Raw genomic sequence first — 57,671 nt, 5'->3', positions numbered from 1 at the left:
CGAACGGAACTCCGGCACATGGGCGGATTTCCTGCGTGTGACTTCTTCGAGATGGTGACCCTGCCCGGGGTGAGGATGTACCTGCTCGCCATCATCGAGCACGGTAGTCGCCGGATCCGGATTCTGGGCACCACCGCGCACCCGACTGCCGCGTGGGTGGCACAAGCAGCAACGAATCTCGTCATCGACCTTGAGGAAACCGGCTGCCGGGCGCGTTTCTGATCCGGGCCGCGACGGCACGCACCGCCGCCGTGTGAGCACTGTGGGTAGCCACATCGCCACGACGTTGCTGAGTGAGCTGCCGATTAGATCGCCGCCGGGTTCACGGTCAAGCACGTGCGGCGGATGAGCAACGGTCCATGAACCTGACGGGTGCGTCAGACCCCAGCGCTTGTGTCCGTGGCGAATGCGTCCAGAGCCGCTTTGAAGGCGTCGGGTGCGACGCCGAACGGTCCGTGCAGCGGGTGCAGCAGCTCGATCGAGATGAAGATGGTGAAGCCGATGGTCAATGTCAGCAGTACCATCGTCACGACGTTGGCCGGCCGCATGCTAAGCCCGATGATCAGCGGGTATGCGATCATCAGCACGCCTCCGAGGATGCTGGCCATCAGCAGCATGATGTTGAAATTCTGGTCATCAGTGGCCACGTCGACCCGCTGGCGATGCCCTTCGTCGATCTGCCGGACGTTCTGCATCGACTGTTCCCGCGCCGTCTTGAGCGTCTCGGTGTCCGCAGGGAGCGCGAGCACCTCGGCACGTAGCGAGTTCAGCAACCGGTCGGTCTCGGGGTCGGTCTCGCCTCGGTCCAGTGCGGACCATTCGTGGTCGGCGACTCGCGCTGCGTACTGGGCGGCTAGGGACTGGATGGTGGTTGCGTGTGGCTCGGGCGCCGTGCTGACCTGCCAGTGCGTGTCGATGAGCGCGTTCGCCTCTTTGTCTGACGCCTTGCTGATGTCGTCACCGTTCTGCCAGGCGAACACGATGTAGAACGCCAGTACAACGGTGAACAAGGCGTTCAGCACGCCGCCGGCGAATGATTGCGAGTCCGAGTCCGCCTCACCGGAGGCTGCGGTCTTACGGCGGGCGTTGAGCACGGTGAACCCGACGACGCACAGGGGCAACAGCACCAAAGCCAGCAGGGTGAGGAGAAGCACGGAACTTCCGTTCTTGGTTGCCTGACAGGACAAGAATGGGAGCGGATGTGGAGCGGAACCGCTCGACCTTCGAAAAACATTACCTGCTGCGGATTCACGTGAAACCCGTCTTGTGGCAAGTGCTGGTAATTTCACACTATAGGGTGATCTTGAACGGCCGTTGGGAACGGGTATCGCCCATCCGCAACCACTTCTTGGCGCCGTGTGGTCTTGAGTAATGCCTGAACATGTGGCCGTTAAGTCCAATGTGGATATGCAGAATTGCCCTAACAGGCAACCGTCTTCGCCATGCTAGGGTCCAGCCGGTTTGATGTGAAACCCGAGCGACGTCCTCGCCGGGTCGGATTCGGCCAGCAGGTGTGGGAACTTCTCCCGGGAAAACGCACGAAGGGCGGTGAAATGCTGTGCGGAAACGGCGTGTGTCACGGCAATCCTGGTTGCTCGCGTTCGCGCTGGTGTTGCTGGCGCCGCTGCTCTGCTCCGCGCACTTGGCCGGGGCCGCTCGGGTCGAGCCTGATGACCCCGGCGCGGGGTCCACGACGATCGCAGGCGTCTCGTCTCCCGGTGTTCCGTCGGTGGCCAAGCTGAAAATCCCGCCTGGAAAGCGGATTGTCGATGCGGAGCTCACGTGGACCGGCAACCCGAAGAACTGTCGGCCTCCCGGCCGCGGAGAGCTGGAGCCGGTCGCGCCGGCGTTTTGGATCGGTGCGGAGCAGGTCGTGGCCGAACGCATCACCGGGGGTCCGCATGGCGACATCGCACACGCGAACGTCACCGAACGTCTGCCAGGCATGCTCGCTGCCGACGGGAGCACGATCGCTTTCCACGGCTTGTGGCAGGGGCTAGGGGCTTCCTGCGGCCTCGGTTGGACGCTGCATGTCGTGTGGACCACCGGGAAGCCTGCCATCGATATCCGCACAGAGGCGGCTCCAGCGGAAGGCCGCCCTGGTGACCGGCTAAGCCAGACCGCCGTGATCACCAACACCGGTGATATGCCATTGGTCGGAGTGACGGCCGATCTCGATTCCGGACCATGCCGCATCTCGATCGGCCGGCTCGATCCCGGAAAGCAGAAAGTGGTTTCCTGCCCGGGTAAAACGCCCGTAGACGGCCAGGTGGCCGCAGAGGCGCGCGGCTGGAGCCTCGGGGGCTGGCCGGTTCATGCGGCGGCGACCGGGCGGGTTCAGCTGCTTCCCCAGCCGCAAGCGGCGGTGTCGCTGGACATCGGGCAGATAGAGCACATCCCAGGCACGGATGCGGCCGAGGTTCCGGTCACGGTGCAGAACAAATCATCGTCGGTGCCATTGGTCGACGTCGTGGTGACCGGGCGGCCGGTTTCTTGCCGGCGCGAGATCGCACGCCTGGAGCCGGGGGAGATTTTTTCCTACCGTTGCCGGGCGAGCGCCGGGGAGTCTGTCGACCTCACGGTTGTCGGGAGACCGCTTATCGGGGGTGTGGTGGCGGAATCCGCACAACTGGTGCAAGCCACCACGCATGCGGTGGTGCCCGGCGCACCGCCCGACACGCCGCCTGGCGTCGCGCCTGCTTCGCCACTCGATGCGCCTCCGGCACCGCGCTACGAGCAAACCGAACCCAGTGCCATGCGGGAATCGCCCGAGAAGGCAGCGGGTTTCATCGCGATCCTTGGTGTGCTGGTGATGATGGTCAGCGTCGGTGCGCTGTCCTCGGCGACCCGTGCCGGCAAGTGACCTCGCGCGGGAGCTCCGCATCGGTTCGGCTTGATGAACACGACGAGTAGCTAGGAGTCGCGCATGTCCGCAGAATTGGTTGTCGTTGGGCTCGGCTACGTCGGGTTGCCGCTGGCCGCCCGGGCGTGTGAAGCCGGTTTAGCAGTCATCGGCCTGGACATCAGCAACGAAGTGGTGGCCGAGATCAACGCGGGTCGGTCGCACGTCCGGGACGTCTCCAACGAGGTGATCGCCGGCATGGCAGCGAACGGATTCACCGCGACCACCGACCCTTCGGTGCTCGGCGACGCCGACACCATTGTGCTCTGCGTGCCCACGGGGCTGTCGGACACCGGTGAGCCGGACCTGATGGCGGTGCGGACGGCGGCCCAAACGGTTTCCGGGCACCTGCGCCCGGGCACCCTGGTGGTGCTGGAATCCACCTCATATCCGGGCACCACCGAAGAGGTGGTGCTCCCGATCCTGGAGCGAGGCAGTGGACTGCGCGCCGGTGGCGATTTCCACCTGGCCTACTCGCCGGAGCGAATCGACCCGGGCAACGCGACGTTCGGTGTACAGAACACGCCAAAGATCATCAGCGGTGTTACGCCGCTTTGCGCCAAGTACGGTGTCGCGTTCTACGGCCGATTCGTCGACACCCTCGTGGTGTCTCGCGGCACGCGGGAGGCCGAGATGGCCAAGATCCTGGAGAACACCTACCGCTACGTGAACATCGCGTTGGTGAACGAGGTTGCGCTTTTCTGCGACCAGATGGGCATTGACGTCTGGGATGTCCTGCATTGCGCTGCTACGAAACCGTTCGGTTTCGCGGCGTTCCACCCCGGACCGGGGGTCGGGGGCCATTGCATCCCGGTCGACCCGCTGTACCTCCAAAGCAAGGCGCACAGCGTGGGATTTTCGTTCGACATGCTCGCCGCCGCGCGAGAGGTGAACCAGCGCATACCGGAGCACGTGGTGACTCGGGTGGTGAAGCTCCTCGAGGAGCAGGGGCAGCCAGTTTCCGGTGCGCGGGTGGTGCTGCTGGGCGTGACCTACAAACGGGATGTGGCCGATACGCGCGAGTCGCCGGCGTTCCCGGTCGCGCGCGGCCTGCTGGCCCGAGGCGCGGATGTCCGCTTCCACGATCCCAATGTCCGGTCGTTCGCGGTGGACGGTGCGGCACTGGTCAAAGTGGACCAGCTTGCCGATGCGCTGCAAACCGCGGACATCGCGATCCTGATGCAGGACCATTCCTGCTATGACCCGGTAGAACTCGCCGCCTCCAGGTGCGCGCTGCTGGACACCCGGGGACGGAGCACGGGCGCGAACGTGACCATGCTGTGACGGCCTGTTCTTGAACTCGTTTTGCGGTCCCTGACCATCGTCGGCGAGATCACCGGACGAACAGGCCGGTGCTCATCCCGTTGGGGTTGGCACCGGCCGCTTTTCCCGCTGGTGGTTCAGTTCGCGGGTAGCAGCGCGGGGGCGAATGTGACCGGCATTTCCGGCTCGAGCCGCAGGTCCGCACCGGTCACCGGTTTCTCGGCTTGGATCAGGATGTTGTAGTGGTTCGGAAAGTGGCAAGCGTCGAAGCCGAGCACGGTCCCGAGCAGCGTTGCCCCGATCCATAACTCGTCGCCGCGGTCGATCACACCGGCGCACCCGATCTCGGCGAACCCCAGGAACCCGACGCGGTCGATGCGGGCGCCGGGCGAGGTGTCCTCGTGGTCGGTGGTCACCAGCTCGTGGATCTCGCCTCGCCGGACACAGCGGCTCGCGTGCGGTTCGAGGGACATGCCCCGTTGTTCCCGGCGGTGCAGCAGCACTTTCACCAGCGTCCCGCTGACGGCTCGTTTCGCGCCGTCCTCTTCGAAATTCACCTTGCCTGCCCTTCCGGCGCCAGGACGCCGGCTCGTTCGATTCGATAGGTTTGTGCGACGAGGTCGAGTGCCGGTAGGCCGCCGTCCTCTCGCGGGACACCGGAGATGGTCGCGGCGAAGTCGCCGAGTATGCCGGCGTATTCGTGCCACAGCGAGGATTTGAAGCCAGGATGACCGGCCAGCATGTCGGCCTGGAACCGCGTTCCGCCCGAGAGCAGGATGTCGACGTCTTTGATCTCCCCGTCATACGACCAGTCGAGTTCGACGGTGGCCGGGATGCCGGTGGCCGAGCGCAGTTCGATCACGGCTCGGCGATCCGTTCCGCGTTGGTCACGTCGCACGCTCGCCGCCGCGACCGTGACATCGCCGACGAACATGCGAACCAGGTCGAAGGCGTTGGGCCCGTTGTCGGCCACGCATCCGCCGCCGCACCGCAGCGGGTCCAGGTACCAGTTGTCGGCGCCTATGTGGTCTTCGATGAGTTCGTTGTACCGGACGGTCAGCTTCTCGATGGCGCCGCCTCGGCGGACCTGGTCCGCCAGGCGCAACACGTTCTCGTTGTACCGGCGGTGAAATGCGGTGAACAGCGGTGTTCCGGTGGCGTCGGCCAGCGCCGCGAGCTCGCGGCCGTCGTCGAGTGACACCGCCAACGGCTTTTCCACGCAGACCGGGAGCCCAGCGCGCAGGGCGTCCCGGCACACCGGCGCGTGGACGTCGTTGGGCGCGGTGACCACCACGGCGTCCAGGGCGACCTCCTGGAACATCGTGCGGTGGTCGCGGAAACACGGCGTGTCGGATCGGTGTGGTGCCAGCGCGGCGGAACGGATGTCGCACACCGCCGCCAACGTCCAACCGGGATCGTGGCGGACCGCGTCCAGGTAGTACTTCGAGATCGTGCCCAGGCCGACGACGGCCACCTTTCGTGCGTTCCCGGCGGTAGGGGTCACTGGTGCTCACCCGCCGGTTCGGTGCCGGGCAACCCGAGTTCGAGCAGTTCGCGGTGGACGTGTGCGGGGATCGGGACTCCGCAACGGTGGCGTTCGAGGGCGCGTTCGGCCTCCCACCAGCCGGGATACCGGACCAGGTTGCCCGGGGCTGCTGGCGGGCAGGCGGCCAGGGTGGCGAACATCGTGTGCGCGTCGGTGCCGAAGTCGCCATCTGGGCGAAGCAGATCCGGCGCTATCGCCAGGACGAAGAAACCGATTCCGTCGTCGCGTCCGTGCGGGCCGCCGTCGCCCTGCAGGGCCGCCGGCGCGGGGCCGAGGTCGGCGCCGGGTAGCAACGCGGCCAGCAACTCGACGGCGAGGCCCAGGCCGTAACCCTTGTAGACGCCGGTTTCCGGGGAGCCACCAAGCCAACCCAGGTGCGCCGTGCCGCGGTCGAAGGCAGTGGGATCGGTGACCGGGTTCCCGGCGTCGTCGGTGAGCCAACCTGGCGGAATGGTCTCGCCGCGGCTCGCTGCGATGCGCACCTTTCCGGTGGGAACCACTGTGGTGCTCATGTCCAGCACGAACGGATGGTCCGTCAAGGCTGGGGCAGCGACGGCGAGCGGATTGGTCCCGAGCATCGTCAGCGCGCCGAGCGGAGGCCGGGCAATGCGTTGGCCTCCGCAGTTGCTCGCGACAATACCGACCATGCCCTGCTCGGCGGCACGTGTCGCGTGAAAGCCGGCACAGCCGAAATGCGTCGCGTCGCGGACGGACACCAGGCCGATCCCGTGTTTTCCGGCGCGTTCGACGGCGGTGTCCATCGCTTCGGCGGCCGACCACAGGCCGAGTGCGCGCCGCGAGTCGACGACAGCGCACGCACCGGTGTCCGTGACGATCTCCGGCTCCGCAACCGGGTCGACGCGGCCGGAGTCGAACAGCGGCAGGTAGAGGCGGGACAGGTTGAACACGCCGTGCGAGTCGAATCCCGTCAGATCGCCGTAACACAGCGCGGAAGCGGCAGTGCGTGCACGGTCCGGCGGCATCCCGCGTTCGGTGAACAGGTCGCTGACCCAGGTGTGCAGGTCTTCGTAGCGTACCTGGACGGTGCCCGAGGCAGCCCGCGTTTGCAGCGTCATCGAATCTTCCCTTTCTGGAACTGGCGGCGGTGCTGATCGGCGAAGCCGGTGAGCAGCGAGGACACGATGGATGCGTATCTCCGGAGTTCGTCCAGTTCGGCGTATTCCCCTTCGGCGTGCGCGTTGTTCCCGTCGAGGGTTCCGGGGCCCAGCACTGCGGTGTAGGTGTCGGGAACGCCGGCCATCCAGATCGCGTCGCAGGTGAAGGCCGGGGTGCTGTCTGGCCAGCGAGCCGCACCAGCGTTGGTGAGGAGCTCTTCGGCCCACGCCGCGGAGCTGTGCAGGCACGGCAAGCCGCGCTTGAGCCAGTCCACGCGGGTGATGGACGAGGCGTCGGCTGCGGTGCGGGCGAATTCTCGGGTGTCGGCGAAGGTCGCGGTGAACTGCTCGACTCCGCTGTTGACCGCTGCGAGCAGTTCGGCCTCCGCCGCAGCACCCTCGGAAGCGGTCGAGTAGGAGAGGTTGATCAGCAGTTTTCCGTTGCCGTAGACCCGGTTGTGCAGGTCACCGGTGTGGATGCCGGCGACGCAGAGCCGGCCCGGGCGGTGTCCCGGATCGAGTTCGCGGGCGATGTGCTGGGCGAGGAAACCGAGGAGCACAGTGGCGTTGTGCCCGGCGTCGGGCCGGTCGTCGATGGCGCCGTGGCCGTCCACCTGCACGCACGCCGTCATCGAGGCCGTCGCGCGGGGCAGGTACTGCAGGCCCGTCGGTTCGCAGAAGAGGTTGAGGCGGCCGAAAAAACCGGACTCCACGAGCGGGCGGGTCCCGAAGGTGCCCATCGCGCCGCCTTCTTCGCCCGACACGGCCTGTATGAGGACTCCGACGTCGCGCCCGAGTGCGGGGTCGGCCCGGGTGGCGTCGCGGATGCCCGCGAGCAGGGCCACCGCCGGCCCTTTCGCGTCGATGGCGCCGCGCCCGGTGAAGCATCCGTCGTGGAAGGCCACCGGTTCGAGGCCGGCGACAGTGTCTAGGTGGACGTTGAAAAGCACGGTTGCCTCGCGCGGGAGCTCGGGGCCGAGGCGGAGCACCAGGCTCGGTTGTTGTGCGAGGAACTGCGGGTCTGCTGCGGCGTTGCGCACGGTTCGCGGCACGTCGGCACGCGCCAAGACCTCAGGTGCCGGGCTTTCGTGGTGCACCGTCTGGAATCCGAGGGCGGCAGCAGCCCGGGCGTAGCTGCGCTGCGCTTCCCACAGCTGCGGTGGTGGGTCGGCTGCGGACGCTTCCAACGGCCCGACGGTGGGGGTCGCCAGCAGGTGCAGGAGTAGGTCCCGATCGTCGCAGTTGAAGATTTCGCGCTGCATCATGACGTGACGTGCCCGGTCGTGGCGGACCGATCCGGCTCGTCGAGCGCGGCGGGCGTTCCGACTTCGTTCAGCAGTGTTTCCAGGCGTCGGCCGGCCTGCACGAACGGCTCCGCGTCGGAACCAGCCGCCTGGATGCCTTCATGCGGCCGGTTGAGCAGGTGCGGTTCGATCGACAAGGCTCCCGGGTAGCCGGACGCGATCAGCAGTCGCAGGCTTTCGGCGACGCGGCACTGCCCTTCGCCAGGTAAGACGTATGCGGCGTCGCCCGGCTCGCCGATCGCGTCCTTGATGTGCACGTGCGCGACGTGCGGCAGGATTCGCCGGAGTACGTCGTGGGTGTCGTAGCCGTACTCGACGCCGTTGCCCGTGTCGAAGAGCAACCGCAGCGAGGCACCGCCGGCCTCGTGGACCAGCTCCAGCATCCGGTCGGCGTTGCTGCCTGCCCATCCCGCGCAGTTCTCGTGCACCAGCGTGACGCCGTGCTCTGCGGCGCGTTCGGCCAGCCGGGTAACACGCGCCAGCGCGCGATCACGCCACTCGCTGTGCGGAAGGCCGTCGTTGGGGTAGGACATGATTCGGATCAACCGGGTGCCCAGTTGGTGGCAACGTTGCGCCAGGACGTCGAGTTCGTGCATGTCGTCGGCGAACGGCGAGGTGATGGCCCGGGACCAGTTGCCGATTCGGGAGGCTAGGCACACCACGTCGAGGTTCGCGGCGCGGACGGCGCGCAGCACGCTGGAGAACTGCTGCGCGTCCAGATCCGCCAGCGCGATCCCGTCTACCGTGCGAAGTTCGATCGCCGACCAGCCGAGACGTTTGACGGCGGTGATCTGGTCGGTCAGCGCGGTGGCCGCTTCGTCTCCGATACCGGCGAGCAGGTTCGGCGCGGGAGGTTGATCAGCACGCATTGTGGAGAATCCTGCCCTTCGGCGTGGACGTGACGATCTGCTCGGCCGCCAGGCAGTGCCGTTTCGCTGCCGCAAGCAGCCCGACGACGTCGCAGTGCAAGTCGAACGTCCCGTGGTCGCTGCGCGCGGTTCCTTGGAAATGGCGGTAGGCGCGCACCATGAAGCTGGTCAGCGCGTCATCGCGGAAGACCTCCCGGCCCGGGGATTCGCCGCGGATCACCAGCTGTGCGTGGTCGTCGCTGTCGCTGATGGGGTAGTGGCCGATCGCCTGGCCGCGGTCGAATTCCAAGGTGATCTGGCGTTGCTTCACAGGTGCGGTCAGGTCGGAGAAGATCTCGGTGACGACGCCGTTCTGGTGCTCCAGGATCAGCCGTGCGCTGCCCATCCGGGAGAGCACGGCGCTCGGGCCGTGCATGTCGGTCCACTCCGCGTGGCGGACTGTCGCCGGCCCGGCCAGGTGCAGCACTACGCCGAGGGAATGCGGTACCTCGACGTCGAACGCCGTCGGGTGCCCGTCGGCCACGGTGGAGCGGGTGAACCGGGGTTTGTGCTGGGCGACCGAGATTGATCGGAGCTCACCGAGCCGTTGCTGCCGGATCAATGCCACGAGCCGGCGGGTGAGCTCGGAGTCCAGCCACTGCGTCACCACCGCCGGGTCGAGCCTGTGCCGGCCGCGCAGCGCGCTGATCTCACCGAGCTCGTCGACATCGGTGGCGAGGGGTTTCTCGATGATGAACCGCTGGAAGCCGAGTTCGGCGAGGCTGGCGAGCGCTTCGGCCCGATTCTGCGGCGGCGTGCAGAGGTGTACCACGGTGCTGTCCGGGTCCAGTCGTTGCGCGGCCGCGCGTGCGGAGTCGACGGTGGTCACGCCGGGAGTGGCCGGGCGCTTGTCTGGGTCGGAGTCGCAGGCGATGACGGGACCGGGGCGGAAGAGTTCGCTCGCGGCGGCTCGCGCTTTTGCCAGGACCGGTAAATGCAGGCCGGCGCCTGCCCGGCCAAGGCCGACCACGAAAGGTTGCAGCATCGTACTCCGTAGCCCTCGCGGGTTGATTCTCGGGGACCGGATCAGCAGTTCCACGCCGATCTAATAAGGACCAACTCGGCTCGGCGGAAGTCCGGTAGGAGCGAAGTTACTGTCCTCAGAGGTCTGAGGTCCAGTGGAAGAGGCGACGAAACAAGGAGATTCGTCTCTCACCGTAAAGAGTGAAAAAATCTAGCGAGGCGGCTGACGGCTTTCGGTTCGACTTGCGAGTCGGCTAGGTTCGTGATCACGAACTCCGATTGAAGGTCCTAACAGGAGTGTGATCGTATTGTCCCGCGGGACGGATTCCGTCAGCGCGAATGAAGGATTAAGGGCATCGCCGGATGAAGCAGCCGCCGCCGACGTTTCTGTCCCGTTCTTCTCCCAAGCCCGAACGTTCGACCGGCTTTGGCCGTCCATCAGCGCCCACGTCGAGGAGGTCTTCGACAATGGGAAGTTCTCCCACGGGCGCCAGGTCGGCGAATTGGAGCGTCGGCTCGCCGACTACACCGGTGCGCGTTTCGCGGTAGGGGTCAACAGCGGCACCGACGCGCTGATTTTGTTGCTGCGCGCGGCTGGGTTGCGTCCCGGGGACGAGGTCGTGGTGCCGGCGTATTCCTTCGTCGCCACCGCGACGTCGGTCCTGCTTGCCGGCGGGCGGCCGGTGTTCGCCGACATCGATCCGGTCACCTACGCGCTGGATGCGGCCGAGGTTGACCGGGTCGCGGGGCCGCGCACCCGCTTCGTGATGCCGGCGCACTTGTTCTGCCAGATGGCCGATATGCCCGCGTTGCGCGAAGTCGTCGACCGCCGTGGGCTGACCCTGCTGGAGGACAGCGCCGAGAGCATCGGGATGCGGCAGGGCGGGATCCACGCGGGCCTGCACGGTGCTGGTGGTGTGCTTTCCTTCTTCCCCAGCAAGACGTTGGGTGCGCTGGGCGACGCCGGTGCGGTGCTCACGAACGATCCGCAGATCGCTGAGCTGGTCTCCGGGCTGCGGCACCACGGCCGATTCGGCCGGACCCTCAACAACTTCCCGGGCATTTCCACCGAAACCGGTCTGGTGGGCACCAACAGCAAGATGGACGACATCCAGGCGGCCGTGCTGCTGGCCAAGATGACGAGCCTGGATGCCGACATCGCCCGCAGAGCGGAACTGGCCCAAGCCTACCGGGAAAGGCTTCGCGGGGTACCCGGCGTGCTCCGGCTTCCGCAGGTGGTCGACCGGGGACCGGGGTCGGTGGCGGTCTTCTACGCTTACGTGATCGAGGTCGAACATCGCGACGAGCTGGTCGACCACTTGGCCCGGTGCGGGATCGGCACCGAGACGTACTACCCGACGCCACTGCACCTGCAGCCCTGCTTCGCCGGGCACGGGCACCGGCTCGGGGACTTCCCGGCCTCGGAGGCCGCCAGCGAGCGGGCCGTGGCGCTACCGCTGTACCCCGATCTCGAAGACGGGCAACTCGACCGGGTCTGCTCCGCTGTTAGCGAGTTCTGCTTCCGGAGGTGCGCCTGATGCCTATGGAACTCCCGTTCTTCCCACCGGACCTGTTCGCCGACGACCGGAAGGTAATGCTCGAGCTGCTCTGGGAGATCGGCACCGGGCGCGAGCAGAAGTTCATCCTCGGTGAGCGCACCGCCCATTTCGAAGCGCTGCTGCGGGAGTCGCTCGGCGCAGCCGATGTCGTCGCCTGCGGTAGTGGCACCGCCGCTCTCGGCCTGGTGCTGCGCGCGATGGACATCGGGCCCGGGGACGAGGTGGTGGTGCCGGCCTTCGGTTGTGCGCCATTGGCGTCGTCGGCGCTCGAGGTGGGGGCGAAGCCGGTCTTCGCCGACGTCGCCCCGCACACGATGGTCGTCGATCCGGACGACGTCGAGCGGCGGATCACCGACCGGACCAAGGCGATCATGCCGGCGCACATGTTCTCGATCATGGCGGACATGCCGCGCTTCGTGGAGCTGGCGGCGAAGTACGGGCTGCGGCTTCTCGAGGACTCCGCGGTAGCCCAGGGCGCGGTGCTGGACGGCACGTCCGCCGGGCTTTGGGGCGATGCCGGCGTTTTCTCGTTCGTGCAGGTGAAGTCCTTCGGCATGCCCGGCGAGGGAGGTGCTGTCGTCACTCGCGACCCGGAGCTGGGGCGCAAGGTGCGGATGCTGCGCAACCACGGGCAGAACCGGCGGCGGTTCATCTACGAAATCGTCGGGACGAACAGCCGGTTCGACGAGATCCAGGCGGCCTTCCAGACGTACCGGTTCGCGGGACTCCCGGCGCGCCTGGAACGTCGGGCCGCCATCGCTGACTACTACACCGAACGCTTCTCCGGGTTGGACGGTCGCGGTGTCGTGCTGCCCCCGCCGTCGGGGAGGGAGGGGCGTTGCTACTACGTCTACTGCGTTCAAGCCGAGGAACGCGATGAGTTGCGAGATCACCTGGCGAAGCGGGGCATCGGCTCGCACGTCTACTACCCGCAGCCGCTTCCGCTGCAGGCGGGATTCGCACCGCACGCACCCGCAGGCGGGCGGTGGCCGAACGCCGAATATGCGAGCCGGCGGATCCTGGCACTCCCGATCTACCCGCACCTCAGCGACTCGGAGGTGACGTACATCGCCGACGCGGTCTGCGATTTTGCCGCCGAGGAAGGTGTATCGCATTGACGACCGCCGCATCCGACACGCACGGCTACGTGTTCAGCGACAGTAGCCGCCGAGGTGAGCAGTACCGCTGTTTGACCGCTGCGTATGACCCGATGACCACCGAACGGCTCGCCGCCACTGGGGTTTCCGACGGCTGGCACTGCCTGGAGCTGGGGGCCGGCAACGGCTCGGTCGCGAGATGGCTCGCCGACCGCGTCGCACCCACCGGAAGCGTCTTGGCCACCGATATCGAGCTGGGCCGCATCGGTGATCACCCAAACCTGACCGCAGTCGTGCATGACGCCAGGATCGAACCGTTGCCGGAAAACCATTTCGATCTGATCGTGGCCAGGCTGGTGCTCCAACAGCTTGCCGAACGCGACGCGATCATGGCGAAACTCATCCGGGCGTTGAAACCGGGCGGCTGGTTGCAGATCGAGGAGTTCGACACCGCATACGAACCGTTGCTGCTGGCAGCTGATGAACGCGCCGCGCAGGTCTACCAGAAGTTCCTGCTTGCCAAGACGAAGTTGATGCGCTCGCGTGGCGGCGATCCCGAGTGGGGAAGGCGGGTCGCCGCAGCGATGCGCGCGGCGGGCCTGGTGGAAATCGACCCGCAGCCGTACATCCAGTTGCGGTACCCGCAGTCGGCGGCTCTGCAGCTGCAGCTGAACCACACGTATCAGCTGCGGGACGGGCTGGTCTCGGTGGGGATGACCGATGCGGAGCTGGCGGAGGTGCGCGCGGTGATGCGCGAACCGTCGTTCCGGGCATCGTCCAGCGTCATGTACTCGGTGCAGGGCCGAAGGGAACGGCAGTTATGACGACGTCGGCTCCGGTTCGGAAGGCGGCCGCAGAGGTCGCCGCCCGGGTGGCGGAGGCGCAGCTGAGCGCCTTGCCGGCGGACTGCGCGGCAGAGCAGGTCGAGGCCGATATCGATTGGTCGGGCCCGGTCGCCATACCGCTGCCGGACGAGTCTGCGGTGCAGGCCGCGTGCGGGATCATGCACGTGCACGGGCGGGCCGCCGGTCGGCCGACCAGGCTTGGCGTGGACTACGCCTCGACGGTGGCCGGGGTACTTGCGGCGCAGGGAGTCCTGGCGGGTTCGATCGCACGCGAGCGGGGCGTCCGGCTGAGCGCGGTCCGCACATCCGTTGCGCAGGCCGCGTTGCTGGCGGTACAGCAGTATCTCGCGGTGGCGACCAGCGACGACGATTGGGTGGAGAGTTGGGAAGCTGGTGGCCGTCCACCGTTCCGGTCGCGGGACGGGATCCGGTTCGAAATTGAAACGTTGTATGCCGAGGGCTGGCAGCTGTTCTGGCGTGCGCTCGGTGCCGAGCCGTCAGCGATCGGCGAGGGCTGGTGGCCCTTCCAGCAGCGTTTCGCCACGGCATCGGCCAATCTGCCGTCGGAACTGCACAAGACGATCGCGGGCGTGGACTACGACGTCATATCGGCCGCAGCCGTGTCCGCCGGTATCCACGCGCTGCCCTTGCGGGAATATCCTGCGCATCCGGTGGACGTTGCCGCGTGCAGCCTGCGCATTCTCCCGGGTACGGCGGAGGTCCGTCCGGCGACGTCCCTTGCGAGACCACTCGAGGGGATCGTCGTGGTGGAGTCGACCCGGCGGGTCCAGGGCCCGGTAGCGGGGCATGTTCTGCGGATGCTGGGGGCTGAGGTCATCCGCATCGAGCCGCCGGGTGGCGATCCGATGCGGGGGATCCCACCGATGGCGGGCGATTGCTCCGCGCGCTTCCGCGCCCTGAACGAGGGCAAACGGGCTGTCGAGTTGGACTTCAAGACCGATTCCGGTCGGCGCGCAGTTTACGAGCTCGTCGCGGAGGCTGACGTGTTCGTGCACAACTGGGCGCCCGGCAAGGCCGAACAGCTGGGCCTGGACGCGGCGGATCTCGCCCGCTGCAGACCGGGGCTCACCTATGCGTGGGCATCGGGCTGGGAACCGCTGCCCTGGCCGGAAAAACCGGTGGGCACCGATTTCCTGGTGCAGGCGCATAGCGGTCTCGGCGCCGCCGCCTACCCCGAGGACGAGCCGAGCGCGCCGTCGTTGATGACACTCACGGACATTCTCGGCGGGCTGGTGTGTGCGCAGGGAGTGCTGGCTTCGTTGCTCAGGCGGGTCCGCACTGGTAACGGGTCGAGGGTGGACTCTTCGTTGTACTCGTCGGCCGGCGTGATGCCGCGGCCTCGCCACCGGCCGGTGTGGACGGAGCTCGATCGTCCCCTGGCGACCGGTGACGGATACCTCGTGCTGCCAAGGGGAGTAGCTCCCAGCAGCGTGGCGGGGCCACTTGGGCTCAGGTCTTCCGGCAACGCCGCCGAGATCGCTACCAGGCTGCGGGAGCAACCGACGGCGACATCGATCTCGCTGTTGGCCGAGGCAGACGTGGTGGCGACACACGTGTGCACCGAGCTGCGGGACCTGGCCGCTGATCCGCGATTCGACTTGGCGCTGGGCCGCGACGAGCACGTATTTCCGCTGACACCTTGGGAGTTCGAATGACGGACCGCTGGATATCTTGGGCGGGCACCGAAATCCGGGACTGCGTGCCTGCGGAGCTGCGGAGCCAGTGGGTGCGCCAAGGCGACTGCCCAGGTAAGGACATCTACACGCTCTTCACCGAGCATGTTCGCGCACACCCGGATCGCGAAGCGGTCATCGACGCGCAACGTTCGCTCGACTACGCAGCGCTGGATCGTGAGGTGCGCCGGATCGCGGCAGCGCTGACCGATGCCGGGCTCGGCGCGCGGGACATCATCGGAATCCGCATGCCCAACGGGTGGCGGATGGCCGTAGCGGAACTCGCGGTCGCCGCCATTGGCGCGGTGGCGCTGCCGTACCCGGCGGGCCGCGGTAGCAGGGATACGATAAGTTTGCTCGGCCGGTCGCGTGCCAGCGCCGGGATCTTCGGTGCCGCACCGGACGCGGACGTCGCCAGCGAACTGCCGCATACTCGCGCGGTATTCACCTTCGGTGCGGGCGAGGACGGGGCACGCTCGCTGGACGATGTTGGCCCGCCGAACGATTGGTCCCCGCGGCCGGTCGATCCGGAGGCCCCCGCCCGGATTCTCGTCACCTCTGGTACTTCGGCGGATCCGAAGATGATCGCCTATTCGCACAACGCCGTGGCCGGCGGGCGAGCGAACTATGTGCGGGCCCTGCACAGCGGAAAAGGGCCGGCGCGCGGCCTCATCCTCATGTCGATGGCCTCGTCGTACGGTTCGTGCGCGACCTTCGTCGCCATTGCCACGCTGGGCTGGACGCTTGTGCTCGCTGAGCGGTTCGATTCGGCGCAAGCCCTGCGGATGGTCACCAAGTACCGTCCGACCCATCTGTTCGGGGTACCGACGATGTTGCGGCGGCTATCGGAACATCCCAGCGCACCGGACGAAGACACGTCGAGCCTACGTGCCGTCGTGTCGAGTGCTGCACCGCTCTCCGATGTCACTGCGGCGCAATGCAGTCGGCGGCTGGGCTGCCAGGTCATTACCATCTACGGATCATCGGACGGGGTGAACTGCCACACCGCGAGAACGGGCACCAGCCGGGAAACAGGTACCGGAATTCCGGATGAGTCGGTCGCATCGATCCGCATCGTGGACCGCCAAGGGCAGCCTGTTCCGCTGGGCGAGCCCGGCGAAATCTGGGCTCGTGGTCCGATGACCCCGCTGTGCTACGTGGCGGCCCCTGAGCTCGACGCCCGTTATCGTGCCCCGGGCGGTTGGGTACGCAGCGGAGACCGGGGGTTACTCGACGAGCACGGGCGGTTACACGTCCTCGGCAGGATCGAACAGGTCGTCTCGAGGGGTGGCTACAAGATCAGCCCGGCTGAGGTCGAGCGTGAGATCAGCGCACATCCGGTGGTCGTCGATGTGGCTTGCGTTCCGGTACCAGATGACGATCTCGGCGAACGAATGTGCGCGTGCATCAGTCAAGCCGCAGGAACTCCTGAGCTGTCTCTCGCCGAGATCACCGGGTTCCTAGAGCAGGAGCGCGGCCTTGAACGGCGGAAACTACCGGAGTTCCTGGTGCGGTTGCCGGAACTTCCGTTGGCCCCGACCGGGAAGGTATGCCGCCGTACTACCACGGCAATCGCCGTCGAACTCAGTACTGCCCAGGTTTGTGACCCGGTTGGGAGCTGAACCATGAGCCAACGAGTCAATCTCATCCAGGAATCGCCGGAGAACTTCGATGCCCTGAACGCGCTCAGCCGGGGTGCCGAGGAACACGCGCGGGAATCCGGTGTAGAATCGAAATTGATCGAGCTCGTCCGCATCCGCGCCTCGCAACTCAACGGGTGCCAGTTCTGCGTGGCGATGCACACGCGTTCCGCGCGAGAGGCGGGCGAGTCCGAACATCGTTTAACGGAGCTGGAGAACTGGCCGGACTCGAGCCTGTTCACCGAAAGTGAGCAGGCGGCACTGCGGTTGACCGAGTCCGTGACGCTGCTCAACGACCGAAAGGTGCCGGACGAGGACTACCGGCCGGCGGAGAAATACTTCGACGAACCGCAGTTGGCGAGTCTGCTATGGACCATCGCGTTAATCAACGCTTATAATCGGCTGTCCATAGCGACCTCCTCGGTTTCCTAAGTCCGGCTTGCCGATCTCTTGTACCTGCATAACCCGACACTCGTTCGTGTATAGGTATTGGCAATTCTATCGAGACCGCGCCACATGATCAGTAAGCTGCCGTTGGTAGCGAAACGAAATGTCAGAAAGGAACCCGGATGTCTAAGACGGGTATGGCGCTGCTAGGTTTTCTCGGTGCTCTCTCCGCGATGGGAGCTGCCGCAGTTCCCGCCTCAGCGGCCACCGGGCAGGTGACGGTTTTCGAAACCGAAGCGCAGCCGCTGACCACATACGAGAACCCGGAAGGCTGCTACAAACTGCCGCTCGCGGCTCACGTCTTGAACAACCAGACCGATAAGCCGGTGCAAATCTACGGGGATCCGTTCTGCATGACGCCGAGCCTGACCGTCCAGCCGGGACGGGGCTCCCACGTTGCACCAGGCAGTGGGAGCTTCTCCCTCTGAAACGCGGCGTCGGTGCTCGCTGCGTGTTCGGTGCTGCGGCAATCGACCGCATTATTCCGATTGCTCAAATCTAAGAAATAACCGATCTTACGCGGACGTTCAGTGAACGTCGGTGTGAGGCGGCGCGTGCTTCGCGTGTCGCTTTTTCCATGTGATTACGAAATTGGAGTGATTGAGAGATGACCACTACCGTCGCCACCGAGCGGCTGCAGAAGCGTTTTGCCAAGTGGGACCACGACGGCAGCGGCAGTTTGGAGCGGGCGGACTTCGAAAAGGAGGCAGCCCAGATCGCTCAGGCTTTCGGTAAGAACGTGGACTCGGCGGACGTGCAGCCGATCAGGAACGCCTTGATCGGTCTGTTCGAATACGTCGACCAGGAGTCCGGGAGCAATGGCTCGGTCACCGAGGCGCAGTTCATGGACGTCACGGAGAAGCTCATCTTCGAAAAGGGTGAGGCCGAGTTCAACCGTGCGCTGACGCCGGTGGTACAGGGCATCGTCGCGTTGTGCGACAAGAACGGCGATGGGAAGATCAACGGCGCGGAGTTCGCCACTTGGCTCAACGCCCTGGGAATGGACGGGGCGCAGGCCGAGCAGGCGTTCCAGGGGGTCGACAAGAACGGCAATGGTGAGCTGTCCACGGACGAGCTCCTGGTGGCCGTCCGCGACTACCACTTCGGCCGGTCCGACGTCGAGCTGTTGGGCTGACCTTCACCACGGATGCTGAAACCGCGCGGCCGGTGCACTTCTGGTCACCGGCCGCGTGGCCATCCGAACTGAGGAGATAATCCTTGTATAACAGCGCTTCTATTGTCACGGCAGGTGACGTAACGGAAGAGTGGCGGCAGCGGGCCCAGCGGGAGGGCCTGGCCCGCGTGATGCGTGCTTCCCAGCCGGCGGAGTACAACGCCGACACGACGGAGCGGACTCGGCAGGTCGTGGCGGAACAACTGCGGACTGCGGCACGCGAACTCGCCCGCCCGCTGTCCGCCGTGCTGGAGATCGGATGCGGGATCGGCCGCCTGACACCGACTCTGGCCGCACAGGCGGGCCACGTTACGGCACTGGACATGACTCCCGGAATGCTGGACGAAGCTAAGACATCCTGCTCCGAATTGTCCAATGTAGAGTTTGAACTGGCCCGTGCGGAAGACCTGCCTTGGCATGGGCGGAATTTCGATGTCGCCGTGTCGGTCTGGGTGCTGATGCACGTACTCGACGAGGCGGCGCTGGCCGAGATCTGCCGGTCGATCTCGCACTCCTGCCGGTACTTCGTGCTCATGGAGTACGCGCAGGCAGCGATCCCGGTCAGCGAGTGGTCCCGGCCGCGCACGGTGGACGACTACCTCGCGCTGATGCCGGGCGCACAGCTCGTTGAGACGCAGGAGTTGCTTTACGGCGGGGACCGTTCCACGGCGGCACTGATCCGGCTTCCCGGCTGAAGCGAGGTACTGATCATGCACACCGAAACGATCCAGGCCAGCTCGACCGGAAAAGTCCGGCCGGAAAGCAAGCTCCGCAGTTACGCGCGATTAGCCAAGCTCGACGTCTACGACTACTACCTCAGCATCCTCGTGGTCGCTTCCGCAGTAGTTCTGCCGTCGGGTTCGTTGAATGCACGCACCGTCTTTACACTGCTTGGCTTCCTCATCGGCGAGGTCCTCGTGACCGTCGCTCTGGTCGCTTTCGACGACCTCACCGGATTCCGCGACGGCAGCGATATCAAGAACTACGGGCCAGACAATCCGCTCCGCAAGAAGCTGCGGAAGCCGCTCGTCGCCGGCACGCTGGAACCTCGCGAAGCGGAGCGCTTCGGCTGGATCACCGCACTGCTTGGGGCCGCCGTCTGGGCGGGCACGATCGCAATCGCACCCGCGAGTCCGGTATGGACTATCGCGGTAATAGGCGTGCTCTATGTCCTGGCGTTGCAGTACTCCTACGGACTCAAGCTGAGCTACCACGGGCTTCAGGAGATCTTCCTCGTCTGGCTCGGCCTCTCTATGGTTATCGCGCCCTACGGCCTTGTGTCCGGGCAGTTTTCCTGGTTCGTGTTCGTGCAGGGCGTTTTGTTCGGCTTCGGCCCGCTTATGTTCGGCGTCTACTCCAACAGCAACGACGTCGAGGGCGACCGCCTGGTGAACCGGCCGACCGTAGCGGCTCTCGTCTCGCAACGGGGCAACACGATTTTCATTGGTGCGCTCTCGTTCGCAGAGTTCGCCATCGGTGCGTTGGCTTCGGCGATCGGGGCGGCGCCGTGGTGGTTCGTGGTGCTGATGCTTCCGGCGACGGCGCTGCGCGCGCGGCAGTACTACCTCGGCTTCCGAGCCGGCGACATCATGCGAGCCCGCAAGTTGGGCTTCAAGGTTCACCGGGTCAGCGTCGGGCTGCTGATCGTGGCGAACCTCTTCATCGGTTTGGGAGGCCCGACGTGAGCACTGATCTCGATGTCGCCGTCGTCGGCGCGGGTGTTTCTGGCCTGACCGCGGCGCACGAGTTGCAGCGGGCCGGTTTGGGTGTGCGGGTGTTCGAGGCACAGCCGGAAGTCGGCGGCCGGATGCACAGTTTCCGGCACGAAGGTTTCGTGGTCGATGAGGGGGCGGAGCAGTTGTCCCCGCGCGGCTACCGCGCCACCTGGCAGCTTCTGGCCCGCCTTGGGGTGTCGCTCGACGACATTCCTAAGATCGGCAGCGCTGTCGGTATGTGGCGGGGCGGGCGCGCCCACCACGGTGTCGCAGACCGGGCCGGGATGATCACCGGCATGGGGCTGTCGTTGCGAGCGCGCCTCGACCTGGCGCGAGTGCTCGGCGGCGCATCGCGCCGGAAGGCGGAATACGACTGCGACTTTCCGGAGTCCACGCCGTTGGGCGCCGCGACCGTCCGCGAGTTCACCGGGCGCTACCACCACGAGCTGCACGACTACCTGTTCCAACCGGTTGCGGGCTGTTTCTTCGGCTGGGATACGGCGCGCTCCGCTGCGGCGCCGATGTTGAGTCTGCTGCTGGCCGTTGGTCAGGCCGGCAGTTGGCGCACCTATCTCGATGGGATGGACACGCTCGCGCGCCGACTGGCCGATGGCCTCGACGTCGCCACCGGTGTGCGCGTGGACCAGGTCGCTGCGGAGCGGGATTCGGCACGCTTGCTGATCGGTGGGGACACCGTGACGGCCCGTTCGGTCCTGCTGTGCGTGCCGGCGCCGATCGCCGCGAAGCTGCACGCCAACGCACCCGACCACGAGCGTCCGTTCCTGTCGGCGTGCACTTTCACCCCGACACTGAAGGTCAGCTGCCTGCTGGACCGACCGGTGGCACCGGAGTCCCGCCGTCCGCTGTACGTTCTGCTCACCCCGGAAGCCGAGGAATCGGTGCTGTCCGGGATCATCATCGACCACGCAAAGCACCCTGGGCGCGCGCCGGCGGGCAAGGGACTGCTGACCCTGATGGCCAACGCCCGCACCGTTCCGGACTTGTTGGAGGCTCCGGAGCCCGAGGTGATCGCGCGACTGACCGCTGCGGCAGCCCGCTACGTGCCCGGCTTGGAATCAGCCAATGCGGCGAACTTCGTACACCGATTCCGGTATGGGCTGCCCGAAGCGACCCCGGAGGCTCTGCGGTTGCGTTCCGCGTTCATGGCACGCGCCTGCGCGCCCGTCGACTACGCGGGTGACTGGTTGACACTGCGGCCGTCGAGTGAAGGTGCCGTGCGCGCGGGAGCGCTCGCCGCTTCTCGGACGCTGAGCCGGCTCGGAGGAAAAAAAGACCGTCGACAACCGTCGCTCAATTCGGCATTGGAGGCCGTGTGAAACCGGATGACATGGGCGTCCTGTTCGATGAAATCGCCGAACACGGCACCCCCACCACAGTTCACCTGGACCGCCCACTCGACCTCGGCGACGACCGTCGCAAGTTCGGCGTCGCGGACCTCGCGGAGCTGGTGCAAGAACTGGCCGGTTGGCTCGCTGCGGCTGGTGCCGGTCACCGCGACCGAGTGGCGATCGTCAAGGAGAACCACTGGGACTACGACTTGTTGTCCTGTGCAGCCGTGCGCATCGGCGCCGTCCCGGCGAAGCTTTCGGACCGCTTGCCCAGCAACACCGTCGAGGCCCTTCTCAAGCGCCTCGATCCCAAAGTACTGGTCACTACAACAGCGGTGCTCGAACACGCCCGTGCGGCAGGCGTCGACCTGGCGTCGTTCGCTGGCACGACGCTGGTACTCGATGGTGCGGTGCCCGGCACGCTGTCGCTGGATGATGTGCGCGGGCACACCGCACCCGGCCCGCGCCGACGCCATGACGACGAACCGCTCGCCGTGATGCACACTTCCGGCACGACCGGGACGCCCAAACTGGTAGTGCACTCGCGGAACACGATCATCGGCCAGTTGGCGCGGTTCGAGACGGTGCGCTACCCGGTGATCGGGATGCGTGGTGACGATACGCTCGTCAATGCGAGCGCGTACGCGCACGGCCGCACCTTCTGCTGGACCGCGAGCGCGTTCTGCCTGGCGCCCCGGGAGATCGTCATCATCTCGCAGCAGGACGCCGACCGGGTGGACCCGGTGCTGCGCGCACATCCGCCGACGGTCATGGAAGCCCTTCCGGCGACGTACGTGCGGTTCGCAGAGCTGACCGAGCGGCTGGACAACCCGTTCCGGCGGACGCGGCTGTTCGTGAGCACCTACGACGCCATGCACCCGCCCACGATCCGTTCCTATCTGACCGCAAGTCACCGCAAGCGTCCACTGTGGATGCAAGGATGGGGGCAGTCCGAGACCGGGCCGCTGACGTTCCGCTTCCACACCCGCTCCTCGGTCGATCCGAAGCAAAGCGGCCGCACGAGCCGCAACGTCGGCTACGCGGTCCCGCTCAAGACCCGGTTGCGCGTCGTCGACCCCGACAGCTTCGAGCCTGTACCGCGCGGCCAGCCTGGGCTCGTGCTGACCAAGACCGCCGCCCGCTGCCTGGACTACGTCGGGGAGACGGACCGATGGCAGGCCAAGCATTGGGGCGACTGGTGGATCACCGGTGATCTCGGGGTGCGCAACAGGGATGGCAGCGTGGATTTGCTCGACCGCGAGGTCGACATGGTGCCGGAGCTGAGTTGTTTGCGTGTCGAAGACATCTTGGAGGAACGGCTACCACAGGCGCTGGAGTGCGTGGTCCTCGGACAACCGGGGAAGGCGCCGCTGCCGGTCGTCGTCACCGTCGACGGCGAGCTCGACAAAGAGAGCTGGCTGCGAGCGGCCCACGACATTCTGCCACTCCAAGAGCCGATAGCCCTGACTTGGGATCAGATCCCACGCACCGGAACCGGCAAGGTCCGCCGCCTCGCCCTACTGGAGCAGATCACGGCAACGGCCGAAACCCACGGCACCGGACGGTGGACCTAACAGAACGCGGCTGCGAGGATCGCGAGCCTGCCCGGAACCTTCCAGTCGTGCGGTAGCCTCCAGATCGCCGAAGCGCGCGTGCGCACCGGGGGATTTCGTCCCGGCGTCGGCCAACTGGCGGGATCAGGGCTGCGCGAGCTTGCGGGCTTCTTGACGCCGGCTTCAATCTCTCTCGGTTCCCTGGTCAGGCCCGTCTTCCACATTCGCCTGCGAGGTCAATGATCCCAGCCAGCGACGATTGGGCGGCCTGGACTTTGCGTGCAAGGCACCACAGTTGCCGCGCTCCGTCATTTAGGTTGGGAGTTCCGGGAGGGCGCGGTCCGGATCGTCCGGAAGGCGGGTCGGCCGATCGCGCAGGTGGGCCGGGAGCTGGGCGTTAACAAGCGCCCACGCGGAAGGTCCCAAATGATCTCCGCAAGATCCCCGTCGAACACCACGCGGCCTTGGTCCAGCACAGCGACGCGGTCGGCCACCGCAGCCACGTCTTCGGTGAGGTGTGTGCTGACCAGAACCGTCTGACTCCGCGCCAGATCAACGATCACGTCCCGCAGACCAGCACGTTGGCGTGGATCCAACCCGACTGTCGGTTCATCGAGCAACAAAACCTTAGGTGAGTTCACCAGCGCCTGGGCGATCCCCAAACGGCGCACCATCCCACCGGACAATTTACCGATCTTGGTAGCGGAACGGCCCGTTGGTGTCGGTAGGTGGCGTGGATGGTCCGTTCGCCTCATCCGTTCCGCACCGGGTTTGCGCTGTGGTGGTGGGGAGCGAACGGCCCGTTGGTGTCGGTAGGACGAGCTCCTCGGCGACGACAAGATGCGGTTCCACCTGGGTTGGAAAATGACGCTGGAGCGTCGTCTCCCCCACATTCGCCTCAACTGCGACACGGCGGACGGTCAGTGAAGTGATCCCTTGAGACGGGGCGGCCTTGACGATCTCTCGAGTCGCCATGCCAACGAGCGTGCCCGCACGCTCTGCGGTACATCGGAGAAGAGTTCGCGTTCCGAGGCGTAATCGCTACCGCGCTCGGCAGATACGGCACACAGGTGAGTGTCGTTGGCAGCGCCGTCATCTTCGCCCTGGCCCACGGCATCAACCTGGCCCTCATTCCGGCGATCGTCGTCGGCGCGACCAACGGCCTTCTCCTGGTGCGCACCAAGTCGGTGTGGCCAGGTGTGATCGTTCACGCGGTCAACAACGGCATGGCAACCGTCGTCAGCATGCTGTTCGGCTAAGGGCTGCCCCAGCACTGCGGCCCGAGCGTGGACCTCGCGAGCGACGCTCTGCGCGATGCCGCCGAGAGGGGCTCGCCGGTTCGCTGGCCATCCGGGTTGGCAGCATCGCGGCAGCCTGGTAGAGGCCTGGTTTCGTAGATCGCCAATTCCGCCGATGCCCGGTTTTCCGGGGGACTCGGCCAGTACCAACCGAGCGAGGGCCGGCGATGAACTGCGAGGTCGTAGCGACCAGGACGGGGTCTTGTGGCGGCCTTGGGGCAGGCTGCCGGTGGTGCCGAACTCGAGGCGGCGGGCAACTGAAACGGGCTGGTCGGTGCGGCGTTCGCAGGATCGGGCGAGCAGCGCCGGGTGGATCGTGGTGCGGGTTCGGTGTGGCCGTTCGGCGCTGGTGATGGTGGTGATGACCTGGGTTGTTGGGCGTCGAGGTGATCGTTCAGGCCGCCGCCGAGGCGGTGTTCTGGGCCTGCACACGGGCTCGGCGGCTTTCGTGCGCAGCGGCCAGGCTGGCTCGGCAGGTCCGGGTGATCTGCCGAGTCGCAGCGGTCTCGGGGGTCTGGCGGCACCGCGTGCACACTACGGTCACCGATCTGGTCACCTCGTCGACCGCGACGGATGCCTCGGCCTCGCAGGGGCGGCACCAGCGGTGCCCGGTGACGGGGATGACGTGCATCGGCGAGGCAATGCATTCGTGTGCCCAGCGACGGTGAACGTGGCAGGTGATGCGCTCGTGAGCCGAAATCTCCTCGCGTTCCTCCCTCGCATCCTCGAGGATCAAGGTGTGTGCGAGGTGCTGGTCGCGGAGGTCCGCGTAGCGCTCGCCGTACCGTAGTACCTCCGTGGCGCTCGGCCGGGAGGGGTGCGACGAACGTCGGGGGCGCGGCGAATCCGGTTCGATTCGGTCGGGGTGGGAAAGGGGGAGCATGGTTTGGCCTTGGACGTATCTGCTTATCGGGTTGACATCAGTGTCTTTAGTCCCCGATACGGAGACATCGGTGGCACTACGTAGCCAGCTGCGTATCTATCTGTCGGTACGTACTGCGGAGATCAGCTGGCCGTGTCGGACCGGCCTTGCTCGGTAGTTCCGGGTCGCGCCGTAGCCGTCGCCACCGCACGGTTCAGGCATGACCGAGGGTCGGGCTTGCACGTGCATGAGGTAGAGCGCGACGGCCGGTCTGCGGCTGGTCTCAGTCGATCTGATGCACCGCAGGCCAAAGCTCCCAAGAGAACAGCGCGACGGATCCGCATCGAATCGATGGTAACCGGACATATGCGGCTAATGGTGCACAACGGGCAGTGTTGATCTGACCACGCTAACCGGTATCTCGGGCGGGTCGCGTGCTGCGCCGTTCAAGCTCAAGCGTGCGGTGCGTCTTCCGCTCGACGATCTACAAGTACGTCCCCGAACTCAGCACCCACCGAGCGCTCGCCTCTGGGCCCGGTCCGCAGCCAGCGTTCCAGAGCTAAGCGCTGGTTTCCGGCGTCTGCTACCGGGACGCTTCGGCCGCCGTGGGTTCAGCGCAAGTGAGGGTTCCTCGGCGGGAACCCAAGGGTCCGTCCCGCCCAGGACCAGGACTGGACCCGTGGGTTCGGCTCAACCCGGAGTGTCGCATTTGATCGTGGTTTCCAGCAGTAATGGATGCTGAATCTTGTGATTGACGCCGCCGCGACCGGAGAGTGTCTTGGAGCAACCGATTCCCGCGCGATTCCGGACCATCCATCGGACCTAGGTTCTGTTGCGACCTGAGCCCGCCGGCGCGGCGGAGTTTCCGCCTCAAGTGGCCAGGTCCAGCCATTCCTCGATGGGCAGCACGTGTGCGCGGTGTCCGGCGTGCGTGCGGAACTCATTCTCCGGGTCGGAGACCTCGACGTAGCCCGCGATCTTGTCCGGCTGTTCCGCCTCGTAGTGCATCGGCACTGCGTACCGGGCGTCGAGGATCTCTGCGGCTGCGGCGGCCTGCCTCGGGTCCATCGCGGCGGGCAGCGGGCTCGGCGGCTGGAGGTGTGGCGCGTCGACCACCGCGCCGTTGGCGGGCAGGAACACCGCGTCGAACGGGCTGAACCGGCGCGCGATGAGCCACCAGTAGCCGTGGAACATCGTGTCGCCGCCGTGGAAGACCCGCTGCCCGTCGGCCTGCACCACCCAGTTCAGCTGCGGGTCGCCCAGCCCGTCGACGGCGGGGACCGCGGTGACGCGGAACGGCCCGAGGTCGCGGGTGGACCAGGCATCCACGACCTCGGCAGCCAGTCGGTGCAGTGTCAGCTCGCGCTCGGCCGGCAGTGTCGTCACGTTGTCCACGTCGTCGCCGTGGCCGGGCGCGGGTCGGAGCACCGGTGCCCCCGGTGTCAGCGCGGCCGCGAGCGCGGCCGCGTCGGTGTGGTCCCGGTGCAGGTGGGTGACCAGTGCGGCGGGGACCGTCCCGCCCCCGCCAGCCTCTCGCCGGGTTTCCACGCCGTGAACAGCGGTGAGAGGTCCCGTACGTAGTCGATCACCAGTCGCTTGCCGCCCGCCTCGATTTCCAGTCCGGCCCAGCCCAGTCGTCGCACCCGCATCTCGCACTCCTTCGGTCCGTGGGTGAAGCGGAATTTAGCGTACGCACGTTCACTAAATCAATAGCGAACGCGCGTACGCTATCCTCGTCACATGTCACCGCGACGCTCAGCGGCCGAAGCACAGGCCACCAGGAGCCGGATCCTCGACCGTGCCGCCGAGATCGCATCCGAGGAAGGGCTGGACGGCATCACCATCGGCCGGCTCGCCGAGGAACTGGAGATGAGCAAGTCCGGGGTGCACAAGCACTTCGGCACCAAGGAGACACTGCAGATCTCCACGCTGGACAAGGCATTCGTGGACTTCTGGCACCGGGTGGTCGAGCCCGCACTGGCCGAGCCGCCGGGTCTGCGGCGGCTGCGCGCGGTGTGCGCCAACGCCGTGGGCTACCTAGAAGCGCCACTGCTGCCCGGCGGCTGCCTGATGACCGCGGCGCTCACCGAGTACGACGGCCGCCCCGGCCGGGTCCGCGACGCGGTGGCCGAGGTGTGGTCGCGCTGGCGGGGACAGCTGCGGGCGGACCTGACCGCGGCGGTGGAGAACGGCGAGCTGCCCGCCGGGTTCGACATCGACCAGGCGCTGTTCGAGATCGTCGCCACCGGGCTGGCACTGAACGCGGCCATGCAGCTCCAGCACGACCGGGCGGCCGCCGGCCGGGCCCGCCGCGCGATCGAACGGGCCTTGGACCAGTCCTGACGCCCGCGCCAGACAAACCCGCCCGATTCTTTCCCGAGGACCAGACCGTCTGACCGCGTTCCTGCTGGTCAGCCCGTATCCATCCCATTTTTCGGCGAGTACGCCCTAGCATGGTCACGAGACATTCCCGGAGCCGTCATTGATTGACTGGCGCAGCGAAAAGCTACTCGCCGGTTGCTTTGCACCTTGGGTCAGCTTCGGGAGTTCCGGGCCCAGAGTCCCGTGGGTTCAGTGTGAGTGAAGGTTCCTCGCTGGGAGCCCGAGGGGGACTGCCACCAGGGTCTGAAGACTTCGTGAAGAAGGTATGAACCCGGGTTGGGCATGCTTCGTTATGAGGGTATGGGAAGCCCAGCAGCCAGCACATCAACGTCGATTTCGTCGGCCCCGACACCGGTACCCGGCCGGAGGCCACCCCGTCCGCTCCGAAGCCTCCGCCGCTGCAGGGCGACGCGGGCCCCAGCCGCAATCCGTACGAGATCGCCATGAAGCTCAACGTGGGCACGGACGGTCAGGTGGATTGGGTGATCGCCCGCGACCTGCTGGTCGACGGGCTGATCGCCGAGGCAGGCGAAGGCGATGTGCGGATCGGCCCTCGACGGGGTTTTCCGGGGTTGGTCGTGATCGAGATGAGCTCGCCGTCGGGGCAGGCCTCCTTCGAGGTGAATCCCGAAGCGCCGCACGCCAAAGCGCTGGCTGCGGGACCTGGCGGCGCTGAACACCGCCACGCTGTGTCTCCGAGCTCCAGCTGGACCACGTCGGTGCCGTGCGCCCGGCTCGGTCAGGCCGAAGGTGCTGATCTTCTCCAGGCGCGCCATCGGCGCAGGAAGCGCTGCTTCTGCTCCCGCCGCAGTACCGTCGTGTCATGGCCACGGACAGCTTCGATTCCTCGAAGCTACAGGCGGCCGTGGCATCGAGCGTCGCGTCGTGCGTCTCGGAAGTCAGCCGAGACGTCTACACGCACCTGATTACCGAGGCTCCGCAGTTGCGAGCCGATGAGATCGTCCTCAGCATTCTACGGACGAGTGTTGAGGAAAATATCGCCACATTGCCGCACGTTCTCGAATTCGAGATTCCGTTGGGATATTCGCCGGGTCCTGCTGCGGTGTTGGAGTATCCGCGACGACTGGCGAAACATTTCCATCAACGCGCTGATCAGGGCCAACCGCATCGGGCACTTCCGCTTCCTGTAGTGATGCCTCGACGAGATCCGCCGCCAATGCGCCGACGAGGCCGTATCCGCAGCGACCACGCAACGAATGCTCGCAACCAGCTTCGGCTACATCGACCGCGTCACGGAGCAGATCGCCGAAACCTACCAGCTCGAACGGGACCGCTGGCTCCTGGCGACGGGACGGCCGTGAGGTCTCTGCGGCATCCGCATAGCGTCTTCTCCCGCTGAGGCACATGAGGTGTTGCGCGCGGTCGTTTCCGGCAGTCGCACGGCATTCGTCCTAGCTGCGGGCAATTGAGGGAGCGAAGATTTAGAGGAGTGTGGCCACGCGGACCAAGCCGGCGAGTGCTCGGGAGCGGCTGTGGGGCGGCCAGGCGATGACTGTCGTCACGTCCGGCGCGTCTAGAACCGGTACGGCGGCGAGGCCTTCGAGCAGGTTGACGCGACTGGATTCGGGCATGACCACGGTAGTGCGGCCGAGTGCGATCATTTGGAACAGTTGCGTCTGGTTGCGTACTTCCACGCCGGGGCCATCTGGATAGACGCCGTCGGGGCCGGGCCAGCGCGCAAGCGGGAGATCCGGCAGTGAGCTGACATCCGCCATCCGTACATGGGGCTCGCTGGCAAGCGGATGCGAGGTCGGAAGAATGGCGACTTGTTGCTCGGTGTTCAGAATTTCGATGTCGAGTTCGGCCGTCGGGTCGAAGGGTTGATGCAACAGCGCCACGTCGGCCCGGCCGTCATGCAGCGTTTTCTGGGGCTGGGATTCGCAGAGCAGCAGGTCGACGGCCACGGCTCCCGGCTCGGCGGCGTACGCGTCGAGCAACTTCGCCAGCAGCTCACCGGAGGCGCCGGCCTTGGCAGCCAGGACTAGCGAGGGCTGGCTCGTCGCGGCACGCTGGGTGCGTCGCTCGGCTGCTGCCAGCGCGCCGAGGATCGCCCGGCCTTCGGTCAGCAGCATTGCCCCGGCTTCGGTGAGCGAGACTTTGCGGCTGGTGCGTTGCAGCAACACGACTCCGAGTCGTTGCTCGAGCTGGGCGATCGTCCGCGACAGCGGCGGCTGGGCGATGCCCAGGCGCTGGGCGGCCCGGCCGAAGTGCAACTCCTCGGCGACTGCAACGAAGTACCGCAACTCCCGCGTCTCCATCCGTCGAGCCTACCGCTGATTCATATCAGCTGGGTATCGGTGTGAGACCTAGATGGTGTTGGTTCCCCGCCGGTTTCGGGCCACGCTAGAAAGCATGAGCGAACAGACGATTGCACTGGTCACCGGCGCAAACAAGGGAATCGGATACGAGATCGCGGCCGGGCTCGGCGCGCTGGGGTGGAGCGTCGGAATCGGGGCACGGGACCACCAGCGCGGGGAGGATGCCGTGGCGAAATTGCGTGCGGACGGCGTCGATGCGTTCGCGGTATCCCTGGACGTGACAGACGACGCGAGCGTCGCGGCTGCTGCGGCTCTGCTCGAGGAGCGCGCCGGCCGGCTCGATGTGCTGGTTAATAACGCCGGCATCGCCGGGGCATGGCCGGAGGAGCCCTCGACCGTCACACCGGCGAGCCTCCGGGCGGTGGTGGAGACCAACGTGATCGGCGTCGTTCGGGTTACCAACGCTATGCTGCCGTTGCTACGCCGCTCCGAGCGCCCGCGGATCGTCAACCAGTCCAGCCACGTCGCTTCCCTGACCTTGCAAACCACGCCGGGCGTCGACCTCGGCGGGATCAGCGGAGCCTACTCACCGTCGAAGACGTTCCTCAACGCGATCACCATCCAGTACGCCAAGGAACTCAGCGATACCAACATCAAAATCAACAACGCCTGCCCCGGCTACGTCGCGACCGACCTTAACGGCTTCCACGGAACCAGCACGCCGGCAGACGGTGCCAGGATCGCCATTCGGCTCGCCACGCTGCCAGACGACGGCCCGACCGGAGGCATGTTCGACGACGCCGGGAATGTGCCCTGGTGAGGCGCTCAGTCGGCGATGGTGCAATCGAAGTCGGAGAGGCTCGCTGCGACCGGGTACGCCGAACAACACCTGTTCCTGTGGGTACGGATGTCGGCCTTCGCCGTCTCGGTCATTGACAACCTGTACTTCGGGCGCCGTTACCGCCGGTGCGCCGCGGTTGCCTGGCGACACTGGGCCAGCCGTGGCTCACCGGCGGCTTAGGTCAGGCGTGGGCGGTTGCCAGCATGGCGGGTGCGGCTTTGCGTAGGTCGGGTAGGCGCATCCGGCGCGGGAGCCGGTCGAGTTCTTCGCCGATGGCCGGTGCTTTGGGGCTGCTCAGGAGCCGAACACCTCCCAGCCGCAGGTGCCGGGCTGAACCGAGTGGTTCTCGTCGGCTCGGATCACAACGTCTGCCGGAACAGCTGCGGCGAGGTGGTCGCAGATTCGAGGCGGGATCGTCCTCGGCGACCTTGCCGACGATCGCGGCTAGGGCCCAGGGCTTCGTCGACCTGGTTGGCACCTAGATCACGACGGTCAAAACTTGCCGGCATCAGAGACGATCGAAGTGATCCCGGGTCACGTCGGCTTATCGGTCGAGTGAGTCCCGGGGCCTGCCCAGCCAGGTCTTGCGTCGTTGTTCCGGGCTCAGTTGCGGATTCCGACGAACAGGCCTCGGCCGTTCGGTGCTCCAGGAAGGTATTCCGCGCGGATCCCTGCGTCTTCGAGCGCGGCGGTGTACTCGTCCTCAGTGAACAGCGAGAGGATTTCGAACTCTGTGAAGTCCCGGATCCCGGTGGGTTCGGCGACTGTGTAGCGGACGGTCATCCGGCTCGTACGGCCCTCCAGGACCGAGTGCGATAGCCGGCTGATCACCCGCTCGCCGTGGTGCGCGACGGCTCCGGTGACGAACCCGTCGATGAACTTGTCGGGAAACCACCAGGGTTCGATGACCGCGACTCCACCAGGGGCCAGGTGCCGGGCCATGTTCCGCGTCACGCGTCGCAGGTCGTCAACGGTCCGCATGTAAGCCGCGGTAAAGCACAGGCAGGTGATGACGTCGAATGGCTCGCCGAGGTCGAAATCGCGGATGTCACCGATGTGAATCGGTACCTCAGGGACTCGTCTGATCGCGATCTCCCGCATCGCATCGGACAGTTCAAGCCCCGCGACCTTCGCGTATTCGGCACGGAATCGCTCTAGGTGCGCCCCGGTCCCACAGGCGACGTCGAGTAGGGACTGTGCTTCGGGCAGCCTGGTGCGTACGAGCTGGACTACTTCCCCGGCCTCGGCTGCCCAGTCCCGGCCACGCGCGGAGTGGATCGCGTCGTAGATGTCGGCATGATCTGGGCTGTATACCGAGGAGGTTTCTGCGAATGTGTCGCTCACGCGCGACATCCTCACTTTCGGAGTGGTGATCTTTGGCTGATGTGGTGTTCGACGGCCTTCTGGAACTCGTCAGCCACCGTGCGCACCTCGGCGTCGTCAAGGCTTGGGTGCAGTGGTAGCAGGAGTGTTCTGCGGCAGGCGTGCTCCGCAGAAGGCAGCTTGCAGTCCGCGCGGTAGATGGGGACCTTGTGCAGGGGCGGGTAGCGGTAGCTCGTGTAGATGCCGCGTTCCAGCATTTGCTGCGCCACCTGGTCGCGGATCTCCGGAGCCAGCTGGACCCAGTAGAAGTAGTGTGACGAGACGTGCCCATCCGGTAGCGTCGGCGGTAGGAGGACACCCGGCACATCGGAAAGCAACCGGTCGTACTGCGTAGCGATTTCTCTACGCCTGTTGATGAATTCTGGCAGTTTGCGCAGCTGCACGCTGCCAAGCGCTGCCGTCATGTCGTTCCCGATCAGCCGCTGGCCGATGTCTTCGACGCGAATATCCCACCAGCGGTTGGAAGACTTGGCCGAATCGAATCCGCTCATCTGCTCAAGACCGTGGTAGGCGAGTCGTCTTGCGCGGTGCGCCAGCTCCGGATCCGCCGCGTAGAACATGCCCCCATCCCCGGTGACCAGGATCTTCATCGCATCGAAACTCCACGTGGCCAGGTCACCAAAGGTTCCGCAAGCGGTGCCGTGCACGGACGATGCCACCGCGCAGGCGGAGTCCTCGATGAGCATGAGGCCCTTTTCACGGCAGAAATCGGCGATCGCGGTGACTTCTCCCGGCGATCCTCCATAGTGGAGCAGCAATACGGCCTTGGTCGCCGGCGTGATGGCCCTCGCCACATCATCCAGCGTGGGGTTCAACGTCCGGGGGTCGACGTCGCAGAACACCGGGCGGGCACCGGAGGATGCGATGGCGTTGGCCGCCGCCACGAAGCTTATCGAAGGAAGTACCACGTCGTCGCCTGGGCCGAGGTCGAGCACCTGCACGGTAAGGAACAGCGCGGCAGTCCCCGAGTTGAGGAACACGACCTGTTCGGGATCCACTCCCAGGTGGTGGGCGAATTCGGCCTCGAACGTCCGGGTGCGCGGCCCGAGCCCGATCCAGTTGGAGGCGAACACCTCCGCGATCGCGTCGAGTTCTTCGGTGCCGAGGATCGGCTGGTGCAGGTTGATCACGTTGCTGAAATCCTCCGAGATGCCGCCATGCTGGATGCTAGGAACTCTTGGCCACGAATTCAGCGATTGATTCGACGACGTAGTCGATCATTTGGTCCGTTATGCCTGGGTAGACGCCGACCCAGAAGGTTCGGTCGGTGACGATGTCGCTGTTGGTGAGCGCGTCGGCGATCCGGTACCGCACCTGCTCGAAGGCCGGGTGCCGGGTGATGTTACCGCCGAACAGCAGTCGGGTGCCGATGTTGCGGGATTCCAGGAAGTTCACCAGGGCGGCACGGGTGAACCCGGCGTCCGCACTGATGGTGATCGCAAACCCGAACCAGCTCGGGTCGCTGTGCGGTGTGGCTACCGGCAGCAGCAGGCCCGGCAACCCGGACAGCCCTTCGCGCAACCGTCGCCAGTTACGGCGGCGTGCCGACCCGAATGCGGAAATCTTGCTCAACTGGCTCAGCGCAAGTGCGGCCTGCAGGTCGGTGGTCTTGAGGTTGTAACCGACGTGGGAGAACGTGTACTTGTGGTCGTAGCCCGGTGGAAGGGTACCGAGGTGGTAGTCGAACCTCTTGCGGCAGGTGTTGTCCACGCCGGGCTCGCACCAGCAATCCCGTCCCCAGTCACGCAGCGACTCGATGATGCGAGCCAATTCCAGGCTGCCGGTCAACACGCAGCCACCCTCGCCGCTGGTGATGTGATGGGCAGGATAGAAGCTGACCGTTGTCAGGTCGCCGAAGGTTCCGGTCAGCCGTCCCCGGTAGGTGGATCCCACCGCATCACAGTTGTCTTCGACGAGGAACAGCTCGTGTTCTTTTGCGATCTCCGCGATTTCGTCAGCGGCGAAGGGGTTGCCCAGGGTGTGCGCCAGCATGATGGCTCGCGTCCGTTCCGTGACGGCGGCCTTGATGCGGTCTGGCGTTGCGTTGTAGGTGCCCAGTTCCACGTCGACGAATACCGGGACGAGTCCGTTTTGGACCGCCGGATTGATCGTCGTGGGGAAGCCGACCGCCGCAGTGATCACTTCGTCGCCGGGCCGCAGTCGTGCCTCGCCGAGTTTGGGGGAGGTAAGCGAACTCAGTGCCAGGAGATTGGCCGACGAACCGGAGTTGACGAGATGAGCCTTGCGGAGGCCGAAGAAGCGGGCGAACTCGCTCTCGAATCGCCGTGCATTCCCGCCCGCGGCGATCCGGAGCTCCAGCGCGGCTTCCACCAGTGCCACCCGGTCGTCCTCGTCGAGCACGGCGCCCGATGGCCGGATCGGCGTCGATCCAGCCACGAAGGTCGGGGATTCCTGTTCGCGGTGGTAATCGCGTACGGATGCCAATATCCGGTCCTTGGCATCCGGCACCATCTCAGTAGCGGTAGCGCAAGTGTCGTCACACGAAGTCACTCTGGCGCGCCCTTTCCCCAGCGCTCTGGTTTTCCGGCTCTGCATGCAGGCGACGATCAGTCTTCGCGCCTTGCCTTCAGGAGATGAGCGATGCCCGTGGCGAATCGCGTTATGACGTCCCAGCGGGACAGTGTGCTGTCTCGGCGCCTTACACCTTCCTGCCCTGGTTCGATGCGGTGCGGGACATCAGGACAGCGGAGCAAGGAGAAGCGCTCATTGACTCAGAAATCCTCGATCTACCCGGCACACCCGACTCGGTAGAGCCCAGGCTAGCGGGAACGACCTGCTCGCGCTTGTCAAGATCGCTACCATCACCTGGAAGGCCTAAGATTTGGCTTGCGAAAGCGGCGTTTCCCGGGGGATATCAGAGATTTCTGTGATTCTTGGCATGCTTCCCGGGTGTTCAATTGCGATCGGAGAGTTCATGCGTGTCCTGTTCACCCCGCTGCCGGCGAGTTCGCACTTCTTCAACCTGGTGCCGTTGGCGTGGGCGTTGCGTGCCGCGGGGCACGAGGTCCGTGTCGCCATCTGCCCGAATATGGTGTCGATGGTCACCGGAGCAGGACTCACCGCGGTTCCCGTCGGCGACGAGCTCGACCTCATCTCCTTGGCGGCCAAGAACGAACTCGTTCTCGGCAGCGGGGTCTCGTTCGACGAGAAGGGGCGGCATCCGGAACTCTTCGACGAGCTGCTGTCAATCAACTCCGGCAGAGACACGGACGCCGTGGAGCAACTCCACCTTGTGGATGACCGATCGCTGGACGATCTCATGGGGTTCGCCGAGAAATGGCAGCCTGATCTCGTTGTGTGGGACGCTATGGTGTGTTCGGGGCCAGTTGTGGCGCGAGCGCTCGGCGCACGACACGTGCGGATGCTCGTCGCCCTCGATGTGTCGGGGTGGCTGCGGTCCGGTTTCCTCGAATACCAGGAATCGAAGCCGCCTGAGCAGCGCGTCGACCCGCTCGGGACGTGGCTGGGAGCGAAGCTCGCCAAGTTCGGAGCCACGTTCGATGAAGAGATCGTGACGGGCCAAGCGACCATAGATCCGATTCCATCCTGGATGCGCCTGCCTGTGGACTTGGACTACATCTCGATGCGTTTCGTGCCGTACAACGGTCCGGCGGTGTTGCCGGAGTGGTTGCGCGAACGACCGACGAAGCCGCGCGTCTGCATCACGCGCGGGCTGACCAAGCGGCGGCTGAGCAGGGTGACCGAACAGTACGGGGAGCAAAGTGACCAGGAACAAGCAATGGTGGAAAGGTTGTTGCGCGGCGCGGCCAGGCTCGACGTCGAGGTGATCGCCACCTTGTCTGACGACGAAGTACGGGAGATGGGGGAGTTGCCCTCGAACGTCCGGGTCCACGAATACGTACCGCTCAACGAACTGCTGGAGTCGTGTTCAGTGATCATCCATCATGGCTCGACGACGACGCAGGAAACCGCCACGGTCAACGGCGTACCGCAGTTGATTCTCCCTGGGACCTTCTGGGACGAATCTCGTAGGGCGGAGCTCCTAGCCGATCGGGGAGCCGGTCTGGTCCTCGACCCCGCGACGTTTACCGAAGACGACGTGCGAGGTCAGCTGGCCCGCCTGCTCGACGAGCCGTCGTTCGCTGCCAACGCGGCGCTGATCCGCCGTGAAATCGAGGAAAGTCCCAGCCCGCACGACATCGTTCCACGTCTGGAAAAGCTAGTTGCCGAACGTGAGAACCGCCGCACTGGGCAGTCTGATGGCCATCCGTGAGCAACGTGTGGCCGGAAACATGGACGCCGGGGTTTGGCAGGTGTTCATCGCTGTTGCGTCGACTCGGATTCCGCCGTGACCGGGACGATGCCAGGCGAGTCCCGAAGTCAGATTCTTGTCCAGAATCGTCCAATGGGGTGTTGATCTCCCCAGAGGTTTGCGCTCCAACCGATTTCCGACGAGGATCGTGGCGCCCGCTGAGCAACGACTACCGTGCGGTCGAGACATACCGCTGTGCGCCAGGAGCGAAGGTGGGTTGCCCGATCACCGTGCTGGTGGTAGATGCCGAGCCGAAGGTCACCTTGGATGAGGCGGAAGCCTGGCGAGAGCACACCGAGGCCGTGGCCGACGTCCGTGTCTTCTCCGGCGGGCATTTCTTCATGACCGAACGCCAGGACGAGGTGCTCGCGGTCCTTACGGGCGGATCGCTTCGATGATCCTCGCCAGGCCGCTGGACCAGACCGCGACGCCCCTGGGAGCCGGCGTGCACATCGTCACGGCAGTGAGGGATTGGGCATGAGCAGTTCTGTCGAAGCTGAGGCAAGTGCTGCTGCGCCGCTCGGCAGCAACAACACGCGGCGGTTCGTCGACTCTGCGCTGAGCGCTTGCAATGGCATGATTCCGACCACGGAGTTCCACTGCTGGCTCGCCGATCGGCTGGGCGAGAACAGCTTCGAGACCAATCGCATCCCGTTCGACCGCCTGTCGAAATGGAAATTCGATGCCAGCACGGAGAACCTGGTTCATGCCGACGGTAGGTTCTTCACGGTAGAAGGCCTGCAGGTCGAGACCAACTATGGCGCGGCACCCAGCTGGCACCAGCCGATCATCAACCAGGCTGAAGTAGGTATCCTCGGCATTCTCGTCAAGGAGATCGACGGCGTGCTGCACTGCCTCATGTCAGCAAAGATGGAACCGGGCAACGTCAACGTCCTGCAGCTCTCGCCGACGGTTCAGGCAACTCGGAGCAACTACACGCAGGCACACCGTGGCAGCGTTCCGCCCTATGTGGACTACTTCCTCGGGCGGGGCCGCGGCCGCGTGCTGGTAGACGTGCTCCAGTCTGAACAGGGGTCCTGGTTCTACCGGAAGCGCAACCGGAACATGGTGGTGGAAGTCCAGGAGGAAGTGCCAGTCCTGCCAGACTTCTGCTGGTTGACGCTCGGCCAGGTGCTGGCTCTCCTTCGTCAGGACAACATCGTCAACATGGACACCCGGACGGTGCTGTCTTGCATCCCGTTCCACGATTCCGCCACCGGACCCGAACTAGCCGCCTCGGAGGAGCCCTTCCGACAGGCGGTGGCCAGGTCGCTCTCGCACGGCATCGATTCGTCGAGTATCTCCGAGGCGGTCGGTTGGTTCGAGGAAGCCAAGGCCCGCTACCGCTTGCGGGCAACGCGCGTTCCGCTGAGCAGGGTCGACAAGTGGTATCGCACCGATACCGAGATCGCCCACCAGGACGGCAAGTACTTCGCGGTGATCGCGGTGTCGGTGTCCGCGACCAATCGTGAGGTCGCCAGCTGGACGCAGCCGATGATCGAACCGCGAGAACAAGGTGAGATCGCACTGTTGGTCAAGCGGATCGGCGGAGTGCTGCACGGTTTGGTCCACGCTCGGGTGGAGGCTGGGTATAAGTGGACTGCGGAAATCGCTCCCACGGTCCAGTGCAGTGTGGCCAACTACCAAAGCACCCCGTCGAACGACTGGCCGCCGTTCTTGGACGACGTGCTCACCGCCGATCCCGAAACCGTGCGGTACGAATCGATCCTGTCCGAAGAAGGCGGTCGGTTCTACCAGGCGCAGAACAGGTACCGGATCATCGAGGTGCATGAGGACTTCGCGGCACGACCTCCCAGCGACTTCCGGTGGATGACTTTGGGACAGTTGGGCGAGCTGCTCCGGAGCACCCACTTCTTGAACATCCAGGCGCGCAGCTTGGTCGCCTCCCTGCATAGCTTGTGGGCGTTGGGGCGATGACCAGCTCGATGCGAAAGCCGGTGCGCATCGGTGTGCTCGGGTGCGCTTCCTTCGCGTGGCGACGGATGCTGCCCGCGATGTGCGACGTGGCCGAAACAGAGGTGGTGGCGGTGGCGAGCCGTGATCCGGCGAAAGCCGAACGGTTCGCAGCGCGATTCGAATGCGAGGCGGTGCTGGGTTACCAGCGGCTCCTGGAGCGGCCGGACATCGATGCCGTCTACGTGCCGTTGCCGCCTGGCATGCATGCAGAGTGGATCGGCAAGGCGCTTGAGGCAGACAAACACGTGCTTGCGGAGAAACCGCTGACGACGACGGCGTCCGACACCGCTCGCCTGGTCGGGCTGGCCAGGAGGAAGAACCTGCTGCTGCGGGAGAATTACCTGTTCCTCCACCACGGCCGGCACGACGTGGTCCGCGACCTGCTGCAATCCGGGGAGATCGGTGAGCTCCGGGAGTTCACCGCCGTGTTCGGAATTCCGCCGCTTCCCGACACGGACATCCGCTATCGCACCGAACTCGGTGGCGGAGCGTTGCTGGACATCGGTGTCTATCCCGCCCGTGCCGCTCGGCACTTTCTCCTCGGTCCGCTCACGGTTCTCGGCGCAAGCTCGCACGAGGCCCAGGAGTCGGGCGTCGACTTGTCGGGCAGCGTGCTGCTCCAATCGGAAGGTGGCACCGTTGCCCACCTCGGATACGGTTTCGTGCACCACTACCGCAGCGCGTACGAGCTGTGGGGGAGTCGTGGGCGAATCGTCGTCGACCGGGCGTTCACGCCGCCCGCCGAGTGGCAGGCCGTGATCCGAATCGAGCGGAAGGGCGTTGTCGACGAGTTGTCCTTGCCAGCGGAAGATCAGGTTCGCAAGGCGGTCACCGCCTTCGCACGCGACATCAGAGCAGGGACAGGCGTGGACGACCCTGCGGTGGCCGGAGATTCGGGCGAATCGATGATCCAGCAGGCCGCGCTGGTGGAGGCGATCGGTCAGGCCCGTCGGTGCGGGTCCACATAGCCGCCCGGCATCCGCGGGTAGTAGTTCGCCTCGAAGCCTGACCGGGCATCCGGAAGCCAGCGGGGAAGCCGCTGGAGAGGCTCACCGCCATCCGCTCACCTGGCATCTCGCGGACCGCTGATCGCGGACGGCTCGGAGAAGTGCTCGTCGAACCACGAGACGACCACTCGCGAGCTGGCCAGGGCGGCGGGAAAGTGAGCCAATCCGGAGAGCGGATGCCACCGCACTGGCGTACCCGCCGCGCGGTAGCTGTCCCGGAGTCGCTCGCCGAATGCGAACGGAACGATCTCGTCGTCCGTGCTGTGGTAGACGAGCGTGGGGACCACCGGGCCACCGTTCCTACCTGCGACGCTTTCGGCCAGTCGTGCGCGCCATCGAGGTTGCTCGAAAAGGCCGGAAGTGTCGAGGAAGTCGCTCAGCTCGCGGCCGAGGAAGCGGGTGACGAGCTCCGGTGCACCGAGCTCGCGCACTTGATCAACGGCGGTACGACCCGCTTCGGTGAGAAGCTCGTCGAATGGCAGATCGGGGTAGGCAGCGGCATGCCCGACCAGGCCGGCCAGCACCGGCCCGGTGAACACCCCGTCATTTCGGTGGATGATGTCCAGCAGATCGATCGGCACCGCACCTGCGGCCGCAGCGCGGATTCGCAGTTCAGGTGCGTAGGTGGGGTGCAGTTCGCCGGCGAAGGCCGACGCTTGCCCACCCTGCGCATAGCCCCAGATGCCGACCGGGCAGTCGGTCGTCAGGCCGGAGCCCGGTAGCCGTTGCGCAGCGCGGGCGGCATCGAGCATGGCGTGTCCCTGCGCCCTGCCGACGGTGTAGGTGTGGGTTCCAGGAGTACCGAGGCCTTCGTAGTCGGTGATGACCACGGCCCACCCGCGGTCGAGGGCCACGGCGATCAGCTCGGTCTCCGGCTCGGTTCCGGTTCGAAGCAGGTACGACGGGGCAACTTGGCTACCGAGGCCGTGGGTGCCCACTGCGAAAGTGATGATGGGGCGATCTTCGCGCGGCCACGGGATGTTCGGCACCAGAACGGTGCCGGAGACGGCGTTCGGCATGCCAAGGGCGGAGTTGGACCGGTAGAGGATTTGCCAGGCCTTGGCTGCGACGGGTTCGCCCGTGCCGCGCAGTGCCGAGACGGGCCGGGCCCTGAGGAGCGTGCCCGGGACACCCGGCGGTAGCGGCGTCGGCGGTCGGTAGAAGGGATCATCCGCGGGTGCCCGCAGATCGTCGCCGACCAGGCTGGCGTGCTCGGAGGCCATCAGGACTGCTTCTTTCGAGCCTGCAGGAGCATGAAACCCATGCTTTCCTCGTTTCTGGCGTAATCCGGATGTTTCCGGTATTCCGCAACCGCGGCGATCAGCTGTGCTGGTCCCGGTCCGTGCTTCGCCGCGATGTCTCCCAAGTAGCGTTGCTGGTAGGTGCCGACAGCCGCAGGCTCGACGCCGGCGAGCTCATCGAGTTTCCGGAGCAACTCGTCGACGTACCAGGAGACCATGCACCTGGTCTGTGCCGTGAGGTCGGTGACTTCGAGAATCTCGAACCCGGCTTCGCTGACCAGCGCCGTGAAGCTGTTCAAGGTATGGGCGGTCGTGCCCGTCCAAACCGCCGCGTACTCTTCCGGGAGTCGAACCCGAGTGATGATGTCTCCGAGGACGAACCGGCCGCCGGGTTCCAGGATTCGGTGGACCTCGCGGATCGCGGCGGCCTGGTCCACGATCTGCACGACGGACTGCATCGCCCATGCGGCCTGAAAGAAACCGTCCGGGTAGGGCAGCTGGGCGCCGTCGACTAGATCGAACTCAAGACTGCCGGCCAGTCCGGTCTCGTTGGCGAGCCTGGTGGCGGCGGCGAGATGCTGGGCGTTCACGGTGATTCCGGTGACTCGAACGCCGCTGGCGCATGCCGCACGGACTACGGGCTGCCCATTGCCGCAGCCCAGGTCGAACAGGTGCGCTCCGGGACGGAGCGCGGCCTTGTCGATGAACAGGTCGGTCAGTTGGTCGGCAGCATCCGACCACGGTGTGGCACCGGCATCCTCCCGATACCCGCCCGCCCAGTAACCGTGGTGCAGGGGACGCCCGTGCGCCAACGCATCGAAGATGGACTCCACCTGATCCGCGGTCGGAAATGCCTGTGTGTTCGCCCCTCTGCTGTTCACTCGTCCTCCGCGCTGTTCACGTCGGCCAGGTGCAATATGTCGTCCAGACTCCTTGGCACCCAAGCAGGAACGCCGCCTTCGGCGTTGACGCCTTTCTCCAGGAACGCGATGTTGTGGTAGGTGTGGAGGCCGACCAAATTGCGTTCCAGGTAGCTCGGCTCGTACGAGCCCGCATGCGGCTGCTCCTCGTGCTGAACGCCTTCCAACAGGTTCTTGAGCAGGCTGACCGTGGTGCCGGGTGCGGCCGGGCACTGCGCCTGCCCGCCGAATCCGGGAGCATAGGTCGTCCACAGATCCTCGATCACGTATACGCCACCGCTGCGCAACCGGGGGAACAGCGTTTCCAGGGATGTGCGCACGTGTCCGTTGATGTGGCTGCCATCGTCGATGATGATGTCGAACGGTCCGTACTTGTCGTCAACGGCGGCCAGCTCCTCGGGCTTGCTCTGGTCGGCGCGGACGGTGCAGAGCCTCTGCTGGTCGAGGAAGGACTTGTCGAAAACGTCCATCCCGAACACGAGGCCGCGGTGGAAGTAGCGCTTCCACATCTTCAGGGATTCGCCGCCGCCACCGTCGAAGTTGTAGCCACCGACACCGATCTCCAGGATGCGCACCGGGCGATCACGGAACTCGCCGAGGTGTCGCTCGTATAGCGGGGTGAACCAGTGCAGGCCGCCCCACTTGTCCGTGCGGTAGTGGGAGGCGAGCAAGTTGAGGTCGGGACGTCGGTGCCCGCAGCCGGCGACCACTGCGGAGATGGCCTGGAAGCCATCGGACAGTTCCGACGGACCGGGTATCGAACCGGATGTGGTGGTTCGGAGGAAGTTGGTGCTCCGGGCGCCGACGGCCCTGGGAGCTCCTGGGCCGAACAACTCGGCGATGAGATCGGTGAGCTCGTAACCGATCCGCAGCGGGACGTCTCCGACCGGTCGTTGCTCGGCCTTGATCAGCTCACCGGACTGTAGCGTCAGGACGAAGTCAACGGTCTCGCCTCGGTGGGTGATCTGGACCGCGACCTCGGTCCGTTCGATGTCGGGGGCCGGTTCCGCGCGGAAGAGGATCTCGTCGATCAGCACGGGTGCGATCCTGGCGAGTCCGAGTTCGGTGGTCAGGTCGGCCAGGCTCGCCGCACTGGATCCGGCGGCGAGGATGATGCGTTCCACGGTTTCGATCTCGTGCGTTGTGGACATCGTGATGAGCTCCTCATGGCTGACCGGGTGAAAGCCGTGCCGGCGGTTTGATCGACAGGCCGTGCTGGAAGATGTTCTGCGGATCCCACCGCGCTTTGGCCCGCTGCAGCCGCGGGTAGTTGTCTTTGTAGTACAGGTCGTGCCAGGCAACACCGGAGGTGTTCCACAATGGATCGGCCAAGTCGGTGTCCGGGTAGTTGATGTAGGAGCCGTCGACACGGGTACCTGGCACCGGAACTCCGCCGGTTTCGGCGTACATCTCGCGGTAGAAACCGCGAATCCAGGTCAGATGCCGCTCGTCCTCGGCGGGCTCCGACCAGTTCGTGACGAACAGCGCTTTGAGAACCGAGTCGCGCTGAGCGAGTGCGGTGGCCGACGGAGCCACGGCATTCGCCATACCGCCGTAACCGAGCAGCAACAGCGCCGCCGCAGGGTTGTCGTATCCGTAGACGGTCAGCCGCCGGTAAACCGTGGCTAGTTGAGCTTCGGACAGCCCGGTGCGCAAGTAGGCGGCTTTGACCTTGGTCCGTTGCATGCCCGGTTCGCCGCCTTCGGCGATCGCCCCGGCCACCTGGGTCGATCGCAACCACGGCAGGGTTTCCCGCAGCCCTTCGGCTGGAGTCACGCCGACCTGGGCGTTGATCGCCGACAGGTGTTCGGCCAGGGTGCGTTCCGCGTTCGGATCCGTGCCGTCCAGGTGAACGTTCAGCGTGACGTAGCCAGCTTGCCGGTGTGCGCAGACGAGCGTGCTGAACAACCCGAGTTGCGTGGATTCAGGCGCGCTGTGCTGCTCGTACCAATTGCCGAAGTTCTGTAGGAGCACGGCGAATGACTGCTCTGTCAGTTCGTGCCACGGCCAGTGGAACGATCGGAGCAGCACTGTCGCGGGCGGCCGTGGCAGGAGCTCTGCGGCGTCGGTGCTGACCACGTCCGGCGTTCGGAGCCAAAACCTGGTGACGATCCCGAAGTTGCCGCCACCGCCACCGGTGTGCGCCCACCACAAGTCGTGACCGGCGCCCGTGGAGTTCCGGTCGGCCTCGACGATGTGCACTTCACCGGCCTGGTCGACCACGACGACCTCGACGCCTTGAAGGTAGTCGACGACCGAACCGAATCGGCGCGACAGCGGGCCGTATCCCCCGCCGAGGATGTGCCCGCCTGCGCCCACCCCGGGACATGCGCCGGTCGGGATCGTCACGCCCCAGTTCTTGAACAGGGTTCGGTACACCTGCCCGAGGGCGGCGCCCGCCTCGATCGCGAATGCCCCGCGCGTGCTGTCGTAGTACACGCGGTTGAGCTCGGAGAGGTCGACGAGCACTCGGATCGCCGGGTCCGCAACGAGATTCTCGAAGCAGTGCCCGCCGCTGCGGACCCCTACCCGCCTGCCGGTGCGCACGGCGTCGGCGACGGCGTGCACGACGTCTTCGGCGGAGCTGGCGATGTGGATGCGTTCGGGTTTTCCGGTGAAACGGGGGTTGTGCCCGACGACGAGGTCCGGATAACGAGGATCGTCGGGCTCGACGGTGATCTCTGTTCCTGGGGTTCGACGATTCATGGGTGCCGGGTCATGGAATTCGGGCACCGCCCCTCCTTTTCTGACTGGTCCACTTTGTTCGCCCGCAGCCGAGATCATCTACGCGTCCGGGTGATTATCTGTGTGTTTCAGCTCATACGTGAAACCCGGTCGCCTCCGCCGGCTCTACTTTGTGGATCGATATCGCGGTGCGCATGGTGCCGTATGCGCTGGAACCGAAAAGGTGATGACTTTCCATGAGTGAGATCGCAGTTGCCCCCTGGTCGGTGGTGGAGCGTTTGCTGCTCGCGGCGGGTGCGGGCCCGGCGAAGCTCCAGGAAGCAGTGCAGGTGGCCGGACTGGACGCGGTGGCCGACGCCATCGTCGACGAACTCGTCGTACGCTGCGATCCGCTGTCGTTGGACGAGTCGGTGCGAATCGGCCTGGAGATCACTTCTGGCGCTCAGCTGGTCCGGAGAACCGTTGAGCTCGATCACGCAGGCCTGCGGCTCGCGGCGGTCGCCGAAGCAGCTGCTGTTCTCCGGTTCGACGCGGTGGATCTGCTGGAAGGGCTCTTCGGCCCGGTTGACGGCAGGCGGCACAACAGCCGTGAAGTCCGCTGGTCGGACAGCATGACGCAGTTCTCGCCCGACCAGGGCCTCGCCGGCGCGCAGCGCCTGCTGGCGTTCCGGAACAGGGTGTCCACCGCGGTGCACGCCGTGCTGGCCGCAGCCGCCACCAGGCGCGCGGACCTCGGTGCGCTGGCAGTCCGCTACGGATCCGACAAATGGGCGGACCTGCACTGGTACACCGAACACTACGAGCACCACTTCTCCCGATTCCAGGATGCCCCGGTGCGAGTGTTGGAAATAGGAATCGGTGGTTATCACGCACCCGAACTCGGTGGTGCTTCGCTGCGCATGTGGCAGCGGTACTTCCGGCGAGGTCTCGTTTACGGGCTGGACATTTTCGAGAAAGCCGGGAACGAAGGGCACCGAGTGCGAAAGCTGCGAGGTGACCAGAGCGATGCGGAATTCCTGGAAGACATGGCGGGGAAGATCGGGCCGTTCGACATTGTCATCGACGACGGCAGCCATGTCAACGACCACGTCAAGAAATCCTTCCAATCCCTGTTTCCGCACGTCCGCCCAGGTGGTTTGTACGTCATCGAGGATCTCCAGACGGCGTACTGGCCCGGCTACGGCGGTCGCGATGGGGAACCCGCGGCCCAGCGCACCTCGATCGACATGCTCAAAGAACTGATCGACGGCCTGCATTATCAGGAGCGCGAATCGCGGTGCGGGACCGAGCCCTCCTACACGGAACGGAACGTGGCGGCCCTGCACTTCTACCACAACCTGGTATTCGTGGAGAAAGGGCTCAACGCTGAGCCTGCCGCGCCGGGGTTCGTGCCCCGGCAAGCGCTCGGCGTCGAGGACGGCTGAGCCGTTCACCAGCTGCGGCGCCAGTAGGCGCCCGTGCCGTCGATGTCGTGGATGGGTTCCGTGATCCCGAGTTCCGCGCGGAACCCCTTCACCGCGTCCTGGCAGGACGGCAGAAAATAGTCGTCGATGATGACGAATCCGCCCGGCGAGAGCTTCGGGTACAGGTTCCGCAATGAGTCCATTGTGGATTCGTAGAGGTCGCCGTCGAGTCGTAGCACGGCGAGTTCCTGGATGGGGGCGGTGGGCAAGGTGTCCCGGAACCAGCCGGGGAGGAACCTGACCTGTTCGTCGAGCAGCCCGTAGCGGGCGAAGTTCTGCCGGACGGTCTCAAGCGATACGCCAAGCACGTCGTTGTACTCGTGCAGCGCCATAGCCTGGTCCGCTTGGTGGTCTTGCGCAGAGCTTTCCGGCATTCCCTGGAAGGAATCCACTACCCAGACGGTACGTCCGGTATCTCCGAATGCCTGGAGAACCGCGCGCATGAAGATGCATGCGCCGCCCCGCCAGACACCGGTCTCGGCGAAATCCCCGGGAACACCGTCTGCGAGCACGGCTTCCACGCAGTGCTGGAGGTTGTCCAGCCGCTCCAGACCGATCATCGTGTGCGCGACAGTTGGCCAGTCCGTGCCTTTGGCCCGAGCGGCCTGCCTGTAGTCGGTGTTGTCCTGCCAGGCGTTCGGATGCGGCCGATCACTGTAAATCGTGTTGGTGAGTACCTTCTTGAGCAGGTCCAGGTACAGCGCGTTCTGGGAGGGCATCGGTTCTCCGGATCCAGCTGTTCTCGGGTGACTAGTTCATCAGGCACGGATGGCCGCAGTGTTCTCCAGCGTCCGCACCAGCGCGGCGGGATGGGGCATGGCCGTGATCTCGTCGCTGAGTTTGATTGCCGCAGCAGCGAAGCCGGTGTCGCCGAGCACCGTTGCGATTGAGTCGGTGAACTGTTCGTGGTCGGACTGGGCCTGCTCATCCGGCAAGCAGATGCCCGCCCCGGCAGCGGCGAGGTTGCGCGCGTAGTCGAACTGGTCGAAGTACTGGGGAAGCACGAGTTGCGGGATGCCGAGTCGGGTCGCGGTGAATGCCGTTCCCGAGCCGCCCGCGCAGATGACCAGCTCGCAGGTACGCAGGAACAGGTTGAGCGGGACCGATTCGGCGATCCGGGCGTTGTCGGGTAGGTCGGTGAGAAGTGCCCGGTGCTCGGGGGGAACGGCGATCACGGCCTCGACGCCGGGCAACTCGGTGGCAGCCGCTACTGCGCGCAGCAGCGGAGCCGGCCCGGTGGCGTTCAGCACCATGCGGCCCATGCAGATGCAGACCCGCCGTGCTGAGGTGCGCGCCGCGCCCCATGCCGGGAATGCGCCGCTTCCGTTGTACGGCACGTACTGGACCGGTGCGCCTTGCGGCGCGTCGCTTGCTTGCAGGCTCGGCGGACAGGGATCGAGGATGAGCTCGGGAGTGGGCAGGCCGGTCAGTCCGTGGTGCCGGCACACCGGGTCAAGCAACTCGTGGGCTCGATCGCTGAAGGGGCCTGCGGTGGGGTCGACTCCCCAGCGGTGCAGCACGACCGGCAGGTCGAGCAATCCGCCGAGCACCCGGCCGATCAGCGCGCAGACGTCGACCAACAGCACTGACGGTCGCCAGGCCTCGGCCAGTCGAAGGTATTCGGGGAGCTGATCGAGCGAGCTTTGCGCGACATTGGACGCGGTCTGCTCCCACAGTTGCCGGCCTGCCTCGGTGTCGCGCTGACCGAACGCCGGATTGGGAAAGCGCAGCTGCGTGGTTCCACCCGTATCGCCGGTCCTGTCGTTCCCGCGGATCCCGGCCGTGGTGAGACCTGCACCATGCGCGGTCGCCTGCAGCTCTGGTGGTGCGGCGATCAGGACCTCGTGCCCGGATGCTTGCAGCGCCCAGCACAGCGGCACCATTGCCATGAGATGCGTCGGATAGGGCAAGGGAACGACGAGTACGCGCATACTTCGGACCCCAGTCTCTTTCCCCCGATTAGCGCAGCAGCCCCTACTCCCATTGGCCAGGATTTGGAAAATGCGCTGCGTATGTCGATCGCCGTTGACGTCCAACGGACTTCCGGCGGCAACAATAGTGTGTCACGGCAGGAATGTCACGCGACCATCGAAGATCTTTGGGTCGCCGCACCTGGTTTCACGCGAACGAGTGAAATGCGCGAGCTCCGCTCGATCGGGGTGGGCCGGACCTGTACGGTGATCACCGTTGGTTCTGCGGGGATTCATGGGGAAGATTTGCGCTGGCTGTTTGCCTCCTGGCCGGATAGTTATAGTCGGTACCGCCGCATGCGGCGGTAACCGCGAATTAACTGACGGCTAGTTTGCCGTCTTTTCTCTCTGTGTGTTTCCTGCTCGGTTCCAGAAAATTACGAGAAGGTGAACGTTGCAGAGATCAGGCATACCGGTGTTGCCAGGTGGCGCACCAACATCGCAGCAGGTTGGGCAGATGTATGACCTGGTCACGCCGTTGCTGAACTCGGTCGCGGGCGGCCCCTGCGCCATCCACCACGGCTACTGGGAGAACGACGGGCGGGCTTCCTGGCAGCAGGCCGCCGACCGGCTCACCGACCTTGTCGCCGAACGGACCGTGCTCGATGGCGGCGTTCGACTGCTCGATGTGGGGTGCGGTACCGGACAACCAGCGCTGCGCGTCGCGCGCGACAACGCGATCCAGATCACCGGCATCACCGTCAGCCAGGTGCAAGTGGCCATCGCCGCTGATTGCGCACGCGAACGCGGACTAAGCCACCGGGTGGACTTCTCGTGCGTCGATGCCATGTCCCTGCCGTACCCGGACAATGCTTTCGACGCCGCCTGGGCCATGCAGTCGCTGTTGGAGATGTCCGAACCGGACCGTGCCATCCGGGAAATCCTTCGAGTACTCAAACCCGGTGGCATCCTCGGCGTCACCGAGGTCGTCAAACGAGAAGCGGGCGGCGGGATGCCGGTGTCCGGGGACAGGTGGCCGACCGGCCTTCGGATCTGCCTGGCTGAGCAACTTCTGGAATCGCTGCGTGCAGCGGGGTTCGAGATCCTCGATTGGGAGGACGTGTCGTCGAGGACCCGGTACTTCATGCCGCAGTTCGCCGAAGAGCTCGCTGCGCACCAGCACGGGATCGCGGACAGGTACGGGCCGGCTGTCGCCGGCTGGGCCGCCGCGGTCTGCGATTATGAGAAATATGCCCACGACATGGGCTATGCGATTCTGACGGCGCGGAAGCCGGTCGGCTGAGGGCGCGCCGCAATTCGATGACGTTCATGCGCCGTGTCGGGGAATCGCCGGTGGCGGCGCCAGCAGAGGCTGAACTTACTGGTGGTGTGTCCAGGAATCGGAGGGGCAGTACCGAATGAGCGAAGCCGGGAACCTGATAGCCGTCATCGGACTGTCCTGCCGCCTACCCCAGGCGCCTGACCCGGCTTCCTTCTGGCGGTTGCTGCGCACCGGAACGGACGCCATCACCACGGTCCCGGAAGGGCGGTGGGGCGACCCGTTGCCTGGTCGGGATGCGCCCAAGGGCCCGGAATGGGGTGGTTTCCTGGCTGATGTCGACTGCTTCGATCCCGAGTTCTTCGGGATCTCGCCGCGAGAAGCGGCAGCCGTGGATCCCCAGCAGAGGCTGGCTCTGGAGCTCGCCTGGGAGGCACTCGAAGACGCCGGTATCCCCGCCGGCGAGCTGCGCGGTACTGCCGCCGGTGTGTTCATGGGGGCGATCTCTGACGACTACGCCGCCCTGCTGCGCGAGAGCCCGCCGGAAGTGGCTGCGCAGTACCGCCTCACCGGCACCCATCGAAGCCTGATCGCCAACCGCGTGTCCTATGTGCTCGGCCTGCGCGGGCCAAGCCTGACGGTGGATTCAGGTCAGTCCTCGTCCCTGGTCGGCGTGCATCTCGCCAGCGAGAGCCTGCGACGGGGTGAGTGCACGATCGCACTCGCCGGCGGCGTGAACCTCAACCTGGCCGCCGAGAGCAACAGCGCTCTGATGGACTTCGGCGCGCTCTCCCCGGACGGTCGCTGCTTCACCTTCGATGTGCGGGCGAACGGTTACGTCCGTGGTGAGGGCGGCGGCCTTGTCGTGCTGAAGAAGGCCGATCAGGCGCACGCCGATGGCGACCGGATCTACTGCCTCATCCGCGGCAGCGCGGTCAACAACGATGGGGGCGGTGCCGGGCTCACCGTTCCGGCGGCGGACGCCCAGGCGGAGCTGCTGCGCCAGGCATACCGGAACGCGGGCGTCGACCCGGCCGCCGTGCAGTATGTCGAGCTCCACGGCAGCGCGACCAGGGTCGGGGATCCCGTCGAAGCAGCAGCCCTCGGAGCTGTCCTGGGGGCGGCGAGACGGCCCGGCGACGAGCTGCGTGTGGGGTCGGCGAAGACCAACGTCGGCCATCTGGAAGCAGCGGCGGGCGTCACCGGGTTGCTGAAGACCGCACTCAGCATCTGGCACCGCGAACTGCCGCCGAGTCTTCATTTCACCGCCCCCAACCCGGAAATCCCGCTGGACGAATTGAACCTACGCGTCCAGCGTGATCTGCGGCCGTGGCCGGAGAGCGAGGGGCCGCTGCTGGCCGGCGTCAGCGCCTTCGGAATGGGAGGCACGAACTGCCACCTGGTGCTCTCCGGCACGTCCCGGGTGGAGCGACGGCGCAGTGGACCCGCTGAGGCGACCATGCCGTGGGTCTTGTCGGCCAGAACACCGGTCGCATTGCGTGCGCAGGCGGCGCGCTTGCACACGCACCTCAATACGGCCGGTCAAAGTCCGTTGGACGTCGCCTACTCACTGGCGACCACTCGATCCGCGCTGCCGCACCGGGCCGCGCTGGTCGCGGACGACGAACCGAAACTGCTCGCCGGGTTGAAGGCCCTCGCTGACGGCGACGACGCGCCCACGCTGTGCCACGGCGCGACTTCCGGCGAGCGGGCAGCGGTCTTCGTCTTTCCCGGACAGGGCAGCCAGTGGATCGGGATGGGTAGGCAGCTGCTCGAAACCTCCGAGGTTTTCGCGGCGTCGATGTCGGACTGCGCCGACGCATTGGCGCCGCACCTGGATTGGTCCCTGCTGGATGTGCTGCGCAACGCGGCCGGCGCTGCGCACCTTGACCACGACGATGTCGTCCAGCCCGCGCTGTTCGCCATCATGGTCTCGCTCGCGGAGCTCTGGCGTTCGTGGGGCGTGCGTCCGGTGGCGGTCGTCGGGCACTCGCAGGGGGAGATCGCGGCGGCCTGCGTCGCCGGGGCCCTGTCCGTCCGCGATGCCGCCAGGGTGGTGGCGGTGCGCAGCAGGCTTCTGACGGCGCTGGCCGGCAGTGGCGCGATGGCCTCGTTGCAGCATCCCGCCGAAGAGGTGCGGCAAATCCTGTTGCCCTGGCGCGATCGGATCGGCGTGGCGGGGGTGAACGGACCGTCGTCGACCCTGGTGTCAGGGGACCGGGAGGCGATGGCGGAACTGCTGGCCGAGTGCGCAGACCGAGAGCTCCGGATGCGCCGGATTCCCGTTGAATACGCCTCCCATTCGCCTCACATCGAGGTTGTCCGGGATGAGCTGCTGGGGCTGTTGGCGCCGGTCGAACCCAGGACGGGAAGCATCCCGATCTATTCGACGACGACCGGGGACCTGCTGGACCGGCCGATGGACGCCGACTACTGGTACCGCAACCTTCGTCAACCGGTGCTGTTCGAAGCGGCCGTCGAGGCCCTGTTGAAGCGGGGGTACGACGCATTCATCGAGATCAGCCCACACCCGGTGCTGACTGCGAACATCCAGGAAACCGCCGTGCGAGCAGGGCGGGAGGTAGTGGCGCTCGGGACACTCCGCCGCGGCGAAGGTGGCATGCGGCAGGCGCTGACGTCGCTGGCCAGAGCACACGTACACGGAGTGGCCGCGGACTGGCACGCGGTCTTCGCCGGTACCGGGGCGCAGCGGGTCGACCTGCCGACGTACGCCTTTCAGCGACAGCGCTACTGGCTGGACGCGAAGCTTCCCGACGTCGCCATGCCCGAGAGCGACGTGTCGACGGCGTTGCGGGAAAAGCTGCGGTCTTCGCCGAGGGCGGACGTGGACTCGACGACCCTCACGATGATCCGGGCACAGGCAGCCGTGGTCCTCGGCCACTCCGATCCGAAAGAGGTGGACCCGGATCGGACGTTCAAGGACCTGGGCTTCGATTCCTCGATGGTGGTCGAGCTGTGCGACCGCCTAAACGCCGCCACAGGTCTGCGACTCGCACCGAGCGTCGTTTTCGACTGTCCTACGCCGGACAAGCTCGCCCGCCAGGTACGGACGTTGTTGTTGGGCGAGCCGGCTCCCATGACGTCACACCGGCCGGACTCCGATGCGGACGAGCCTATCGCCGTGATCGGGATGGGCTGTCGGTTTCCGGGTGGGGTGTCCTCGCCCGAGGAGTTGTGGCAGTTGGTCGCCGCTGGGCGGGACGTCGTGTCCGAGTTCCCGGCTGACCGAGGTTGGGACCTGGAGCGTGCGGGGACATCGCACGTGCGCGCCGGCGGGTTCTTGCATGGCGCCCCGGATTTTGACCCCGGGTTCTTCCGGATTTCGCCGCGCGAGGCGTTGGCGATGGATCCACAGCAGCGGTTGCTGCTGGAAATCGCCTGGGAAGCAGTCGAACGAGGCGGGATCAACCCGCAGCACCTGCACGGAAGTCAAACCGGGGTCTTCGTCGGCGCGACCTCCCTGGACTACGGGCCACGCCTGCACGAAGCGTCCGAGGAGGCGGCCGGGTACGTGCTCACCGGCAGCACCACGAGTGTGGCGTCGGGTCGGGTTGCGTATTCGTTCGGGTTCGAGGGCCCTGCGGTGACGGTGGATACGGCGTGTTCGTCGTCGTTGGTGGCCCTGCATTTGGCGTGTCAGTCGTTGCGTTCGGGTGAGTGTGATCTGGCGTTGGCCGGTGGTGTGACCGTGATGGCCACGCCGGGGATGTTCGTGGAGTTTTCGCGGCAGCGTGGTTTGGCGCCGGATGGGCGGTGCAAGTCGTTCGCGGAGGCCGCCGACGGCACCGGCTGGTCCGAGGGTGCTGGCCTGGTTCTACTGGAGCGGTTGTCGGATGCCCGGCGGAATGGGCATGAGGTGCTGGCGGTTGTTCGTGGTAGTGCGGTGAATCAGGACGGTGCGTCGAATGGTTTGACCGCGCCGAATGGTTCGTCGCAGCAGCGGGTGATTGCCCAGGCATTGGCGAGTGCGGGGTTGTCGGTGTCCGATGTGGATGCTGTGGAGGCGCATGGGACGGGCACGCGGCTTGGTGATCCGATCGAGGCGCAGGCGCTGATCGCCACCTACGGCCAGGGCCGGCTTCCGGAACGGCCATTGTGGTTGGGCTCGATGAAGTCGAACATCGGTCACGCGCAGGCAGCTGCGGGGATAGCCGGCGTCATGAAGATGGTGATGGCGATGCGGCACGGGCAGCTACCGCGCACGTTGCACGTGGATGAGCCGACTTCTGGGGTGGATTGGTCGGCGGGGACGGTTCAACTCCTTACGGAGAACACGCCCTGGCCCGGGAGTGGTCGTGTTCGTCGGGTGGGGGTGTCGTCGTTCGGGATCAGTGGTACTAACGCGCACGTCATCCTCGAACAGCCCCCGGGAGTGCCGAGTCAGTCTGCGGGGCCGGGTTCGGGCTCTGTCGTGGATGTTCCGGTGGTGCCGTGGATGGTGTCGGGCAAAACACCCGAAGCGCTATCCGCGCAGGCAACGGCGTTGATGACCTATCTGGACGAGCGACCTGATGTCTCCTCGCTGGATGTTGGGTACTCGCTGGCGTTGACACGGTCGGCGCTGGATGAGCGAGCGGTGGTGCTGGGGTCGGACCGTGAAACGTTGTTGTGCGGTGTGAAAGCGCTGTCTGCCGGTCATGAGGCTTCTGGGTTGGTGACCGGATCTGTGGGGGCTGGGGGCCGCATCGGGTTTGTGTTTTCCGGTCAGGGTGGTCAGTGGCTGGGGATGGGCCGGGGGCTTTACCGGGCTTTTCCGGTGTTCGCTGCTGCCTTTGACGAAGCTTGTGCCGAGCTGGATGCGCATCTGGGCCAGGAAATCGGGGTTCGGGAGGTGGTGTCCGGTTCGGATGCGCAGTTGCTGGATCGGACGTTGTGGGCGCAGTCGGGTTTGTTCGCGTTGCAGGTGGGCTTGCTGAAGTTGCTGGATTCGTGGGGGGTTCGGCCGAGTGTGGTGTTGGGGCATTCGGTGGGCGAGTTGGCGGCGGCGTTCGCGGCGGGTGTGGTGTCGTTGTCGGGTGCGGCTCGGTTGGTGGCGGGTCGTGCCCGGTTGATGCAGGCGTTGCCGTCTGGCGGTGGGATGCTGGCGGTGCCTGCTGGTGAGGAGCTGTTGTGGTCGTTGTTGGCCGATCAGGGTGATCGTGTGGGGATCGCCGCGGTCAACGCTGCGGGGTCGGTGGTGCTCTCTGGTGATCGGGATGTGCTCGATGACCTTGCCGGTCGGCTGGACGGGCAAGGGATCCGGTCGAGGTGGTTGCGGGTGTCGCATGCGTTTCATTCGTATCGGATGGATCCGATGCTGGCGGAGTTCGCCGAATTGGCACGAACCGTGGATTACCGGCGTTGTGAAGTGCCGATCGTGTCGACCTTGACCGGAGACCTCGATGACGCTGGCAGGATGAGCGGGCCCGACTACTGGGTGCGTCAGGTGCGAGAGCCGGTCCGCTTCGCCGACGGTGTCCAGGCGCTGGTCGAGCACGATGTGGCCACTGTTGTCGAGCTCGGTCCGGACGGGGCGTTGTCGGCGCTGATCCAGGAATGTGTCGCCGCATCCGATCACGCCGGGCGGCTGAGCGCGGTCCCGGCGATGCGCAGGAACCAGGACGAGGCGCAGAAGGTGATGACGGCCCTGGCACACGTCCACGTACGTGGTGGTGCGGTGGACTGGCGGTCGTTCTTCGCCGGTACAAGGGCGAAGCAAATCGAGCTGCCCACCTACGCCTTCCAACGACAGCGGTACTGGCTGAACGCGCTGCGTGAATCTTCCGCCGGCGACATGGGCAGGCGTGTCGAAGCGAAGTTCTGGGGCGCCGTCGAGCACGAAGATGTGGAATCGCTTGCACGCGTATTGGGCATTGTGGACGACGGCGCTGCTGTGGATTCCCTGAGAAGCGCCCTTCCGGTGTTGGCCGGTTGGCAGCGAACCCGCACCACCGAGTCCATTATGGATCAGCGGTGTTACCGAATTGGCTGGCGGCAGGTAGCCGGACTCCCGCCGATGGGAACTGTTTTCGGTACCTGGCTGGTCTTCGCGCCTCATGGCTGGTCCAGCGAACCGGAGGTGGTGGACTGCGTTACGGCACTGCGGGCACGTGGTGCCTCGGTGGTGTTGGTGGAAGCTGATCCCGACCCGACCTCCTTCGGCGACCGGGTACGAACCCTGTGTTCGGGCCTTCCGGATCTTGTTGGCGTGTTGTCAATGTTGTGCTTGGAAGAATCGGTCCTTCCGGGATTTTCTGCGGTGTCACGGGGTTTTGCGTTGACCGTGGAGTTGGTGCGGGTTTTGCGGGCAGCTGGTGCGACTGCCCGGTTGTGGTTGCTGACGTGTGGTGGCGTGTCGGTGGGAGATGTACCGGTTCGTCCAGCGCAGGCCCTGGCGTGGGGGTTGGGGCGTGTTGTGGGGTTGGAGCATCCGGACTGGTGGGGCGGCTTGATCGATATTCCGGTCTTGTTCGACGAAGACGCTCAAGAGCGGTTGTCGATTGTGCTGGCAGGTCTCGATGAGGACGAGGTCGCGATCCGTCCTGACGGCATGTTCGCGCGTCGGTTGGTACGCCACACTGTCTCAGCTGATGTGAAGAAGGCGTGGCGCCCCAGGGGATCGGTGCTGGTGACGGGCGGCACGGGTGGTTTGGGGGCGCACGTTGCTCGCTGGCTGGCCGACGCCGGAGCCGAACATGTGGCGATGGTGAGTCGACGCGGCGAGCAGGCACCGAGTGCTGAGAAGTTGCGGACGGAACTGGAGGATCTGGGTACCCGGGTGTCGATCGTGTCATGCGATGTGACCGATCGCGAGGCGCTCGCCGAAGTGCTGAAAGCCCTTCCGGCTGAAAACCCGTTGACCGCGGTAGTGCATGCGGCAGGCGTGATCGAGACTGGTGATGCGGCGGCAATGAGCCTGGCTGATTTCGATCACGTGTTGTCCGCAAAGGTGGCCGGTGCCGCGAATCTGGATGCCTTGTTGGCCGATGTGGAATTGGACGCGTTCGTCTTGTTCTCATCGGTGTCAGGAGTTTGGGGCGCTGGGGGACACGGGGCTTACGCAGCGGCGAATGCCTATCTGGATGCGCTCGCGGAACAGCGTCGGTCGCGAGGGCTGGTCGCGACTGCGGTGGCCTGGGGGCCGTGGGCCGGCGAGGGCATGGCCTCCGGAGAAACAGGAGACCAGCTGCGCCGATACGGCCTTTCCCCAATGGCTCCGCAGCACGCCATCGCCGGAATCCGGCAGGCCGTGGAACAGGACGAAATTTCCCTGGTAGTGGCCGATGTCGATTGGGCACGTTTCAGCGCGGGATTGCTGGCGGCTAGGCCGCGGCCGCTGCTGAACGAACTGGCCGAGGTCAAGGAACTCCTCGTCGATGCCCAGCCCGAGGCGGGAGTCCTTGCCGACGCGTCGTTGGAATGGCGGCAGCGATTGTCCGCGGCACCGAGGCCGACACAGGAACAGCTGATCCTGGAGCTGGTACGCGGCGAAACCGCTCTGGTGCTGGGACACCCCGGGGCAGCGGCCGTTGCATCGGAACGAGCCTTCAAGGACAGCGGATTCGACTCGCAGGCCGCGGTCGAACTCCGCGTTCGGCTCAATCGAGCTACCGGCCTCCAGTTGCCATCGACAATTATCTTCAGCCATCCCACGCCTGCGGAACTGGCTGCGGAGCTGCGGGCGAGGCTTCTTCCCGAGTCCGCAGGAGCAGGCATTCCCGAGGAGGACGAGGCGCGAATCAGAGCGGCACTGACGTCGATCCCGTTCCCGGCCTTGCGCGAGGCAGGCTTGGTGAGTCCGCTGCTCGCACTTGCCGGACACCCGGTCGACTCCGGTATCTCCTCGGACGATGCGGCCGCGACCTCGATCGATGCGATGGATGTAGCCGGCCTCGTCGAAGCAGCGCTGGGCGAACGCGAGTCCTGAGACCGCCGACCTGGGAGATGACGGTGACCACCAGTTACGAAGAAGTTGTCGAGGCACTGCGAGCATCGCTCAAGGAGAACGAACGCCTCCGGCGCGGCAGGGATCGGTTCTCCGCGGAGAAGGACGATCCCATCGCGATCGTGGCGATGAGTTGTCGTTATCCCGGTCAGGTCTCCTCGCCGGAGGACCTGTGGCAACTGGCTGCCGGCGGTGTGGACGCGATCTCCGAAGTTCCGGGGGATCGCGGATGGGACCTGGATGGCGTGTTCGTTCCGGACTCCGATCGTCCTGGCACGTCGTATGCCTGCGCGGGCGGTTTTCTTCAGGGCGTGTCGGAGTTCGACGCGGGTTTCTTCGGGATTTCGCCGCGTGAGGCGCTGGCGATGGATCCGCAGCAGCGGTTGCTGCTGGAAGTCGCGTGGGAGGTCTTCGAGCGGGCTGGGCTGGAGCAGCGGTCGACACGCGGTTCCCGCGTTGGCGTGTTCGTCGGCACCAATGGCCAGGACTACGCGTCGTGGTTGCGGACGCCGCCGCCTGCGGTGGCAGGTCATGTGCTGACGGGCGGTGCGGCAGCGGTTCTTTCGGGCCGGGTTGCGTATTCGTTCGGGTTCGAGGGTCCTGCGGTGACGGTGGATACGGCGTGTTCGTCGTCGTTGGTGGCGTTGCATCTTGCGGCTCAGGCGTTGCGGTCGGGGGAGTGTGACCTGGCGTTGGCGGGTGGGGTCACGGTGATGTCCACGCCGGGTGCGTTCATTTCCTTCAGCCGTCAGCGGGCGTTGTCGCCTGATGGCCGGTGTAAGTCGTTCGCAGAGGCGGCTGATGGCACGGGGTGGTCCGAGGGCTCCGGTG

48 protein-coding genes are annotated in these 57,671 nt (G+C 65.8%); 28 read left to right on the top strand and 20 right to left on the bottom strand.

Going from position 1 to position 57,671, the window contains the following annotated elements:
- Positions 1–18: 18 nt before the first annotated feature.
- On the top strand, positions 19–222 hold the full coding sequence (locus tag SSPN_RS58565) for a hypothetical protein (RefSeq protein WP_010309513.1): 204 nt from the start codon (positions 19–21) through the stop codon (positions 220–222).
- A 155-nt stretch (positions 223–377) separates the two neighbouring features.
- Here the strand turns inward: SSPN_RS58565 and SSPN_RS0123020 are convergent, their stop codons facing one another.
- Complete coding sequence (locus SSPN_RS0123020; protein WP_010309509.1) at positions 378–1,154, bottom strand: bestrophin-like domain; 777 nt, start codon at positions 1,152–1,154, stop codon at positions 378–380.
- A gap of 437 nt (positions 1,155–1,591) precedes the next feature.
- Between SSPN_RS0123020 and SSPN_RS0123015 the strand changes: the two genes are divergently transcribed.
- Entirely contained in the window at positions 1,592–2,863 is a 1,272-nt protein-coding gene (locus tag SSPN_RS0123015) for a COG1470 family protein (RefSeq protein WP_143539683.1), read from the top strand.
- Positions 2,864–2,926: 63 nt separating this feature from the next.
- Positions 2,927–4,186 carry a nucleotide sugar dehydrogenase gene (locus SSPN_RS0123010; protein ID WP_010309502.1) on the top strand — a complete coding sequence of 420 codons (1,260 nt, stop codon included), beginning with the start codon at positions 2,927–2,929 and terminating at the stop codon, positions 4,184–4,186.
- Between the two features lie 116 nt (positions 4,187–4,302).
- On the opposite strand, the gene SSPN_RS0123005 is transcribed toward SSPN_RS0123010, so the two are convergent.
- The 6 genes from SSPN_RS0123005 to SSPN_RS0122980 are packed head-to-tail and all read right to left on the bottom strand — an operon-like array spanning position 4,303 to position 10,023.
- Positions 4,303–4,722, bottom strand: coding sequence for a DUF6917 domain-containing protein (locus SSPN_RS0123005; protein WP_010309500.1), 420 nt, complete (start codon positions 4,720–4,722; stop codon positions 4,303–4,305).
- Complete coding sequence (locus tag SSPN_RS45225; RefSeq protein ID WP_044574808.1) at positions 4,719–5,669, bottom strand: Gfo/Idh/MocA family protein; 951 nt, start codon at positions 5,667–5,669, stop codon at positions 4,719–4,721. Before SSPN_RS45225 ends, SSPN_RS0123005 begins: the two co-directional genes overlap by 4 nt.
- On the bottom strand, positions 5,666–6,787 hold the full coding sequence (locus SSPN_RS0122995; RefSeq protein WP_010309496.1) for an Ldh family oxidoreductase: 1,122 nt from the start codon (positions 6,785–6,787) through the stop codon (positions 5,666–5,668). Before SSPN_RS0122995 ends, SSPN_RS45225 begins: the two co-directional genes overlap by 4 nt.
- The gene (locus SSPN_RS0122990; protein ID WP_010309495.1) at positions 6,784–8,091 is read right to left on the bottom strand and encodes a M20/M25/M40 family metallo-hydrolase; all 1,308 of its coding nucleotides are present in this window, start codon (positions 8,089–8,091) and stop codon (positions 6,784–6,786) included. Before SSPN_RS0122990 ends, SSPN_RS0122995 begins: the two co-directional genes overlap by 4 nt.
- Positions 8,088–8,999: a sugar phosphate isomerase/epimerase family protein gene (locus SSPN_RS0122985; RefSeq protein WP_010309492.1), complete on the bottom strand. Its 912-nt coding sequence runs from the start codon at positions 8,997–8,999 to the stop codon at positions 8,088–8,090. Before SSPN_RS0122985 ends, SSPN_RS0122990 begins: the two co-directional genes overlap by 4 nt.
- A complete protein-coding gene (locus SSPN_RS0122980; RefSeq protein ID WP_010309489.1) occupies positions 8,989–10,023 on the bottom strand; it encodes a Gfo/Idh/MocA family protein in 1,035 nt (344 codons plus the stop codon). Before SSPN_RS0122980 ends, SSPN_RS0122985 begins: the two co-directional genes overlap by 11 nt.
- Positions 10,024–10,300: 277 nt before the next feature.
- On the opposite strand from SSPN_RS0122980, the gene SSPN_RS0122975 reads away from it, so the two are divergent.
- The 12 genes from SSPN_RS0122975 to SSPN_RS0122920 all read left to right on the top strand — a co-directional run bounded on the left by SSPN_RS0122975 (position 10,301) and on the right by SSPN_RS0122920 (position 23,095).
- Positions 10,301–11,539 carry a DegT/DnrJ/EryC1/StrS family aminotransferase gene (locus SSPN_RS0122975; RefSeq protein ID WP_010309487.1) on the top strand — a complete coding sequence of 413 codons (1,239 nt, stop codon included), beginning with the start codon at positions 10,301–10,303 and terminating at the stop codon, positions 11,537–11,539.
- Between the two features lie 5 nt (positions 11,540–11,544).
- Entirely contained in the window at positions 11,545–12,678 is a 1,134-nt protein-coding gene (locus SSPN_RS0122970) for a DegT/DnrJ/EryC1/StrS family aminotransferase (RefSeq protein WP_010309484.1), read from the top strand.
- On the top strand, positions 12,675–13,481 hold the full coding sequence (locus tag SSPN_RS0122965; RefSeq protein WP_010309483.1) for a class I SAM-dependent methyltransferase: 807 nt from the start codon (positions 12,675–12,677) through the stop codon (positions 13,479–13,481). Before SSPN_RS0122970 ends, SSPN_RS0122965 begins: the two co-directional genes overlap by 4 nt.
- Positions 13,478–15,178 (top strand): CoA transferase, encoded by a 1,701-nt coding sequence (locus SSPN_RS0122960; protein ID WP_010309481.1) that lies wholly within the window; start codon positions 13,478–13,480, stop codon positions 15,176–15,178. The genes SSPN_RS0122965 and SSPN_RS0122960 overlap by 4 nt, the downstream gene beginning before the upstream one ends.
- Positions 15,175–16,818 carry a class I adenylate-forming enzyme family protein gene (locus tag SSPN_RS0122955; protein ID WP_044574804.1) on the top strand — a complete coding sequence of 548 codons (1,644 nt, stop codon included), beginning with the start codon at positions 15,175–15,177 and terminating at the stop codon, positions 16,816–16,818. The genes SSPN_RS0122960 and SSPN_RS0122955 overlap by 4 nt, the downstream gene beginning before the upstream one ends.
- Before the next feature lie 3 nt (positions 16,819–16,821).
- Entirely contained in the window at positions 16,822–17,268 is a 447-nt protein-coding gene (locus SSPN_RS0122950; RefSeq protein WP_010309477.1) for a carboxymuconolactone decarboxylase family protein, read from the top strand.
- A 137-nt stretch (positions 17,269–17,405) separates the two neighbouring features.
- Positions 17,406–17,711: a hypothetical protein gene (locus tag SSPN_RS0122945; protein WP_029535634.1), complete on the top strand. Its 306-nt coding sequence runs from the start codon at positions 17,406–17,408 to the stop codon at positions 17,709–17,711.
- A 179-nt stretch (positions 17,712–17,890) separates the two neighbouring features.
- Positions 17,891–18,418 carry an EF-hand domain-containing protein gene (locus tag SSPN_RS0122940; RefSeq protein WP_010309473.1) on the top strand — a complete coding sequence of 176 codons (528 nt, stop codon included), beginning with the start codon at positions 17,891–17,893 and terminating at the stop codon, positions 18,416–18,418.
- An 83-nt stretch (positions 18,419–18,501) separates the two neighbouring features.
- Entirely contained in the window at positions 18,502–19,152 is a 651-nt protein-coding gene (locus SSPN_RS0122935; protein WP_029535633.1) for a class I SAM-dependent methyltransferase, read from the top strand.
- Between the two features lie 15 nt (positions 19,153–19,167).
- The gene (locus SSPN_RS45220) at positions 19,168–20,142 is read left to right on the top strand and encodes a UbiA family prenyltransferase (protein ID WP_010309467.1); all 975 of its coding nucleotides are present in this window, start codon (positions 19,168–19,170) and stop codon (positions 20,140–20,142) included.
- Positions 20,139–21,509: a protoporphyrinogen/coproporphyrinogen oxidase gene (locus tag SSPN_RS0122925; protein WP_010309464.1), complete on the top strand. Its 1,371-nt coding sequence runs from the start codon at positions 20,139–20,141 to the stop codon at positions 21,507–21,509. Before SSPN_RS45220 ends, SSPN_RS0122925 begins: the two co-directional genes overlap by 4 nt.
- 11 nt (positions 21,510–21,520) lie before the next feature.
- Positions 21,521–23,095, top strand: coding sequence for a class I adenylate-forming enzyme family protein (locus SSPN_RS0122920; protein ID WP_010309461.1), 1,575 nt, complete (start codon positions 21,521–21,523; stop codon positions 23,093–23,095).
- 287 nt (positions 23,096–23,382) lie between these two features.
- Here SSPN_RS0122920 and SSPN_RS60185 read toward each other — a convergent pair whose 3' ends face one another.
- The gene (locus tag SSPN_RS60185) at positions 23,383–23,829 is read right to left on the bottom strand and encodes an ATP-binding cassette domain-containing protein (RefSeq protein WP_272941767.1); all 447 of its coding nucleotides are present in this window, start codon (positions 23,827–23,829) and stop codon (positions 23,383–23,385) included.
- A gap of 243 nt (positions 23,830–24,072) precedes the next feature.
- Between SSPN_RS60185 and SSPN_RS45210 the strand changes: the two genes are divergently transcribed.
- Entirely contained in the window at positions 24,073–24,333 is a 261-nt protein-coding gene (locus SSPN_RS45210; protein ID WP_083822046.1) for a CPBP family glutamic-type intramembrane protease, read from the top strand.
- Positions 24,334–24,766: 433 nt separating this feature from the next.
- Here the strand turns inward: SSPN_RS45210 and SSPN_RS57795 are convergent, their stop codons facing one another.
- Both SSPN_RS57795 and SSPN_RS45200 read right to left on the bottom strand, forming a co-directional pair.
- Positions 24,767–25,003 carry a hypothetical protein gene (locus SSPN_RS57795; protein ID WP_187764540.1) on the bottom strand — a complete coding sequence of 79 codons (237 nt, stop codon included), beginning with the start codon at positions 25,001–25,003 and terminating at the stop codon, positions 24,767–24,769.
- A 1,101-nt stretch (positions 25,004–26,104) separates the two neighbouring features.
- Positions 26,105–26,782: an MBL fold metallo-hydrolase gene (locus SSPN_RS45200; protein ID WP_237710697.1), complete on the bottom strand. Its 678-nt coding sequence runs from the start codon at positions 26,780–26,782 to the stop codon at positions 26,105–26,107.
- A 192-nt stretch (positions 26,783–26,974) separates the two neighbouring features.
- Between SSPN_RS45200 and SSPN_RS0122895 the strand changes: the two genes are divergently transcribed.
- The 3 genes from SSPN_RS0122895 (at position 26,975) to SSPN_RS63320 (ending at position 28,938) form a co-directional block, all read left to right on the top strand.
- Positions 26,975–27,577, top strand: coding sequence for a TetR/AcrR family transcriptional regulator (locus tag SSPN_RS0122895; RefSeq protein ID WP_010309450.1), 603 nt, complete (start codon positions 26,975–26,977; stop codon positions 27,575–27,577).
- A gap of 362 nt (positions 27,578–27,939) precedes the next feature.
- The gene (locus SSPN_RS62840; RefSeq protein WP_420188289.1) at positions 27,940–28,542 is read left to right on the top strand and encodes an SsgA family sporulation/cell division regulator; all 603 of its coding nucleotides are present in this window, start codon (positions 27,940–27,942) and stop codon (positions 28,540–28,542) included.
- Between the two features lie 240 nt (positions 28,543–28,782).
- Positions 28,783–28,938 carry a hypothetical protein gene (locus SSPN_RS63320; RefSeq protein WP_474717001.1) on the top strand — a complete coding sequence of 52 codons (156 nt, stop codon included), beginning with the start codon at positions 28,783–28,785 and terminating at the stop codon, positions 28,936–28,938.
- Between the two features lie 120 nt (positions 28,939–29,058).
- On the opposite strand, the gene SSPN_RS0122880 is transcribed toward SSPN_RS63320, so the two are convergent.
- Positions 29,059–29,895 (bottom strand): LysR family transcriptional regulator, encoded by an 837-nt coding sequence (locus SSPN_RS0122880; protein WP_010309442.1) that lies wholly within the window; start codon positions 29,893–29,895, stop codon positions 29,059–29,061.
- A gap of 94 nt (positions 29,896–29,989) precedes the next feature.
- Between SSPN_RS0122880 and SSPN_RS0122875 the strand changes: the two genes are divergently transcribed.
- Complete coding sequence (locus SSPN_RS0122875) at positions 29,990–30,715, top strand: SDR family NAD(P)-dependent oxidoreductase (RefSeq protein WP_010309438.1); 726 nt, start codon at positions 29,990–29,992, stop codon at positions 30,713–30,715.
- A gap of 624 nt (positions 30,716–31,339) precedes the next feature.
- On the opposite strand, the gene SSPN_RS0122865 is transcribed toward SSPN_RS0122875, so the two are convergent.
- The 3 genes from SSPN_RS0122865 to rfbH are packed head-to-tail and all read right to left on the bottom strand — an operon-like array spanning position 31,340 to position 34,591.
- Positions 31,340–32,089 (bottom strand): class I SAM-dependent methyltransferase, encoded by a 750-nt coding sequence (locus SSPN_RS0122865; protein ID WP_044574799.1) that lies wholly within the window; start codon positions 32,087–32,089, stop codon positions 31,340–31,342.
- A gap of 2 nt (positions 32,090–32,091) precedes the next feature.
- Positions 32,092–33,249 (bottom strand): DegT/DnrJ/EryC1/StrS aminotransferase family protein, encoded by a 1,158-nt coding sequence (locus SSPN_RS0122860; RefSeq protein WP_010309432.1) that lies wholly within the window; start codon positions 33,247–33,249, stop codon positions 32,092–32,094.
- Between the two features lie 37 nt (positions 33,250–33,286).
- On the bottom strand, positions 33,287–34,591 hold the full coding sequence (gene rfbH, locus SSPN_RS0122855) for a lipopolysaccharide biosynthesis protein RfbH (RefSeq protein ID WP_010309430.1): 1,305 nt from the start codon (positions 34,589–34,591) through the stop codon (positions 33,287–33,289).
- Between the two features lie 370 nt (positions 34,592–34,961).
- On the opposite strand from rfbH, the gene SSPN_RS0122850 reads away from it, so the two are divergent.
- The 4 genes from SSPN_RS0122850 (at position 34,962) to SSPN_RS0122830 (ending at position 39,358) form a co-directional block, all read left to right on the top strand.
- Positions 34,962–36,374 carry an activator-dependent family glycosyltransferase gene (locus SSPN_RS0122850; RefSeq protein ID WP_237710695.1) on the top strand — a complete coding sequence of 471 codons (1,413 nt, stop codon included), beginning with the start codon at positions 34,962–34,964 and terminating at the stop codon, positions 36,372–36,374.
- Positions 36,371–36,811: a thioesterase II family protein gene (locus SSPN_RS51665; protein ID WP_083822041.1), complete on the top strand. Its 441-nt coding sequence runs from the start codon at positions 36,371–36,373 to the stop codon at positions 36,809–36,811. Before SSPN_RS0122850 ends, SSPN_RS51665 begins: the two co-directional genes overlap by 4 nt.
- A 79-nt stretch (positions 36,812–36,890) precedes the next feature.
- The gene (gene spnO / locus SSPN_RS0122835; RefSeq protein WP_010309423.1) at positions 36,891–38,351 is read left to right on the top strand and encodes a dTDP-4-dehydro-6-deoxy-alpha-D-glucopyranose 2,3-dehydratase SpnO; all 1,461 of its coding nucleotides are present in this window, start codon (positions 36,891–36,893) and stop codon (positions 38,349–38,351) included.
- Entirely contained in the window at positions 38,348–39,358 is a 1,011-nt protein-coding gene (locus tag SSPN_RS0122830) for a Gfo/Idh/MocA family protein (RefSeq protein ID WP_049887652.1), read from the top strand. Before spnO ends, SSPN_RS0122830 begins: the two co-directional genes overlap by 4 nt.
- A 95-nt stretch (positions 39,359–39,453) precedes the next feature.
- Here SSPN_RS0122830 and SSPN_RS45190 read toward each other — a convergent pair whose 3' ends face one another.
- The 4 genes from SSPN_RS45190 to SSPN_RS45175 are packed head-to-tail and all read right to left on the bottom strand — an operon-like array spanning position 39,454 to position 44,291.
- The gene (locus SSPN_RS45190; RefSeq protein ID WP_010309419.1) at positions 39,454–40,620 is read right to left on the bottom strand and encodes a lipase family protein; all 1,167 of its coding nucleotides are present in this window, start codon (positions 40,618–40,620) and stop codon (positions 39,454–39,456) included.
- Positions 40,620–41,471, bottom strand: a complete 852-nt coding sequence (locus SSPN_RS49185; RefSeq protein WP_158309620.1) for an SAM-dependent methyltransferase — start codon at positions 41,469–41,471, stop codon at positions 40,620–40,622. The genes SSPN_RS45190 and SSPN_RS49185 overlap by 1 nt, the downstream gene beginning before the upstream one ends.
- A 44-nt stretch (positions 41,472–41,515) precedes the next feature.
- Positions 41,516–42,709 carry a hypothetical protein gene (locus SSPN_RS56965; protein ID WP_010309414.1) on the bottom strand — a complete coding sequence of 398 codons (1,194 nt, stop codon included), beginning with the start codon at positions 42,707–42,709 and terminating at the stop codon, positions 41,516–41,518.
- Positions 42,710–42,722: 13 nt separating this feature from the next.
- The gene (locus tag SSPN_RS45175; RefSeq protein WP_237710693.1) at positions 42,723–44,291 is read right to left on the bottom strand and encodes an FAD-binding oxidoreductase; all 1,569 of its coding nucleotides are present in this window, start codon (positions 44,289–44,291) and stop codon (positions 42,723–42,725) included.
- A gap of 188 nt (positions 44,292–44,479) precedes the next feature.
- Here SSPN_RS45175 and SSPN_RS0122805 point away from each other — a divergent pair, with 188 nt between their 5' ends.
- Positions 44,480–45,667: a class I SAM-dependent methyltransferase gene (locus SSPN_RS0122805; RefSeq protein WP_010309409.1), complete on the top strand. Its 1,188-nt coding sequence runs from the start codon at positions 44,480–44,482 to the stop codon at positions 45,665–45,667.
- A gap of 5 nt (positions 45,668–45,672) precedes the next feature.
- Here SSPN_RS0122805 and SSPN_RS0122800 read toward each other — a convergent pair whose 3' ends face one another.
- Together SSPN_RS0122800 and SSPN_RS0122795 are read right to left on the bottom strand one after the other, a co-directional pair.
- Complete coding sequence (locus SSPN_RS0122800) at positions 45,673–46,425, bottom strand: TylF/MycF family methyltransferase (RefSeq protein ID WP_010309406.1); 753 nt, start codon at positions 46,423–46,425, stop codon at positions 45,673–45,675.
- Between the two features lie 39 nt (positions 46,426–46,464).
- Positions 46,465–47,637: a nucleotide disphospho-sugar-binding domain-containing protein gene (locus SSPN_RS0122795; RefSeq protein ID WP_029535629.1), complete on the bottom strand. Its 1,173-nt coding sequence runs from the start codon at positions 47,635–47,637 to the stop codon at positions 46,465–46,467.
- A gap of 496 nt (positions 47,638–48,133) precedes the next feature.
- Between SSPN_RS0122795 and SSPN_RS49180 the strand changes: the two genes are divergently transcribed.
- From SSPN_RS49180 to SSPN_RS45165, 3 genes are all read left to right on the top strand, one after another.
- Positions 48,134–48,919 carry a class I SAM-dependent methyltransferase gene (locus SSPN_RS49180; protein WP_010309395.1) on the top strand — a complete coding sequence of 262 codons (786 nt, stop codon included), beginning with the start codon at positions 48,134–48,136 and terminating at the stop codon, positions 48,917–48,919.
- A gap of 115 nt (positions 48,920–49,034) precedes the next feature.
- The gene (locus tag SSPN_RS0122785; RefSeq protein ID WP_010309393.1) at positions 49,035–56,822 is read left to right on the top strand and encodes a type I polyketide synthase; all 7,788 of its coding nucleotides are present in this window, start codon (positions 49,035–49,037) and stop codon (positions 56,820–56,822) included.
- Between the two features lie 23 nt (positions 56,823–56,845).
- On the top strand, positions 56,846–57,671 hold an 826-nt coding region (locus tag SSPN_RS45165; RefSeq protein ID WP_083822037.1), incomplete at its 3' end, for a beta-ketoacyl synthase N-terminal-like domain-containing protein.

This window comes from Saccharopolyspora spinosa NRRL 18395 (genome assembly GCF_000194155.1).
Classification (GTDB): domain Bacteria; phylum Actinomycetota; class Actinomycetes; order Mycobacteriales; family Pseudonocardiaceae; genus Saccharopolyspora; species Saccharopolyspora spinosa.
Note: the sequence above shows the minus strand (reverse complement) of the source record. Positions and strands in the feature narration are given on the sequence as shown.

What these genes read in the sequence shown, in the direction of transcription:
- SSPN_RS0123010 (WP_010309502.1), top strand. Translation starts at nt 2,927, where the DNA reads ATGTCCGCAGAATTGGTTGTCGTTGGGCTCGGCTACGTCGGGTTGCCG.
- SSPN_RS0122995 (WP_010309496.1), bottom strand. Translation starts at nt 6,787, where the DNA reads ATGACGCTGCAAACGCGGGCTGCCTCGGGCACCGTCCAGGTACGCTAC.
- SSPN_RS0122830 (WP_049887652.1), top strand. Translation starts at nt 38,348, where the DNA reads ATGACCAGCTCGATGCGAAAGCCGGTGCGCATCGGTGTGCTCGGGTGC.
- SSPN_RS0122805 (WP_010309409.1), top strand. Translation starts at nt 44,480, where the DNA reads ATGAGTGAGATCGCAGTTGCCCCCTGGTCGGTGGTGGAGCGTTTGCTG.
- SSPN_RS0122955 (WP_044574804.1), top strand. Translation starts at nt 15,175, where the DNA reads ATGACGGACCGCTGGATATCTTGGGCGGGCACCGAAATCCGGGACTGC.
- SSPN_RS58565 (WP_010309513.1), top strand. Translation starts at nt 19, where the DNA reads ATGGGCGGATTTCCTGCGTGTGACTTCTTCGAGATGGTGACCCTGCCC.
- SSPN_RS0122980 (WP_010309489.1), bottom strand. Translation starts at nt 10,023, where the DNA reads ATGCTGCAACCTTTCGTGGTCGGCCTTGGCCGGGCAGGCGCCGGCCTG.
- SSPN_RS0122800 (WP_010309406.1), bottom strand. Translation starts at nt 46,425, where the DNA reads ATGCCCTCCCAGAACGCGCTGTACCTGGACCTGCTCAAGAAGGTACTC.
- rfbH (WP_010309430.1), bottom strand. Translation starts at nt 34,591, where the DNA reads ATGGTGCCGGATGCCAAGGACCGGATATTGGCATCCGTACGCGATTAC.
- SSPN_RS0122920 (WP_010309461.1), top strand. Translation starts at nt 21,521, where the DNA reads ATGGGCGTCCTGTTCGATGAAATCGCCGAACACGGCACCCCCACCACA.
- SSPN_RS0122990 (WP_010309495.1), bottom strand. Translation starts at nt 8,091, where the DNA reads ATGATGCAGCGCGAAATCTTCAACTGCGACGATCGGGACCTACTCCTG.
- SSPN_RS0122950 (WP_010309477.1), top strand. Translation starts at nt 16,822, where the DNA reads ATGAGCCAACGAGTCAATCTCATCCAGGAATCGCCGGAGAACTTCGAT.
- SSPN_RS0122795 (WP_029535629.1), bottom strand. Translation starts at nt 47,637, where the DNA reads ATGCGCGTACTCGTCGTTCCCTTGCCCTATCCGACGCATCTCATGGCA.
- SSPN_RS0122880 (WP_010309442.1), bottom strand. Translation starts at nt 29,895, where the DNA reads ATGGAGACGCGGGAGTTGCGGTACTTCGTTGCAGTCGCCGAGGAGTTG.
- SSPN_RS0122785 (WP_010309393.1), top strand. Translation starts at nt 49,035, where the DNA reads ATGAGCGAAGCCGGGAACCTGATAGCCGTCATCGGACTGTCCTGCCGC.
- SSPN_RS0122945 (WP_029535634.1), top strand. Translation starts at nt 17,406, where the DNA reads ATGTCTAAGACGGGTATGGCGCTGCTAGGTTTTCTCGGTGCTCTCTCC.
- SSPN_RS0122985 (WP_010309492.1), bottom strand. Translation starts at nt 8,999, where the DNA reads ATGCGTGCTGATCAACCTCCCGCGCCGAACCTGCTCGCCGGTATCGGA.
- SSPN_RS0122895 (WP_010309450.1), top strand. Translation starts at nt 26,975, where the DNA reads ATGTCACCGCGACGCTCAGCGGCCGAAGCACAGGCCACCAGGAGCCGG.
- SSPN_RS0122875 (WP_010309438.1), top strand. Translation starts at nt 29,990, where the DNA reads ATGAGCGAACAGACGATTGCACTGGTCACCGGCGCAAACAAGGGAATC.
- SSPN_RS0122960 (WP_010309481.1), top strand. Translation starts at nt 13,478, where the DNA reads ATGACGACGTCGGCTCCGGTTCGGAAGGCGGCCGCAGAGGTCGCCGCC.
- SSPN_RS0122970 (WP_010309484.1), top strand. Translation starts at nt 11,545, where the DNA reads ATGGAACTCCCGTTCTTCCCACCGGACCTGTTCGCCGACGACCGGAAG.
- spnO (WP_010309423.1), top strand. Translation starts at nt 36,891, where the DNA reads ATGAGCAGTTCTGTCGAAGCTGAGGCAAGTGCTGCTGCGCCGCTCGGC.
- SSPN_RS45220 (WP_010309467.1), top strand. Translation starts at nt 19,168, where the DNA reads ATGCACACCGAAACGATCCAGGCCAGCTCGACCGGAAAAGTCCGGCCG.
- SSPN_RS0122940 (WP_010309473.1), top strand. Translation starts at nt 17,891, where the DNA reads ATGACCACTACCGTCGCCACCGAGCGGCTGCAGAAGCGTTTTGCCAAG.
- SSPN_RS60185 (WP_272941767.1), bottom strand. Translation starts at nt 23,829, where the DNA reads ATGAGGCGAACGGACCATCCACGCCACCTACCGACACCAACGGGCCGT.
- SSPN_RS56965 (WP_010309414.1), bottom strand. Translation starts at nt 42,709, where the DNA reads ATGTCCACAACGCACGAGATCGAAACCGTGGAACGCATCATCCTCGCC.
- SSPN_RS49180 (WP_010309395.1), top strand. Translation starts at nt 48,134, where the DNA reads ATGTATGACCTGGTCACGCCGTTGCTGAACTCGGTCGCGGGCGGCCCC.
- SSPN_RS45190 (WP_010309419.1), bottom strand. Translation starts at nt 40,620, where the DNA reads ATGGCCTCCGAGCACGCCAGCCTGGTCGGCGACGATCTGCGGGCACCC.
- SSPN_RS57795 (WP_187764540.1), bottom strand. Translation starts at nt 25,003, where the DNA reads ATGCACGTCATCCCCGTCACCGGGCACCGCTGGTGCCGCCCCTGCGAG.
- SSPN_RS0122865 (WP_044574799.1), bottom strand. Translation starts at nt 32,089, where the DNA reads ATGTCGCGCGTGAGCGACACATTCGCAGAAACCTCCTCGGTATACAGC.